68 protein-coding genes and 1 tRNA gene (2 of these 69 cut by a window edge) are annotated in these 52,604 nt (G+C 68.2%); 53 read left to right on the forward strand and 16 right to left on the reverse strand.

Annotated features, from left to right (window positions below; all coding sequences use genetic code 11):
* The 4 genes from ILP86_RS00755 to ILP86_RS00770 all read right to left on the reverse strand — a co-directional run.
* Nucleotides 1–395: the start of a substrate-binding domain-containing protein gene (locus tag ILP86_RS00755; RefSeq protein ID WP_171011038.1), read on the reverse strand. It extends 622 nt beyond the left edge of the window; only the first 395 of its 1,017 coding nucleotides appear in the window; the start codon lies at nt 393–395; its stop codon lies off the left edge, out of view.
* Between the two features lie 125 nt (nt 396–520).
* A complete protein-coding gene (locus ILP86_RS00760) occupies nt 521–1,528 on the reverse strand; it encodes an ABC transporter permease (RefSeq protein WP_045263874.1) in 1,008 nt (335 codons plus the stop codon).
* Nucleotides 1,525–3,117 (reverse strand): sugar ABC transporter ATP-binding protein, encoded by a 1,593-nt coding sequence (locus tag ILP86_RS00765; protein WP_082108680.1) that lies wholly within the window; start codon nt 3,115–3,117, stop codon nt 1,525–1,527. Before ILP86_RS00765 ends, ILP86_RS00760 begins: the two co-directional genes overlap by 4 nt.
* Nucleotides 3,114–4,160, reverse strand: coding sequence for an NAD(P)-dependent alcohol dehydrogenase (locus tag ILP86_RS00770; RefSeq protein ID WP_193761150.1), 1,047 nt, complete (start codon nt 4,158–4,160; stop codon nt 3,114–3,116). Before ILP86_RS00770 ends, ILP86_RS00765 begins: the two co-directional genes overlap by 4 nt.
* A gap of 156 nt (nt 4,161–4,316) precedes the next feature.
* Here ILP86_RS00770 and ILP86_RS00775 point away from each other — a divergent pair, with 156 nt between their 5' ends.
* Nucleotides 4,317–5,249, forward strand: a complete 933-nt coding sequence (locus tag ILP86_RS00775; protein ID WP_046748663.1) for a sugar-binding transcriptional regulator — start codon at nt 4,317–4,319, stop codon at nt 5,247–5,249.
* A gap of 19 nt (nt 5,250–5,268) precedes the next feature.
* On the opposite strand, the gene ILP86_RS00780 is transcribed toward ILP86_RS00775, so the two are convergent.
* Nucleotides 5,269–6,717: a rhamnulokinase family protein gene (locus ILP86_RS00780; RefSeq protein WP_193761151.1), complete on the reverse strand. Its 1,449-nt coding sequence runs from the start codon at nt 6,715–6,717 to the stop codon at nt 5,269–5,271.
* A 53-nt stretch (nt 6,718–6,770) separates the two neighbouring features.
* Complete coding sequence (locus ILP86_RS00785; protein WP_046748665.1) at nt 6,771–7,556, reverse strand: SDR family NAD(P)-dependent oxidoreductase; 786 nt, start codon at nt 7,554–7,556, stop codon at nt 6,771–6,773.
* A gap of 117 nt (nt 7,557–7,673) precedes the next feature.
* Here ILP86_RS00785 and ILP86_RS00790 point away from each other — a divergent pair, with 117 nt between their 5' ends.
* From ILP86_RS00790 to ILP86_RS00800, 3 genes are all read left to right on the forward strand, one after another.
* Nucleotides 7,674–8,435 carry a DeoR/GlpR family DNA-binding transcription regulator gene (locus tag ILP86_RS00790; RefSeq protein ID WP_058630755.1) on the forward strand — a complete coding sequence of 254 codons (762 nt, stop codon included), beginning with the start codon at nt 7,674–7,676 and terminating at the stop codon, nt 8,433–8,435.
* Between the two features lie 102 nt (nt 8,436–8,537).
* On the forward strand, nt 8,538–10,574 hold the full coding sequence (locus tag ILP86_RS00795; RefSeq protein WP_193761152.1) for a bifunctional aldolase/short-chain dehydrogenase: 2,037 nt from the start codon (nt 8,538–8,540) through the stop codon (nt 10,572–10,574).
* Nucleotides 10,571–11,980: a rhamnulokinase family protein gene (locus ILP86_RS00800; protein WP_193761153.1), complete on the forward strand. Its 1,410-nt coding sequence runs from the start codon at nt 10,571–10,573 to the stop codon at nt 11,978–11,980. Before ILP86_RS00795 ends, ILP86_RS00800 begins: the two co-directional genes overlap by 4 nt.
* A 75-nt stretch (nt 11,981–12,055) precedes the next feature.
* On the opposite strand, the gene ILP86_RS00805 is transcribed toward ILP86_RS00800, so the two are convergent.
* The 3 genes from ILP86_RS00805 to ILP86_RS00815 all read right to left on the reverse strand — a co-directional run bounded on the left by ILP86_RS00805 (nt 12,056) and on the right by ILP86_RS00815 (nt 16,540).
* A complete protein-coding gene (locus ILP86_RS00805) occupies nt 12,056–13,597 on the reverse strand; it encodes a serine hydrolase (protein ID WP_193761154.1) in 1,542 nt (513 codons plus the stop codon).
* Nucleotides 13,598–13,760: 163 nt separating this feature from the next.
* Nucleotides 13,761–14,684 (reverse strand): DUF1295 domain-containing protein, encoded by a 924-nt coding sequence (locus ILP86_RS00810; RefSeq protein ID WP_193761155.1) that lies wholly within the window; start codon nt 14,682–14,684, stop codon nt 13,761–13,763.
* 17 nt (nt 14,685–14,701) lie between these two features.
* Nucleotides 14,702–16,540 carry a long-chain fatty acid--CoA ligase gene (locus ILP86_RS00815; protein WP_193761156.1) on the reverse strand — a complete coding sequence of 613 codons (1,839 nt, stop codon included), beginning with the start codon at nt 16,538–16,540 and terminating at the stop codon, nt 14,702–14,704.
* A gap of 150 nt (nt 16,541–16,690) precedes the next feature.
* Between ILP86_RS00815 and ILP86_RS00820 the strand changes: the two genes are divergently transcribed.
* Entirely contained in the window at nt 16,691–17,371 is a 681-nt protein-coding gene (locus ILP86_RS00820) for a hypothetical protein (protein WP_193761157.1), read from the forward strand.
* 50 nt (nt 17,372–17,421) lie between these two features.
* On the opposite strand, the gene ILP86_RS00825 is transcribed toward ILP86_RS00820, so the two are convergent.
* From ILP86_RS00825 to ILP86_RS00840, 4 genes are all read right to left on the reverse strand, one after another.
* Nucleotides 17,422–17,495, reverse strand: a tRNA-Gly gene (locus ILP86_RS00825).
* 62 nt (nt 17,496–17,557) lie between these two features.
* Complete coding sequence (gene xerC / locus ILP86_RS00830) at nt 17,558–18,721, reverse strand: tyrosine recombinase XerC (protein ID WP_193761158.1); 1,164 nt, start codon at nt 18,719–18,721, stop codon at nt 17,558–17,560.
* Nucleotides 18,721–19,209, reverse strand: coding sequence for an ImmA/IrrE family metallo-endopeptidase (locus tag ILP86_RS00835; RefSeq protein WP_193761159.1), 489 nt, complete (start codon nt 19,207–19,209; stop codon nt 18,721–18,723). Before ILP86_RS00835 ends, xerC begins: the two co-directional genes overlap by 1 nt.
* 2 nt (nt 19,210–19,211) lie before the next feature.
* Nucleotides 19,212–19,601, reverse strand: coding sequence for a helix-turn-helix transcriptional regulator (locus ILP86_RS00840; RefSeq protein ID WP_147805383.1), 390 nt, complete (start codon nt 19,599–19,601; stop codon nt 19,212–19,214).
* A 76-nt stretch (nt 19,602–19,677) separates the two neighbouring features.
* Here ILP86_RS00840 and ILP86_RS00845 point away from each other — a divergent pair, with 76 nt between their 5' ends.
* Both ILP86_RS00845 and ILP86_RS00850 read left to right on the forward strand, forming a co-directional pair.
* Nucleotides 19,678–19,968, forward strand: coding sequence for a hypothetical protein (locus ILP86_RS00845; RefSeq protein WP_193761160.1), 291 nt, complete (start codon nt 19,678–19,680; stop codon nt 19,966–19,968).
* Nucleotides 19,965–20,234 (forward strand): AlpA family transcriptional regulator, encoded by a 270-nt coding sequence (locus ILP86_RS00850; RefSeq protein WP_193761161.1) that lies wholly within the window; start codon nt 19,965–19,967, stop codon nt 20,232–20,234. The genes ILP86_RS00845 and ILP86_RS00850 overlap by 4 nt, the downstream gene beginning before the upstream one ends.
* Nucleotides 20,235–20,416: 182 nt before the next feature.
* On the opposite strand, the gene ILP86_RS00855 is transcribed toward ILP86_RS00850, so the two are convergent.
* Entirely contained in the window at nt 20,417–20,662 is a 246-nt protein-coding gene (locus ILP86_RS00855) for a hypothetical protein (protein ID WP_147805381.1), read from the reverse strand.
* Between the two features lie 128 nt (nt 20,663–20,790).
* Between ILP86_RS00855 and ILP86_RS00860 the strand changes: the two genes are divergently transcribed.
* From ILP86_RS00860 to ILP86_RS01055, 40 genes are all read left to right on the forward strand, one after another.
* Nucleotides 20,791–21,099, forward strand: coding sequence for a hypothetical protein (locus ILP86_RS00860; RefSeq protein WP_147805380.1), 309 nt, complete (start codon nt 20,791–20,793; stop codon nt 21,097–21,099).
* On the forward strand, nt 21,096–21,842 hold the full coding sequence (locus ILP86_RS00865; RefSeq protein ID WP_193761162.1) for a phage antirepressor KilAC domain-containing protein: 747 nt from the start codon (nt 21,096–21,098) through the stop codon (nt 21,840–21,842). The genes ILP86_RS00860 and ILP86_RS00865 overlap by 4 nt, the downstream gene beginning before the upstream one ends.
* A 64-nt stretch (nt 21,843–21,906) precedes the next feature.
* Nucleotides 21,907–22,230 (forward strand): hypothetical protein, encoded by a 324-nt coding sequence (locus ILP86_RS00870; protein ID WP_147805350.1) that lies wholly within the window; start codon nt 21,907–21,909, stop codon nt 22,228–22,230.
* Nucleotides 22,227–23,204 carry a YqaJ viral recombinase family protein gene (locus ILP86_RS00875; protein ID WP_147805349.1) on the forward strand — a complete coding sequence of 326 codons (978 nt, stop codon included), beginning with the start codon at nt 22,227–22,229 and terminating at the stop codon, nt 23,202–23,204. Before ILP86_RS00870 ends, ILP86_RS00875 begins: the two co-directional genes overlap by 4 nt.
* Nucleotides 23,194–23,955, forward strand: a complete 762-nt coding sequence (locus ILP86_RS00880) for a hypothetical protein (RefSeq protein WP_193761163.1) — start codon at nt 23,194–23,196, stop codon at nt 23,953–23,955. Before ILP86_RS00875 ends, ILP86_RS00880 begins: the two co-directional genes overlap by 11 nt.
* The gene (locus tag ILP86_RS00885; protein WP_193761164.1) at nt 23,955–24,389 is read left to right on the forward strand and encodes a hypothetical protein; all 435 of its coding nucleotides are present in this window, start codon (nt 23,955–23,957) and stop codon (nt 24,387–24,389) included. The genes ILP86_RS00880 and ILP86_RS00885 overlap by 1 nt, the downstream gene beginning before the upstream one ends.
* Nucleotides 24,386–24,895 carry a phage N-6-adenine-methyltransferase gene (locus ILP86_RS00890; RefSeq protein ID WP_222706867.1) on the forward strand — a complete coding sequence of 170 codons (510 nt, stop codon included), beginning with the start codon at nt 24,386–24,388 and terminating at the stop codon, nt 24,893–24,895. Before ILP86_RS00885 ends, ILP86_RS00890 begins: the two co-directional genes overlap by 4 nt.
* Nucleotides 24,892–25,290, forward strand: coding sequence for a hypothetical protein (locus tag ILP86_RS00895; protein ID WP_147805374.1), 399 nt, complete (start codon nt 24,892–24,894; stop codon nt 25,288–25,290). The genes ILP86_RS00890 and ILP86_RS00895 overlap by 4 nt, the downstream gene beginning before the upstream one ends.
* Nucleotides 25,287–26,510 carry a DNA cytosine methyltransferase gene (locus ILP86_RS00900; protein WP_193761165.1) on the forward strand — a complete coding sequence of 408 codons (1,224 nt, stop codon included), beginning with the start codon at nt 25,287–25,289 and terminating at the stop codon, nt 26,508–26,510. Before ILP86_RS00895 ends, ILP86_RS00900 begins: the two co-directional genes overlap by 4 nt.
* A complete protein-coding gene (locus tag ILP86_RS00905; RefSeq protein ID WP_147805352.1) occupies nt 26,507–26,809 on the forward strand; it encodes a hypothetical protein in 303 nt (100 codons plus the stop codon). Before ILP86_RS00900 ends, ILP86_RS00905 begins: the two co-directional genes overlap by 4 nt.
* Nucleotides 26,806–27,069, forward strand: a complete 264-nt coding sequence (locus ILP86_RS00910) for a hypothetical protein (protein ID WP_222706860.1) — start codon at nt 26,806–26,808, stop codon at nt 27,067–27,069. The genes ILP86_RS00905 and ILP86_RS00910 overlap by 4 nt, the downstream gene beginning before the upstream one ends.
* 333 nt (nt 27,070–27,402) lie before the next feature.
* Nucleotides 27,403–28,119, forward strand: a complete 717-nt coding sequence (locus ILP86_RS00915) for a hypothetical protein (RefSeq protein WP_193761166.1) — start codon at nt 27,403–27,405, stop codon at nt 28,117–28,119.
* Nucleotides 28,103–28,390 (forward strand): hypothetical protein, encoded by a 288-nt coding sequence (locus tag ILP86_RS00920; RefSeq protein WP_193761167.1) that lies wholly within the window; start codon nt 28,103–28,105, stop codon nt 28,388–28,390. The genes ILP86_RS00915 and ILP86_RS00920 overlap by 17 nt, the downstream gene beginning before the upstream one ends.
* Nucleotides 28,387–28,935 (forward strand): hypothetical protein, encoded by a 549-nt coding sequence (locus ILP86_RS19515; protein ID WP_227750880.1) that lies wholly within the window; start codon nt 28,387–28,389, stop codon nt 28,933–28,935. The genes ILP86_RS00920 and ILP86_RS19515 overlap by 4 nt, the downstream gene beginning before the upstream one ends.
* Nucleotides 28,935–29,408: a single-stranded DNA-binding protein gene (locus ILP86_RS00930; RefSeq protein WP_147805369.1), complete on the forward strand. Its 474-nt coding sequence runs from the start codon at nt 28,935–28,937 to the stop codon at nt 29,406–29,408. The genes ILP86_RS19515 and ILP86_RS00930 overlap by 1 nt, the downstream gene beginning before the upstream one ends.
* Nucleotides 29,386–29,685, forward strand: coding sequence for a hypothetical protein (locus ILP86_RS00935; RefSeq protein WP_147805370.1), 300 nt, complete (start codon nt 29,386–29,388; stop codon nt 29,683–29,685). The genes ILP86_RS00930 and ILP86_RS00935 overlap by 23 nt, the downstream gene beginning before the upstream one ends.
* Entirely contained in the window at nt 29,678–30,619 is a 942-nt protein-coding gene (locus tag ILP86_RS00940; RefSeq protein WP_227750881.1) for a hypothetical protein, read from the forward strand. Before ILP86_RS00935 ends, ILP86_RS00940 begins: the two co-directional genes overlap by 8 nt.
* A gap of 259 nt (nt 30,620–30,878) precedes the next feature.
* Nucleotides 30,879–31,238, forward strand: a complete 360-nt coding sequence (locus ILP86_RS00945; protein ID WP_147805365.1) for a hypothetical protein — start codon at nt 30,879–30,881, stop codon at nt 31,236–31,238.
* A gap of 25 nt (nt 31,239–31,263) precedes the next feature.
* On the forward strand, nt 31,264–31,554 hold the full coding sequence (locus ILP86_RS00950; RefSeq protein WP_147805366.1) for a hypothetical protein: 291 nt from the start codon (nt 31,264–31,266) through the stop codon (nt 31,552–31,554).
* Complete coding sequence (locus ILP86_RS00955) at nt 31,500–31,961, forward strand: hypothetical protein (RefSeq protein WP_193761169.1); 462 nt, start codon at nt 31,500–31,502, stop codon at nt 31,959–31,961. The genes ILP86_RS00950 and ILP86_RS00955 overlap by 55 nt, the downstream gene beginning before the upstream one ends.
* Nucleotides 31,962–32,325: 364 nt before the next feature.
* Entirely contained in the window at nt 32,326–32,631 is a 306-nt protein-coding gene (locus tag ILP86_RS00960) for an HNH endonuclease (protein WP_147805385.1), read from the forward strand.
* Between the two features lie 13 nt (nt 32,632–32,644).
* A complete protein-coding gene (locus ILP86_RS00965) occupies nt 32,645–32,869 on the forward strand; it encodes a hypothetical protein (RefSeq protein WP_193761170.1) in 225 nt (74 codons plus the stop codon).
* A gap of 122 nt (nt 32,870–32,991) precedes the next feature.
* Nucleotides 32,992–33,348 carry a hypothetical protein gene (locus ILP86_RS00970; protein ID WP_147805338.1) on the forward strand — a complete coding sequence of 119 codons (357 nt, stop codon included), beginning with the start codon at nt 32,992–32,994 and terminating at the stop codon, nt 33,346–33,348.
* 16 nt (nt 33,349–33,364) lie between these two features.
* Nucleotides 33,365–34,930: a terminase large subunit gene (locus ILP86_RS00975; RefSeq protein ID WP_222706857.1), complete on the forward strand. Its 1,566-nt coding sequence runs from the start codon at nt 33,365–33,367 to the stop codon at nt 34,928–34,930.
* A 10-nt stretch (nt 34,931–34,940) separates the two neighbouring features.
* Nucleotides 34,941–35,126 (forward strand): hypothetical protein, encoded by a 186-nt coding sequence (locus ILP86_RS00980; RefSeq protein WP_147805339.1) that lies wholly within the window; start codon nt 34,941–34,943, stop codon nt 35,124–35,126.
* On the forward strand, nt 35,126–36,598 hold the full coding sequence (locus tag ILP86_RS00985; RefSeq protein WP_193761171.1) for a phage portal protein: 1,473 nt from the start codon (nt 35,126–35,128) through the stop codon (nt 36,596–36,598). The genes ILP86_RS00980 and ILP86_RS00985 overlap by 1 nt, the downstream gene beginning before the upstream one ends.
* A complete protein-coding gene (locus ILP86_RS00990; protein WP_187254699.1) occupies nt 36,576–37,283 on the forward strand; it encodes an HK97 family phage prohead protease in 708 nt (235 codons plus the stop codon). Before ILP86_RS00985 ends, ILP86_RS00990 begins: the two co-directional genes overlap by 23 nt.
* Nucleotides 37,280–38,524 carry a phage major capsid protein gene (locus ILP86_RS00995; protein WP_058632177.1) on the forward strand — a complete coding sequence of 415 codons (1,245 nt, stop codon included), beginning with the start codon at nt 37,280–37,282 and terminating at the stop codon, nt 38,522–38,524. Before ILP86_RS00990 ends, ILP86_RS00995 begins: the two co-directional genes overlap by 4 nt.
* Nucleotides 38,521–38,949, forward strand: a complete 429-nt coding sequence (locus ILP86_RS01000; RefSeq protein ID WP_147805373.1) for a hypothetical protein — start codon at nt 38,521–38,523, stop codon at nt 38,947–38,949. Before ILP86_RS00995 ends, ILP86_RS01000 begins: the two co-directional genes overlap by 4 nt.
* 19 nt (nt 38,950–38,968) lie before the next feature.
* On the forward strand, nt 38,969–39,493 hold the full coding sequence (locus tag ILP86_RS01005; protein ID WP_193761172.1) for a hypothetical protein: 525 nt from the start codon (nt 38,969–38,971) through the stop codon (nt 39,491–39,493).
* Nucleotides 39,493–39,888: a hypothetical protein gene (locus ILP86_RS01010; RefSeq protein WP_147805379.1), complete on the forward strand. Its 396-nt coding sequence runs from the start codon at nt 39,493–39,495 to the stop codon at nt 39,886–39,888. The genes ILP86_RS01005 and ILP86_RS01010 overlap by 1 nt, the downstream gene beginning before the upstream one ends.
* 15 nt (nt 39,889–39,903) lie before the next feature.
* Nucleotides 39,904–40,194: an HK97 gp10 family phage protein gene (locus tag ILP86_RS01015; protein ID WP_147805378.1), complete on the forward strand. Its 291-nt coding sequence runs from the start codon at nt 39,904–39,906 to the stop codon at nt 40,192–40,194.
* A 5-nt stretch (nt 40,195–40,199) separates the two neighbouring features.
* On the forward strand, nt 40,200–40,610 hold the full coding sequence (locus ILP86_RS01020; RefSeq protein ID WP_227750882.1) for a hypothetical protein: 411 nt from the start codon (nt 40,200–40,202) through the stop codon (nt 40,608–40,610).
* Between the two features lie 100 nt (nt 40,611–40,710).
* Entirely contained in the window at nt 40,711–41,481 is a 771-nt protein-coding gene (locus ILP86_RS01025) for a hypothetical protein (protein ID WP_193761174.1), read from the forward strand.
* 92 nt (nt 41,482–41,573) lie between these two features.
* Nucleotides 41,574–41,954: a hypothetical protein gene (locus ILP86_RS01030; RefSeq protein ID WP_147805363.1), complete on the forward strand. Its 381-nt coding sequence runs from the start codon at nt 41,574–41,576 to the stop codon at nt 41,952–41,954.
* Nucleotides 41,951–42,313 (forward strand): hypothetical protein, encoded by a 363-nt coding sequence (locus ILP86_RS01035; RefSeq protein ID WP_147805364.1) that lies wholly within the window; start codon nt 41,951–41,953, stop codon nt 42,311–42,313. The genes ILP86_RS01030 and ILP86_RS01035 overlap by 4 nt, the downstream gene beginning before the upstream one ends.
* A 15-nt stretch (nt 42,314–42,328) precedes the next feature.
* Nucleotides 42,329–45,661, forward strand: a complete 3,333-nt coding sequence (locus ILP86_RS01040; RefSeq protein ID WP_193761175.1) for a tape measure protein — start codon at nt 42,329–42,331, stop codon at nt 45,659–45,661.
* Nucleotides 45,662–45,672: 11 nt separating this feature from the next.
* Nucleotides 45,673–46,443, forward strand: coding sequence for a hypothetical protein (locus tag ILP86_RS01045; protein ID WP_193761176.1), 771 nt, complete (start codon nt 45,673–45,675; stop codon nt 46,441–46,443).
* Nucleotides 46,444–46,457: 14 nt separating this feature from the next.
* Nucleotides 46,458–47,528 carry a hypothetical protein gene (locus tag ILP86_RS01050; protein ID WP_193761177.1) on the forward strand — a complete coding sequence of 357 codons (1,071 nt, stop codon included), beginning with the start codon at nt 46,458–46,460 and terminating at the stop codon, nt 47,526–47,528.
* The gene (locus tag ILP86_RS01055; protein ID WP_147805357.1) at nt 47,518–48,240 is read left to right on the forward strand and encodes a polymer-forming cytoskeletal protein; all 723 of its coding nucleotides are present in this window, start codon (nt 47,518–47,520) and stop codon (nt 48,238–48,240) included. The genes ILP86_RS01050 and ILP86_RS01055 overlap by 11 nt, the downstream gene beginning before the upstream one ends.
* On the opposite strand, the gene ILP86_RS01060 is transcribed toward ILP86_RS01055, so the two are convergent.
* Both ILP86_RS01060 and ILP86_RS01065 read right to left on the reverse strand, forming a co-directional pair.
* Complete coding sequence (locus ILP86_RS01060) at nt 48,237–48,680, reverse strand: DUF732 domain-containing protein (RefSeq protein ID WP_147805356.1); 444 nt, start codon at nt 48,678–48,680, stop codon at nt 48,237–48,239. The two genes, ILP86_RS01055 and ILP86_RS01060, sit on opposite strands and share 4 nt — an antisense overlap.
* Complete coding sequence (locus tag ILP86_RS01065) at nt 48,677–48,862, reverse strand: hypothetical protein (RefSeq protein ID WP_147805355.1); 186 nt, start codon at nt 48,860–48,862, stop codon at nt 48,677–48,679. Before ILP86_RS01065 ends, ILP86_RS01060 begins: the two co-directional genes overlap by 4 nt.
* A gap of 75 nt (nt 48,863–48,937) precedes the next feature.
* Between ILP86_RS01065 and ILP86_RS01070 the strand changes: the two genes are divergently transcribed.
* The 6 genes in view from ILP86_RS01070 to ILP86_RS01095 are tightly spaced (at most 44 nt apart) and all read left to right on the forward strand, a layout consistent with a single transcriptional unit that may run on beyond the window.
* Nucleotides 48,938–49,393, forward strand: coding sequence for a hypothetical protein (locus ILP86_RS01070; protein ID WP_193761178.1), 456 nt, complete (start codon nt 48,938–48,940; stop codon nt 49,391–49,393).
* Nucleotides 49,393–50,826, forward strand: coding sequence for a hypothetical protein (locus tag ILP86_RS01075; protein WP_193761179.1), 1,434 nt, complete (start codon nt 49,393–49,395; stop codon nt 50,824–50,826). Before ILP86_RS01070 ends, ILP86_RS01075 begins: the two co-directional genes overlap by 1 nt.
* Nucleotides 50,827–50,870: 44 nt before the next feature.
* Nucleotides 50,871–51,728: a hypothetical protein gene (locus ILP86_RS01080; protein ID WP_193761180.1), complete on the forward strand. Its 858-nt coding sequence runs from the start codon at nt 50,871–50,873 to the stop codon at nt 51,726–51,728.
* Nucleotides 51,728–52,180, forward strand: a complete 453-nt coding sequence (locus ILP86_RS01085; protein ID WP_147805345.1) for a hypothetical protein — start codon at nt 51,728–51,730, stop codon at nt 52,178–52,180. Before ILP86_RS01080 ends, ILP86_RS01085 begins: the two co-directional genes overlap by 1 nt.
* Complete coding sequence (locus ILP86_RS01090) at nt 52,180–52,563, forward strand: hypothetical protein (RefSeq protein ID WP_147805346.1); 384 nt, start codon at nt 52,180–52,182, stop codon at nt 52,561–52,563. The genes ILP86_RS01085 and ILP86_RS01090 overlap by 1 nt, the downstream gene beginning before the upstream one ends.
* Nucleotides 52,560–52,604, forward strand: the 5' portion of a protein-coding gene (locus tag ILP86_RS01095; RefSeq protein WP_187254693.1) for a holin. Its footprint extends 456 nt past the window's final position; only the first 45 of its 501 coding nucleotides appear in the window; the start codon lies at nt 52,560–52,562; its stop codon lies beyond the right edge, outside the window. The genes ILP86_RS01090 and ILP86_RS01095 overlap by 4 nt, the downstream gene beginning before the upstream one ends.

Consider the following 52,604-nt stretch of genomic DNA (forward strand, 5'->3'; position numbering starts at 1 on the left):
TCACCCGCGGCCACGTCATCGGGCTGCACCGAGCCGGTGAGGTCTTCGCTGTTGAGCGAGGCGTTGACGTCGAAGAAGGGGATGTCGGCGGCCTTCGCGGCGGCGATCTGCGGCTGCAGCGAGTCGGCCTGCACGGGGATGACGACGATCGCGTCGACACCGGCCGTCACGTACTGGTCGACCTGGCTGGCCTGGGTGTTGACGTCGAGGCCCGCGGAGTTCCACAGGATCTCGATGTTGTTCTCGTCGGCGTAGCGCTCGATGCCCTCTTTGCCCTCCGTGACGAAGGACGACATGTCGTAGACGCTCACGCCGATGGTGATGCGCTCCTGACCGCTGTCGTCTGCGCCGCCGGCGTTCGCGTTCGGGTCGCCGGCGCCGCACCCGGCGAGCATCAGTGCTGCGACGGAGGTGACGGCGAAAGCCGCGGCGATGCGGCTCTTCTTGGTGAACATGGGATTCCTCTCGTTGGGTGGTGCGATGAAGCAGGGTCTTCTTCGTCGGGGTGGTCGTCGGTGTGCTAGCGGCTTCGTCGTCGGGTCGCCCACACGTCGACGGCCACCGCCGCGACGATGAGCACGCCCTTGATGACCTTCTGCCAGTACGCGGGCACGGTCAGGATGTCGAGACCGTTGTTGAGCGTCTGGATGAGGAGCAGGCCGAGGGCGGTTCCCCAGATCGAGCCGCGACCGCCGAGCAGGCTCGCCCCGCCGATCACGACGGCAGCGATCGCGTCGAGCTCGTACCCGACGCCGAGGTTCGGTGCGCCGAGGGTGACGCGGCTGGCGAGCATGACGCCGGAGATCCCCGCGAGCATGCCGGAGATGGCGTACACGCTGAAGATGGTGCGGCCCACGTTGATGCCGGCGATGCCCGCGGCGATCGGGTTGCCGCCGATCGCGTACACGCGCATGCCCCACGTGGTGCGGCGCATGATGATCGCGAGTCCCAGGATGCCGACGATCATCAGGATCACCGGGAGCGTGAGCCCGCCGAACTGCGCGTTGGCGATGCGGGAGAAGTCGGCGGGCAGCCCGGTGATGGGGGCGCCGTTGCCCGCGACATAGGCGACGCCGGATGCGAGAGTGAGCATCCCGAGCGTCGCGATGAAGGGTGGCACTTTGATCACCGAGACCACGAAGCCGTTGATCGCGCCGGCGATGAAGCCGACGACGACACCGGCGACGATCGCGAGCCAGATCTGGTCGGGGAAGGCCTTCGCGGTGAGGCTGCCGAAGACGGCGGATGCGGCGATGACACTGCCGACCGACAGGTCGATGCCGCCGGTGAGGATCACGAGCGTCTGTCCGAGGGCGATCAGGGCGAACGGTGCCGCGGCGACGAGGATCGTCTGCAGGTTGTCGACCGTGCCGAAGCGCGCGCTGCGGTAGAGGAAGAAGGCGATGATGAGCACCATCACGATCACCATCGCGTAGCGGATGGCGAGGTCGCCGAACCAGGTGGGGCTGAAGCGCTTCACTTCCGACTCGGGCACGAAGGTCTGCGCGGCGGTGCGGGTGTCGGTCATCGGTCGTCCTTTGCGGAGGGGGCGGTGCTGCTGGCGGGGGCCTCGGAGATGTCGAGTCCACTCGCGAGGCGGAAGATGCGGTCCTGCACGTCGGGCTGCTGGAGGGCGGCCCGGTCGAGCTCGGCGACCACGCCCCCGTCCTTGAGCACGAGAGCGCGATGCGACAGCGCGAGGATCTCCGGCATATCGCTCGAGGCCATGACCACGGCCATGCCGGAGGCGGCGAGGTCGGTGATGATGCGGTAGATCTCGCTGCGGGCGCCGATGTCGACGCCGCGGGTCGGCTCGTCGAGCAGGAGGACCTTGACCTCGCCGGTGAGCCAACGCGCGAGCACGACCTTCTGCTGGTTGCCGCCGGACAGCGTCTCCATGAGCTGCCCGAGGCCGCGGCTGCGCAGCCTCACCGAACTCATGACCTCGGAGACCGCGTCGACGCGGCTGCGGCCCTTGAGCCATCCCGCGACGGAGAACTGATCCATGCGCGGCAGGGTGGCGTTCGCCAGGATGTCCATGCTGAGCACGGCGCCAGCGCCCTTCCGGTCCTCCGGGACCAGCGCCATGCCTGCGGTGATCGCGTCGGCAGGGCGTCCGCGGCGGACGCGACGGCCCCCGACGGCGATCTCGCCGGCGGTCGAGGAGCGCACTCCGAACAGTGCCTCGATGAGCTCGGTGCGTCCGGCGCCGACGAGCCCCGCGAGTCCGACGATCTCGCCGCGGCGCACCTGCAGGTCGACCGGCTGCGGAGCCGGCGTGTAGTCGAGGCCGCGCACCGAGAGGGCGATGTCGTCGGACGCGGGCGGCAGGTCGGGGAAGAGGTCTTCGAGCTCGCGGCCGATCATCGCGGTCACGATGTCGTCGTCGCTGAGTTCCGAAAGCGGCGCGTCCGCCACGAGGCCGCCGTCGCGGAGGACCACGACCCGATCGGCGATCGCGCGGATCTCCTCCATCTTGTGCGTGGTGAAGAGGATCGCGACGCCGCGGTCGCGCAGCATCCGCATGTTCTCGATCAGACGGGCCACCTCGCGTTCGGCGATCGCGCTGGTCGGCTCGTCCAGCAGCAGCACGCGAGCGCCGGTGCTGGTCGCCTTGACGATCTCGACGATCTGGCGCAGGCCCACCGGCAGGGACCCCATCCGCGTGGATGGGTCGATGTCGACGCCGAACTCCGCGAGCATCTCCTTGGCCTCTCTGGCCATGCGACGACGATCCACGAGCCCGAGGCGCCCCCGCAGCTCCCGTCCGACGAAGATGTTCTCGTACACCGTGGTGTCGAGGATCGAGGCGAGCTCCTGAGGCACGATGGCGATGCCGCGCTGGTGGGCGTCACGTGCCGATCCCGCGGCCAGCTCCTCGCCCCGGACCAGCACCTGACCGGCGTCCGCCTTCATCTGGCCGGAGGCGATCTTCATGAGCGTCGACTTGCCTGCGCCGTTCTCGCCCGCGAGCGCGGTCACGGTGCCCGGCTCGAGATGCAGCCCGACGCCCTTGAGCACTGGTACCCCGCCGAACGCCTTGCGGATGTCGATGCACGCGAGCATGTCGGGCTGCTCGTCGAGGGTGATGCTTCCCGTGCGCTCGAGGTCGGTCATACGTCCTCCGCGTGCTCGCGGCCGGGGCGCACGATGCTCTTCAGCGTCGAGGGCTGCGCGGCGGAATCGAGTGCCTCCCGGACCTCGGCGATACCGAACGTGCCGGTCACGAGGGCGTCGAGGTCGACGGCGCCGGAAGAGACGAGCTCGATCGCGGTCGGCCAGGTGTTCGCGTAGCGGAAGATGCCGGTGACGACCAGCTCGCGGTTCTGGATGGTGGAGACGGGGAGGGCGATCTCGTCGGCACCCATGCCGACGAGTACGGCCACGCCGCCGGGCTTCAGCGCGGAGATGCCCTGCTTCACGGCGACAGGGGAGCCCGAGGCGTCGACGAAGGAGTCGTATCCCGAGCCGAGGGGACCTGCGGCGGGGTCGACCGCCTCTGTCGCGCCGAAACGCAGGGCGACCTCTCGGCGTTCCGCCATCGGATCGCTGATCACGATCTCGGTGGCGCCGAAGGCCCGTGCGGTCTGCGCGGTGACGATGCCGATGGGGCCGGCCCCGGTGATCAGCACCCGGCTGCCCGGGCGCACCCCCGCCTTCTGCACGGCGGCGATGGCGACGGACAACGGCTCCATGAGCGCCGCGGCGTCGTCGCTCACGGAGTCGGGCACGGCGTAGGCGAAGTCGCCCTGGATCGCGACGTACTCGGCGAAGGCGCCATTGATGGGTGGGGTGGCGTAGAACTCGATCTGCGGGCAGAGGTTGTAACGGCCGCTCCGGCAGAACTCGCACACACGGCACGGGCGCTGCGGTTCGATGGAGACGCGCTCGCCGAGGCGGGAGTCGTCGATGTCGGCGCCGACCGCGACGATGGTGCCGCCGGCTTCGTGGCCGAGGACGAGCGGCTCCTCCACGACGAAATCGCCGATGCGTCCCTCGTGGAAGTAGTGGACGTCGGAGCCGCAGATGCCGACCGCGTTCACCCGGACGATCACCTGATCGGGGGCGGGGGCCGGCACGGGGCGGGTCTCGATCGTCAGCTCGCCGGCTCGGACCAGCACGCTCGCACGCATGGTCGTCGGCAGTTCAGTGCGCTTCATCGGGCTCCTCGTGGTGCGTGTGCAGTCGCGCGGTCGTGATTGCTCGACCGACATTAGCCATGCGTGACGGATGAGACAACCAGGTGCTCAGATGAGCGCAGGCGGTCGGATCCGGATATGCTGATCGGACTTGGCGGCGTGAGAGGAAGAGGCGACATGGGACCCGATGAGCTGGTGCGGATCTCGCACGTCGCACGCCGGCATTACCTCGAAGGGCGGACGAAGATCGAGATCGCGGAAGAGCTCGGTCTCTCGCGCTTCAAGATCGCCCGGATGCTGGAGGATGCGCTCGAGCAGGGGCTGGTCAAGATCACGATCGAGGCGCCGGACTCGCTCGATCTCGACCTGTCGATGCAGCTGCGCGCTCGGTTCGGCCTCACGCGCGCTCTCGCGGTGATCACCCCGGGGACGACGCCCGAGCTGATCCAGGACCGATTGGGTCGTGCCGCCGCCGACCTGCTCAGCGAGATCGTCACCGACGGCGACGTGCTCGGGCTCACGGCCGGTCGCACCCTGACCGCGATGGCCGGGCACCTGCGCACCCTGGCGACGTGCGAGGTCGTCCAGCTCGCCGGGGTCGCCGCGCCGACGCCCGAGAACGGCGTCGAGGTGATCCGCCAGGTGAGTCGGATCTCGGGCGGTCGCTCCCGCGCCATCTTCGCGCCCCTGCTCGTGGAGACCGCAGCGACCGCCTCCGCTCTGCGGCGCGAACCCGGCATCATGGAGACCTTCCGCCGGTTCGACTCGGTGACCAAGGCCGTCGTCGCGGTCGGATCGTGGAGTCCGCCCGACTCTCAGCTCTACGACAATGCGGGGAGGGCGGGCGCGCTCGACGAGTTGCTCGCCGCCGGCGTCAAGGCGGAGATCTGCGCGACGCTCATCGACGAGAACGGAGCCGTGGTGGGGTCGGTGGCCGAGCGGTCGCTCGCGGTGTCCACCGAGCAGCTGCGGCACATCCCCGAGGTGATCGCGGTGGCCGGCGGCCCGTCGAAGACAGGTGCCGTCATCGCTGCGCTGCGTTCCGGGATCGTCGACTCCCTGGTGACGGACGCGGCTCTCGCCCGACGGCTGCTCGAGTCGCCGGTCTGAGCGCGACCTGCGCACCGCATCAGCGCGGGGCGGGTTCGTAGTTCCGCAGCTCGGTGGAGGCGCGCACCATGCGGCGCAGGTCGGCGAGGCCTCCGTGCACTGCGCCGTGCGCACGGGCCTGCACCAGGAGGTTCCCCATCGATGTGGCCTCCGATGGCCCGGCCGTCACCGTCCGGCCGGAGCGATCCGCGACCGCCTGGGCGAGGATCGACGACTCGGAGCCGCCCCCGACCAGATGGATCACCCGCACGTCCACGCCCGAGAGCGTCGCCGCTTCCTCGACCTGCCGGGCGACGAAGGCGCCGAGGCTCTCCAGCACCAGCCGCACCACTCCGGCGCGGTCGGTCGGCATGCGTCCGCCGGACTCGGCCACGAGTTCGGCGATGCGCGCGGTCATCTGCCCCGGTCGCAGCAGGCGGGGGTCGCCGGTGTCGACCAGCACTCCGGCGCTCGGGGCGGCGTCCGCACGGGCCAGCAGGTCGCGGCGGGCGGCTGTGCTGCGCGCCCCCCAGCCGTCGAGCCCCCATTCCCGCATGCATTCGTTGACGATCCAGAGTCCCGCGGCGATGCGCAGGAACCGTACGGTGCCGTCGAGGCCGAGCTCGTTCGTGAAACCCGCTTCGCGGGCCTGGTCGCTGGTGATGAGGTGATCGACCTCGACGCCGGTGAGGATCCACGTGCCGCACGAGACGTACGCGAAATCCTGATCGCGGGCTGGCACGGCGATCACCGCGCTCGCGGTGTCGTGTGAGGCCACGGCGGTGATGTCGGTCGCGTCCCCGGGGGCGAGGATCCCCTCGGAGACACGGCCGGTCACCGTGCCGGGGAAGACGACGTCGGGGAAGATCCTCGACGGCAGGCCCAGAGCCTCGATCCGGCTGACATCCCAGCCGCCGCCGCGGGGGAGTGCGAGGCCGGTGCTGGAGACGTTCGTGGCCTCGGCGACGTCCGCGGCGCCGAGCCAGCGTCCGAGCAGATCGGGCATCAGCAGCATCTGCTGCACGGTGTCGAGTCGTCCGGCCTCCCGGTCGGCCGCCAGCTGATAGATCGTCATGATGGGGAGCGCGGTGACCCCGGTCGTGCGGAAGGCCTCGGCGGCGGGCAAGATCTCCTCGACGATCGGGAAGCTGCGCTCGGTGCGGGCGTCGCGCTGATGGAAGGGAGCATCGAGGAGACCGTCGTAGCCGAGCAGGCCGTAGTCGCCCGACCACGCGTCGACGCCGATGCTGGTGAAGGCCGGCCCCTCCCTGCGCAGCCGGGTGAGGCCGACGAGTGCATCTCGATACAGCCGTTGCGCGTCCCACCGCAGGCCGAGCTCATCCGTGAACGCACGGTTGCGGAACCGGTGCACCCCGTCGATCCGCAACCGCTCGCCGTCGACGGTCGCGCTCACGACACGACCGCTGGACCCGCCGAGATCGACGGCGGCAGCTCGGAAGGTCGCCGAGCCGAGGGGCAGTTCGGGCATGCCACTCAGCCTATGGCCGGGCCTCTGGTTCGGGCCTATGGTCCGGTGAGCCCTCAGACGCTGGTGTATCCCCCGTCGATGAGGATGCTCTGCCCCACGACATAGCTCGAGCGCTCGCTCGCGAGATAGACCAGCAGGTCGCCGAGCTCTTCGGGTTGTCCCATGCGCCCCGCCGGGATGCGCCGTACCCACTCGTCGGCCATCTCGGGGTTCTCCGCCACGAAGTCCCTGGTCATGTCGCTGGCGAAGTATCCGGGGGCGATCGCGTTGACGCGGATGCCGAGAGGCCACCATTCGATCGCCGCGCTCTTCGTGAACATCGACACCGCGGCCTTCGAGGTGTTGTAGGCGGCCTGGGTCTGCGGGATGTTCACGGCGAACGCCGACATCGACGACACGTTGACGATGCTGGCCGGGTTGCCGCGGTCCGCCTCGACGTGCCGGCGTGCGAACTCACGGCTCGTGACGAAGGTGCCGGTGACGTTGACGTCGAGCACCCGCCGCCAGTCGTCCGTGCTGGTGTCGAGGAGGGGCGTGCCCGATGTGATGCCGGCGCTGTTGACGAGCACGTCTGCCGCGCCCAGCCGCTCGCCGATGATGTCGAAGGCGGCGGCGACGGATGCCTCAGAGGCGACATCGACGCTGACGCCCAGGCAGCGTCGACCCGAAGCGGACTCCAGGGCATCGGCGGCTTCGGCGACGGTGTCGAGGCGGTCGAGGAGTGCGACCTCGGCGCCCCCGGAGGCGAGGGCCTCGGCCATGGCGTAGCCGAGGCCCCGCGCTCCGCCGGTGACGACGGCCACGCGGCCGAGGAGTGGTTCCGTGGTGTTTCCGAGCATGAGCAGAGCCTAGCGGGGGCGCTCAACCTGGAACACTCACCGCTCATATGAGCGCGCGCGATCGAGGTCGCTGGTCGCGCGATCCGTCTCATCGCGCGCACCGGATAGATTCCTCCCATGGCTCTTTCCGGCAATCTCGAGGCGCAACGACGCCGAGACGAACTCGTCGAACTCGCCAACGGCCCCCAGGGTGTGATGATCGAGGCTGCGGCCGAGCTCTTCGCGGTGTCGTCGATGACGATCCGTCGAGACCTGCTCGAACTCGAGGCGGAGGGTCGTGTGCGCCGCGTGCGCGGCGGGGCGACGGCGGCGCCGCGCGCCCGCCCCTTCGATGCGCGTCGGGCCATCAGGGCCAGCGCGAAGCGAGCGATCGCCGAGAAGGCCCTGCGCCTCGTCCCCGCCCAGGGGAGTGTCGCCTTCGATGCCTCCTCGACGGTCAACATGCTCGCGTCGGCGATCGGGCCGCGCGCAGGGCTCACCGTCTACACGAACTCGTTCGAGTCGTTCCAGGTGCTGCAGCCGCTGGACGGCGTCACCGCGGTTATCTCCGGCGGCACGGCCGAGCCCACCACGGGCAGTCTCGTCGGGCCGATCGCCCGCCGGAGCATGCGCTCGGTCTACTTCGACGCGTTCTTCTCCTCGGCGGATGCGCTCGACGGTGCCGACGGCACGTCCGAGGTGTCGGTCGAAGAGGCCGAGCTGAAGCAGGCGATGGCCGCGAACGCCGGAACGACGGTCGTGTGCGTCGACTCCAGCAAGCTCGGCCGTCGCTCGGTGGCCCGCGCGCTCGACGGCGATGAGATCTCCGTGCTGATCACGGAGCTCGATCCCGCGGACGAGCGGCTGGATGCCTTCCGAGGGATCGCGGACATCCTCTGATCACCGGAACCCTTCTCCTTGACGTCGGTTCGTGTTATCTTTCACATGAAGTAACAGTATGAGTGTGCACGGTCGTGTGCACCGCCCCTGTCTTGGAGAGTCATGACCAACGCCACCGCCGCCGCTCTGATCGCCCGGTCGAACCGCCTCGGCGCCGACCCGAAGAACACCAACTACGCCGGCGGGAACACCTCCGCGAAGGGCACCGAGATCGATCCGGTGACGGGGCAGCCGGTCGAGCTGATGTGGGTCAAGGGTTCGGGTGGCGACCTGGGCACGCTGACCGAGCAGGGCCTCGCGGTGCTGCGCCTCGACCGCATGCGCGCTCTCGTCGACGTGTACCCCGGGCTCGACCGCGAGGACGAGATGGTCGCCGCGTTCGACTACTGCCTGCACGGCAAGGGCGGGGCTGCGCCGTCGATCGACACCGCCATGCACGGCCTGGTCGACGCCGCCCACGTCGACCACCTGCACCCCGACTCGGGCATCGCGATCGCCACCGCGGCCGACGGAGAAGCGCTGACCGCGAAGATCTTCGGTGAGAAGGTCGTCTGGGTGCCGTGGCGGCGGCCCGGCTTCCAGCTCGGACTCGACATCGCCGAGATCAAGAAGCAGAACCCGCAGGCGATCGGCTGCATCCTCGGCGGACACGGCATCACCGCCTGGGCCGGCACCTCGGAGGAGGCGGAGGCGAACTCCCTCTGGATCATCGACACCGCAGCCGCCTACATCGCGGAGAACGGCAAGGCCGATCCGTTCGGCGGCGTCCGCTCGGGCTTCGAGGCCCTCCCGGCTGGGGATCGGCGTGGGCGCGCGGCGGCCCTCGCCGGCACGATCCGCGGCATCGCCTCGACCGACAAGCCGATGGTCGGGCACTTCACCGATGCCGACGTGGTGCTCGACTTCGTGGCCTCCGAGAAGGCGCCGACGCTCGCCGCCCTCGGTACCAGCTGCCCCGACCACTTCCTGCGCACCAAGGTCAAGCCGCTGATCCTCGACCTGCCGGCCACCGCATCCGTCGAGGAGCAGATCGCCCGCCTGCACGAGCTGCACGCGCAGTACCGCACCGACTACCAGGCCTACTACGACGCGCATGCCACGGCCGAGTCGCCCGCCATCCGCGGCGCCGACCCGCTCATCGTGCTGATCCCCGGCGTGGGCATGTTCTCGTACGGGGCCAACAAGCAGACCGCCCGCGTCGCCGGCGAGTTCTATGTGAACGCGATCAACGTGATGCGCGGCGCCGAAGCGCTCTCGACGTACGCTCCGATCTCGGATGCCGAGAAGTTCGACATCGAGTACTGGGCGCTGGAGGAGGCCAAGCTGCAGCGGATGCCGAAGCCGAAGTCGCACCAGGGACGCATCGCCTTCGTCACCGGTGCCGCCTCCGGCATCGGCAAGGCCATCGCCACCCGTCTCGCCGCCGAGGGTGCGTGCGTCGTGATCGCCGACCTCGACCTCGAGAAGGCGCAGGCGGCGGCCGCCGAGCTGGGGAACACCGATGTCGCGATCGGCATCGCCGCGAACGTAGCGGATGCCGACGCTGTCCAGGCCGCGTTGAACGAGGCTGTGCTCGCCTTCGGCGGCGTCGACCTCGTGGTCAACAACGCCGGGCTCTCGCTGTCGAAGCCGCTGCTGGAGACCACGGAGAAGGACTGGGATCTGCAGCACGACGTGATGGCGAAGGGGTCGTTCCTGGTCTCGAAGGCCGCCGCTCGGGTGCTCATCGACCAGAAGCTCGGCGGCGACATCATCTACATCTCGTCGAAGAACTCGGTCTTCGCAGGACCCAACAACATCGCCTACTCCGCGACCAAGGCCGACCAGGCACACCAGGTGCGGCTGCTCGCGGTCGAGCTCGGCGAGTACGGTATCCGTGTGAACGGCATCAACCCCGACGGCGTGGTCCGCGGCTCGGGCATCTTCGCCTCCGGGTGGGGTGCGAACCGTGCCGCCACCTACGGGGTCAAGGAGGAAGACCTCGGTCAGTACTACGCCAACCGCACGATCCTCAAGCGCGAGGTCGTGCCCGAGAACGTGGCGGACGCGGTGTACGTGCTGACCGGTCCCGAGCTCAGCCGCACCACGGGCCTGCACATCCCGGTCGACTCCGGCGTCGCCGCGGCGTTCCTGCGATGAGCGTTCGCGCGGTCGCGGCCGTCGATCTCGGGGCGACCAGCGGCCGCGTGATGATCGGGCGGATCGGGGAGGGGCGGCTCGAGCTCGAACTCGTGTCCCGCTTCCCGAACGGTCCCGTGGAGCGGGAGGACGGACTGCACTGGGACTTCGACGCCCTGTATGCGCACGTCGTGGACGGGCTGGCGGAGGCGGTGCGGCGGGAGCCGACGATCGAGAGCATCGGGATCGACTCCTGGGCCGTCGACTACGGCCTGCTCGCGGACGGCGTTCTCCTCGCCGAGCCGTTTCACTACCGCGACTCCCGCACGGCTCAGGGCGTCGCCGAGGTGCACGCCATCGTGCCGTTCTCTGAGCTGTACGCTCGCAACGGCCTGCAGTTCCTGCCGTTCAACACCCTGTACCAGTACCGGGTGGACGAACGGATGACCGCGGCCGACACCGTGCTCCTCGTCCCCGATCTGGTCGCATTCCTCCTCACCGGTGCCAGCGTCGCCGAGCGCACGAACGCCTCCACGACGGGGCTGCTGAGCATCGACGACGGTGATTGGGACACCGACCTCGCGACGCGCATCGGCATCCCGCCGCGTCTCCTGCCTCCGTTGGTCGACCCCGGCGCGGTGATCGGGTGGCTGCGGCCCGAACTCGCCGAACTCGTCGGCAAGGCTCTCCCCGTGATCGCCGTCGGGTCGCACGACACCGCCTCTGCCGTCGTCGCCGTCCCCATGACATCGCCCTCAGCCGCCTACATCTCGTGCGGCACGTGGGGCCTGGTGGGTCTGGAACTGGCGGAGCCCGTGCTGACGGATGCGGCGCGCGAGGCGAACTTCACGCACGAGCTCGGCGTAGACGGTCGATACCGCTTCCTGCACAACGTCACCGGCCTGTGGCTGCTGAGTGAGAGCGTGCGGGCGTGGGAAGCTCAGGACGGTGCACGCATCGACCTGACCGAGCTGCTCGCGGAGGCGGCCGCCGTATCGGACGACGTACCGCTGTTCGATGCGAACGATCCTTCGCTCAGTGCACCCGGCGACATGCCCAGCCGCATCGCGACGCTGGTCGAGGCGTCAGGAGCATCCGCTCCGACGGAGCGAGCCGTGTTCACGCGCAGCATCGTGGAGAGCATCGCCGCGGCGTTCGCCGAGACCGTGCGCGCGGCGTCCGACCTCTCCGGGCGTGAGGTCGACGTGATCCACCTCGTCGGCGGCGGATCCCTGAACGCGCTCCTCTGCCAGGCCATCGCCGATCGTTCGGCCCTGCCGGTGCTGGCCGGCCCCGTCGAGGCGACCGCGCTCGGCAACGTGCTCGTGCAGGCGCGTGCGCTGGGCGCAGCGGTCACCGACCTGGAGGGGCTGCGCGAGCTGGTCGCCGCCACGCACCAGGTCCGTCGGTTCGAGCCGCGCGGCTGACCGCTCCGCTGACCGCGCGGCTGACCGTGCGGCTGATCGCGCCGCTGACTCGATGGCGCCCTGACGGGCGCGACGTCAGATGACGTGCGTGTTCGGCAGCGAGCTCACGGTCGGGCGGGCGTAGGCGCGGCGCCGGGCGGAGATGTCGGTCGGGCGGGCGGCGCGCGGAACGCTCCGATCGACCGCCACGACCTCGAACTCCTGGATCTGCGCCGGCCGCACCGGGGTGAGGTGGATCATGCAGATCAGCTCGCCGCGCTCGCCGGGGATCGACCAGGTGATGTCGGCTGGTGTCGCCGCGGAGACGACTTCTGGCGTGCCGAGGTCGTCGCGCAGCGGACCCACCAGGGCGATGAGCTCCTCGATCGCGGCCCGGCGCTGGAGGAGCGGGCGGTCGAAGTCGATGTTGTCGGCGAAGATCGCGGCAGCGGCGTCGTCATCCCAGGACCGGATCAGCGCGTCGGCCGCGGACATCAGCCGACGTGTCTCCGGCCACGGCTGCACGGTGCGGGCGGGGGCGTCGTGAAAGGCGAGTGCGCGGAACAGCGCCTCCTCCGAGAGGGCGACCGGGTTGCTCCGGTGGCTGTTCGTCAAGACGACGATGCCCATGCCGGACCCCGCGTGCCACACCATGTTCAGGATGAACCCCGGGAGGCCGCCGCTGTGCGTGACGATGCGTCCGCGGTGCAGGTCTTCGCGCACGAAGAGGCCGAGCGCGTAGCCGCCGGCGACGAACTTCCAGGAGCCGTCGGGGCGGGCCTGCAGCGAGGGGATGTCGACCTGATGGATGCGCTGCAGCTCTCGTCGTGAAGCCCGGCTCACCACGGCATCGTCGCTGCCAGGCAGTGTCGATGCCGCGAGGAACCTGACCCAGACACTGAGGTCGTTGATGGTCGACTGCATGCCACCGGCCGCGGCCATGGCGTCGGACACTTCCGACGGGAAGCCCACCCAGTCGCCCGCGCTGTCCAGCGAGTAGCCGACCGCCCTCGCGAAGCCGCCCTCCGGAGCGCGGTTGTCGAACCACGTGCTGTTCATCCCCAGCGGGCGCAGGATCTCATCGGTGACCCAGTCCTCGACACGGCGGCCCACGGCTGTGCCCACCGCGAGGCCGGCCATCGTGAAGCCGATGTTGGAGTACTCGAAGGCGCTTCCGGGGTGGGTGCTGTAGTTGAAGCCGGGTCTGATCCGTTCGACCAGCTCCGCTTCGGAGAGGCCGAGGAACGGGTCGACCCAGGAGTTGTCCTCGGTGAGACCGCCGCCCATGCTGAGCAGCTGTCGCAGGGTCGGGGCGATCGCCGGTTCGTCGCCCACGGTCCCGTGCCATTCGGGGTAGAAGTCGGTGATGGGCGCCTCCAGGTCGAGGAGGCCGCGGTCGCGGGCGAGCAGGGCACCGAGCGCGACGAAGCTCTTGGTCATCGAGGCGATCGGGAAGACGGTGTCGGCGTCGGGAGACGTGCCTTCGTCGTCGGCGGTGCCGAACCCGCGCGTGTGCTCCAGGCCGTCGGGTCCGACGAGGCCGTACACCAGACCAGGCGACTGACCCGCGGCCGTGTACTGCCCGAAGAACGCGTCGAGCTGATCGACGAGCGGCACGACGAGGGTTTCGCTGGACATGGAGACTCCCTTGTTCTCGCGGTCGGCATTCGGCCGTCGCGCTGGTTCGTCTCCACACTCTCGTGTGCCGGGCTCGAAGTCATGTCCGCGGGCACCGAGTGTCGGGTCCTGCTTGTGCGAGGTGACGAAGAAGCGGCTCGGAGCGGCCTGGCCGGGACCCCGTCTACCCGGCCGTCTCCCGCATCGCGGGCCGGGTGAGCTTCGGGATCAGTGCTGGAGTCTGTTCGCGGTAGGCGACGTAGTCGGCCCGGTCGCCCCACTTCTTCTCGGCGCGCGCTTCGAGCAGGGGGATGCCGCTGACGCGGGTGAGCAGCAGGATCACGAACAGGGGGGAGAGCAGCGCGACCCACTGCCATCCGACGAGCACGGGGGCAGCGGTGAGGAAGACGCCCACCCAGATGACGATCTCGCCGAAGTAGTTCGGGTGACGGGACCGCGACCATAGGCCGGTGCGGATGAACTCGTCCCGGTTGCCCGGGTCGGCGCGGAACGCCGACTTCTGGGCGTCGGCGACGATCTCGATCACCATGCCGAGGGCCCAGACGACGATGCCGACGACGGTCAGCCATCCGATCGGCGCGCGGGAGGAGGCATCCGCACTGATCGCGATCCAGGCGGCGGCCGCGGTCAGCGACACCCACGCACCCTGGATCACCCACACCTGCAGGAACCGCAGCGGCGACCCCTTGATCTGGTCGAAGCGCCCGTCGGATCCGGCCTTGTGCACGCGCAGGGCCAGGAACGAGCCGAGGCGCGCGGCCCACAGCATGACCATCGCCGCCAGGATCCAGCTCCGCGGGTCGGGCATCGGCGCCAGCAGGACGAGTGCTGCGGAGATCACGAAGAACGTGAGGCTGCCCGTCAGGTCGAAGAACCGTTCGGTCTGCAGCAGCATCGCGGGGATGAACGCGATGACCTGGATCGCGAAGGCCGCAGCGACGGCGAGGGCGAACACCGGCACGCCGCCGATGGTCGCACCGCCCTGGCTGCCGGCGATCGCGACGAGCGCGCCGACCACGAGGGCGACGACGATCGCGATGAGAGAGGAGCGCGAGGAGGTCGGACGGGTGGGGGTGGGGGAGGACATGGTGTGCTTTCCGATTCTCAGAGGTACAGGTCTTCGACGGCGAAGGCGGCGCGATCCAGCACGACGCTCCGCTTCAGCTTCATGGTGGGGGTGACGAGTCCACGGTCGTCGAGGTCGGCGAAGACCACGCTGAACCGGCGGACCTGCTCGCTGCGCGCGACGAGCGCGTTGGCCTCGTCGACGGACCGCTGCAGGTGAGCGTGCAGGGCCGGGTCGTCCACCGTGCGGATGTCGGTCGGGCTGGTCGTGCTGGTCGAGGGGATGCGGCTGCCCTGCGCTTCGGCCCAGGCGCCGGCCTGCTCCGGATCGAGCACCAGCAGCGCGGAGAGATACGGCTTCCCCTCGCCGACCATGACCGCATGCGAGACGAGCGGATTCGCCTCGACTGCGCTCTCCCAGCGGGTCGGCACGATGGTCTTGCCGTTCGAGGTGACGATCACGTCTTTGAGCCGTCCGTCGAGGATCAGCCTTCCCTGCTCGTCGAGCCGCCCGAGATCGCCGGTGCGGAAGAAGCCGTCGATGAACGCACCGTCGTCGTGCGCGGGGTCCCGGTAGCCGTCGAAGACGCCGATGCCGCGGGCGAGCACTTCGCCCTCGTCGCTGATGCGGACCGTGAGCCCTGGCAGCGGTGCGCCGACGGTTCCCGAGGCGATGCGCCCTGGCAGGTTGCCGGTGAGCGGTGCGGTCGTCTCGGTCAGTCCGTAGCCCTCGATGACGGGAACCCCGATGCCGCGGAAGAACAGCGAGAGGTCGGCGTCGAGGGCGGCGCCGCCCGACAGGATGTATCCGACCCGCCCGCCCATCACCGTGCGAAGGCGGCCGTAGAACAGTGCATCGAAGAGGCGGTGGCGCAGGCGGAGGCCGACGGTGCGTGCGGCGCCACGACCGGCATCGACTCGCTCGGCGCTGCGGCCCCACGCGATGGCCGTCGCCTCGGCATGCGCCCAGATCTTCGTGAGTCCCTTGTCGGCGGCCTTGCCCGCGGCGGCCGCCTGGATCTTCTGCAGCACCCGTGGCACGACCACCAGGAACGTCGGTCGGAGGGTGTCGAGCGTGGCGACGACGGTCGAAGGGTCGGACAAGTGCGCGATGCGCATGCCGCTGGCAAGGCAGATCAGCTGCAGGCCGCGCGCGAGCACGTGAGCGAGCGGGAGGAAGATGACCGTGTTGCCGGACTCGTTCACGATCTCGCGGTAGGCCGCGGCGATGTTCAGCACCTGACCGAGGAAGTTGCGATGCGTGAGCACGACGCCCTTGGGCTCGCCCGTCGTTCCCGAGGTGTAGACGATCGTCGCGGGGTCATCCTGCGTGGCTGCCGTCCTGCGGGCCTCGAGCTCCTCGTCGGTCACGTCGATGCCGCGGGCGGCCAGGTCGAGGAGGGTCCACGGCGAGGTCTCGGCGCTCATCACCCACGCCCCGAGGGTGACTCCGCCGGCGTGCGAGAGCGCCGACTCGAGCAGCGCCGCATGTTCGGTCGTACCGCCGATGGCCAGGCGCACACCGGCATCCGCGACGATCGCGTCCACCTGTGACCCCGACGAGGTCTCGTAGATCGGCACGACGACAGCACCGGCGTACCAGGCCGCGAGGTCGGCGACGGCCCATTCGTAGCGGGTGGGCGCCATGATCGCGATGGGGTCGCCGATTCGGATGCCCTGGGCGATGAACCCCTTCGCCAGAGCGCGCACCTCGTCCTCGAACGCGCGGGTGGTGACCGGCCGCCAGGAGCCCGTCGACGCGTTCTCGACCTCGAACGCCACATGGTCCGGTGCGGCGGCGGCCCGCGCAGCCAGCAGGTCGGTGACGTTGCGGTGGCCGTCGAGGGCGGCGAGCGGTGGTGTCGACGATTCGATCATCGGGGCTTCTCTCGGTCGTGCGGACGGCGCGGAGGGCGCACGAAATCGCCCTTCCTGTCTCTGTTCGGAACCGATGACGATTCGGATGGGATGCTTTTCCGCGGCCGCCCAGGCATCGAGAACGGGAAAACGATCTGCCAGTATGGCGTCATGTCCGGCACGCAGAAGTTCGCCCCCGCGCTCGTCGTGATCGGTGTGACCGCCGCAGTGCTCGTCGGGTGCACCTCGCCGGTGGCAGTCCAGACGCCCAAGGCATCCGCTCCCGCGGTTGATCTCCGGACGGCGGCCGAGGCTGCCTCGACGCCGAAACCGGCGGAACCGGAAAGATGCTCCGGCATGTCAGAGGTCTACAGCGACGGCGACGGTCTGTATTGGGAGCGCCACGGAACGCTCCGTGATCTCGGCGCGCGCGAGTTCGCGCGGGGCGAGGTCACAGTCGATGAGGACGGCACCCCGGTGACGTATACCGTCGAGCCCGGCGACGTCGAAGCCGTGGTCGCTGAACGGCTCTGCGCGTACCCGAACCTCGGCTCGATGAACCACCGGCGGGATATCCACCCTGGGCAGGTGCTCTGGCTCACGCCCGACCCCGATCTTCCCTGGGTGCCGTACTACAACCCTCATGACGCCCCCGGTGGGTTTCAGCAGATTCCGTATCAGCAGGCCATCGAGTCCGCGGGCGCGGCGGTCGATGCCGGTGACGTGGACACCGTGCAAGCGATCTGGAACGGCACGCTCAAGGGCATGTTCACCAACCAGGAGACCATCGACGCCGTCCAGAAGGTGGTCGACTCCGGCGACCTCGACGCGCTCCGCCAGCTCTTCTCCTGACGCCGCTCGGTCACGGACCCTTCGGCGGGGAGAGCTCGGTAAGCCACAGGTGGAGGGGCTGACGGGAATCGAACCCGCGCTGTCTGCTTGGGAAGCAGAAGTTCTACCATTGAACTACAGCCCCGCGCTACTCCCGACTGGGAAGTCGGGCTAATGCGGTGTCATGTCCTGGGCCAGATCCGCGGTTTACTCGCGGTTTTGACGAAGAACGTTGAACGCCTCAAGCGTATCAGTGACATCCGGTGCACGATGCAGGCGCTTCCGGTAGCTGCGCTCCGTCGTCGACTTCTGCGCATGGCCGAGTTGTCCCTGTGCCGCCTCGAGGTCGTGGCCGTTGGCGACTGCCGTAGCGACCGTCGACCGGAACGATTTCGGCACCGACCCCTCGAACTTCGTCCCCCGCAGAGCGGCGTGCCACTGCGTCAGGAAGTTCCCTGGCGAGCGGAGAGTGCCGACCTTCGACGGGAACACGAGCGCCGTCGTCGCCTCGAGGCGGCGACGCATCAGCATCGCGGTAACGAACGACGGCAGGAGGAGCTCGCGCATCCCGGCCTCCGACTTCGTGTACTCCTGGATGATCCGCGACGGCCCGCCCTTCTCGCCGCGCACGACCGTCCCCCGGACCTCAGCGACGACCGGCGTCTGGTGGAGATGCACGAGTGGCCACCGCATCGCGAACACCTCGCCGCTGCGGCATCCGGTGCCGAGGTAGAAGTCGGCAACATCGGCGAGATCCCCGAACCGGCGCCCTCGGGCCGGCTTGCCTGCATCCCAGGCGCGCAGGATCGCGCGGAGTTCGGCGACGTCGTCGAGCGACCATGCGACGATCTCCCGCTTCGGCACAGCGATCGGCGCGATCGAGCGCGCCGGTGACACCTCATAGGCGTCATGCCGTGCAGCGAGGTCGAACATGCCCTGCAGGATGACGTGCGCGAGCTTCGCGTTCGCCTTCGACGAGGTCGCGAGCGTCTTCACGAACCGATCGAGCCGCGAGACCGAGACCTCCTCGAGGCGGAGGTCGCCGAGCGCGTCGAGGATGTGGCTGTCGAGCACCTGCTGATAGCGGGCGCGGGTGGAGGGTGCACGGTCCTTCTCCTGGTACTCCTCCCACCACAGGTCTGCGAGCTCGCGAACTCGGGTCGTCCGTGCGATCTCAGAGACCGGCGCTATCCGGTCCTTCATGGCTGCGATGAGCTTGCGCTCGGCTTCAGCCGGCGTCTTGCCCTGGCGCTGCATGACGCGAGTCTTACCGTCGCTATCGCGGTAGGACGCGACAGCGGTCGGCTTGCCGCCGACCGTCGTGCGGCGGATCTTCCCCCATGTCTCGAGGATGAGCGGCGGGCGTGCCATCACCAGTGTCCGTTTCTTCTCATGCGCATGTAGGTACGCATCACCTTCTCGGTGACGTTCAGCTCCAGCGCGACGACGGCAGGATCCTCAGTGATGCCGTAGAGCCGCTCCAGGCGGGAGGGGCGCACGAGTCGGCGAGCAGCGATGCGATCGGCGCGCATCTCCTGAAAGTCGGTGGTGCCGACGTCGTTGTGTTCGAAGTGCACGAGCTCGTGCGTGAGGCTGCATCGTTCCACGGCGGCATGAAGGCTGGGGCGCACGAAGATTGCCTGGTGCTCGACCGAGAAGGCCGCCATCATCTCAGCGTTGGGGAGATCGTCGCGGAAGACGATCGGAACATCGAGCATGTCGGCATGCTCCCATGGGTCGTAATCGTATGCGCAGGGCCCGTCTTGAAAGCCTCCGACGCCGAACATGTAGCCGTACCGGCTTCCCGCGTACTCGCCGACATCGATCGTCAGCTCGTTCTGGAAGTCAGCAATGCTCATGTCTATCCCTCTCCGCGTGTCGGATCAATCGGCGTGTTGTCGGTGGATGCGGCTAGCGGCGTGTTATGCAGCGGTACCGTCGTGAGATCAATATCGCGGGAGCCGCCGACATCGAGGGGTTTCACGTTGGAAGGCTCGGCGGTTTCGGCGCGCGACTCGGCCTCGGCGATGACTGTGGAGGTCGCAACGCCAACAGCGCGCGAGATGAGTCCGACTTCGCCGACCGTTGCGGGCGGTGGCTCCTGTCTCAGGATGATCCCCAGCCGGTTCGCGGACATGCCCGTAGCGAGCGCCAGTTCGCGACGCGAGATACCGCTCTGCTCCACGTACTCGGCGAGCACTGCGGCGATCTCTCTATCGACCGACTGAAGTTCCTTCTTGATTCGAGCCACGTCCAGAGTGTACCCATTTCGGTTCACTTTCGGCAATGAGGTTGCGAGAGAACCGAAATGGGTTCACGATGGACGCATGACGAACCGAAATGGGCTCACCACTCTCGATGACGAGGTCGCCGCCGAGGTGCGTGCCGGAATCGCTCGCACGCCGGGCGTCAGTGTCAAGCGGATCGCCGAGAAGAACGACATGCGCAGAGCTACTCTGTCGGCGCGGGTGAATGGGCACGTCGCGTTCAGCCCCTCGCTTCTGAGCGCCGTCGCCGCGGAGATCGGCGAAACAGCCTCCAGCATCGTCGCCATGGCTGAGGCGTCGCTCGAGCGCAAAAACGAGGCGGCTCAGAAGCGCTCGGAGCGTGCAGCGTGACTGACCTCGGAGTAGTTCTCCTGCGCCTCGAGCGGAAGATCGAGGACCTCTCCGCTGGCCACAAGCTCCGGGTCTATTCGACCAGGGGTGCAGCTGAGTACTGCGGCATGAACTACGGCACGTTCCGCAACCGGGTCGCAGCCGGAACGGGGCCGACGCAGCACAAGGATGGCGACTCGAACGCGTTCTATGAGTCGGATCTCGACGCGTGGAACGAGTCACGGCTACGTCCCGTCGGCCGCGATGCAGAGGCGGTGGCGTCGTGATCAAGCATCTCTTCGATGGCGTCTCGCATGATGATCGCCGCAGCCATGATCCGCTCCTCGCGCGTCAGATCCACGTCGCTGAGCTTACTGCGTCCGGTGTTGCAATTCGGGTCACCCCGGAGATGCGGCAGAGCCTCGAGGGGACTCGCCGTCAGCGTCGTGGGATGAGCGAGGCGCGTGAGCTACTCGCTAGCGTTTCCTTCGAGACGGTTCGAGAGGTCCGTGAGAACCAGCGCGGACGCGCCCGTAACCCGCGCGGTCTGCGCGGTGAGCATGCGCACCATGACGTTGACGTAACGCGCCCACTCGTCGAGATCGAAGGTGCCGTCATCGCCGATGAGGAGCGCCGGAGCCGACGCCTGCGCGTTCAGGAGCTCGTCCGCACCCTGCTTCAGCTGCTCAACGAGCTCTCGGATCTCCTGGTCCATGATTCTCCTCCGGTCGATGCTTGCGGGCCGGAATCCCGCAATGCCTCTGAATCGATCGTAGGGGTCGCGTCCGGCGCGGCGGCCTCTCCTTCGAGCGGCGCGCCGGGCGCATCTTCTGGAGTGATCTCATGATCTCCCGTTCTGGGGACCGGGTGCCCGCTGGGGTATCGGGCGAGGCGGGTCGGGGCACCGTGGGGACGGATGCCCCGACCACGTCGAACCGCTCGGACGATCTGGCCGTGGCGCTGTTCAGCCCCGTGCTGTGGGCGGTCGCAATTGGGTATGCCGTCGCAGGCGTGACGCTCGTCTATGTCGCCTGCGTGCTCGCTCCCTGGGGTCTGCTGCTCCTGATCCTCGCGATCGGTGCGCTCGCCGCCGCCGTGCTCTGTGGCTTCGTCGCCTTCGGGATCTCTCGCCTTGAGGAGGATCCGGCATGAGCGTGCTCGAGGTGTTCCGGTATTCAGACCGGGACGTGCGCACGGTCTCGGTCGACGGCGAGGTGTGGTTCGTGCTCGCGGACATCTGCGGTGTGCTCGGTGTCGCGAACGTCGGCAACGTCGCTGCCCGCCTCGACGAGGCTGATATCCGTCAGGCGGATATCAGCTCGGGCGGTCAGCGTCGCGCGGTTACGATCGTGTCCGAGTCCGGCATGTACGAGGTCGTCATCCGTTCGGACAAGCCCGAGGCTCGCCGTTTCCGCTGGTGGGTCACGCACGAGGTCATCCCCGCGATCCGCCGCACCGGCACCTACACGGTCGAGACGCCGGAGCAGCTGATGGCGCGCGCCGTCGTCCAGGCGCAGGAGATCATCGCCCGGAAGGACGAGCAGATCGCCGTGCTCGCGCCCCGCGCTGAGGCATGGGACGAACTCGCGTCCGCCGACGGTGACTACGAGGTTGGCGACGCGGCGAAGATCCTCGCCCGCGCCGGCGTCGAGACCGGCCGGCAGCGTCTCTTCGGTCAGCTCGCTGAGCTCGGCTGGATCTACCGCGGCGCTCAGGGGAAGTGGAAGGCGCGTCAATCTGCCGTCGACTCCGGCTGGCTCGCGGAGAAGCCGCAGTCCCACCACCACCCGCGTTCCGGCGAGGTCGTCCTCGACCCTCCGCAGGTCCGCGTGACCGTCCGCGGCATCGAACGCCTGCGCGTCCGACTCGGCCGCCCCGAACTCGCAACCCTCTGACCCCACACACGAAAGCGGGGCGCCCGTTGCACCGGACGCCCCACCGAAAACGAAAGGCAAGCACATGCCTCAGACACAGGATACCGACGAGAACGTCGAACCGGTGGACGACTTCGCTCCGCTGACCGCTGACATGCACCTCAGTGTCATCGAGCGCACCGAGCCCGCCATCGTCGGCCCGATCGCCACCGACCCCCGCAGCTTCTGGCCCCTCGCGCCGTGGCGCATGGCCCTCGTGGTCGTCGCTCTCCTCGGCGCCGCGGTCTGCGGCCCGCCCGCAGCCGATCCGACAACCGGATTCAACGGCGCCGATCTCGGCGTCCTCATCAGCCTCGCGATGTTCGTCGTCGCGTTCCTCATCCCGCTTCCGAAGAAGGATCCGTCATGACCCCTCAGATCACCGCCGCCCGGCTCGTCGTCCCGGACGACGCGCCCCGCACCGTCTGGATGCTCGAGCGCGGCGAGGGCGTCACCGCCTCCGACGCGTGGAAGATCGCCCGCGCCGGCATCAAGGCACGCCGCACAATCGTCGAGCAGAAAATGAACGGCTCCACCTTCCGCGGCAACAAGGCCACGAACGCCGGGCACGCCCGCGAGGCCGCGCTGCTCGACGAGGCCGCCGAGCGCCTCGCTTCGCTCACCCCGAACGGCGCGCTCTGGGCGGCACTCGTCAACGACCTCCACCGGGCCACCCCCGACGCGATCGGTATCGACCAGGACGGCGCCCTCGTCGTCATCGAGGTCAAGTCGCACGAGTACGGATGGAAGTCCGACGCGATCCCTGTCGAGCACATGGCGCAGATGCAGTGGCAGATCCACGTGCTCGGCGCCGACTACGCGCTCTACGGCTTCGAGGTCCGCGACGAGGACGACATGCCGCCCATCGATGGTGCGACGTGGATCCCGGTGCCGCGCGACGAAGAGATGATCGCGTGGCTCGTCGAGCGCGCCGACGCCTTCATCGCATGGCGCGACGCCGGATGCCCCGACGTCGACGACCTTCCCGAAGAGGTGACGGACGCGGTCGCCGAGTGGGCGCCGCTGAAGCGTCAGCTCGACGCCGCGGTGAAGGCCGAGAAGGTCGCGAACGACAAGGTCAAGGCGGCGACCGCGAAGCTTCCCGGCGCGCAGCGATTCGGCGCAGTCGGCATGACCGAGCACGGCGGCTTCCAGACCACGGTCTCCGAGACGACGTCGATCGACGAGGCCGCATGGAAGGCCGCCGCGCCCGAGGTGCACGGCCACGTCGAGATGCTGCGCGTCGAACTCGCCGTGCTCGAGGCGTCCGCACTCAAGCACTTCCCGCGCACGACCCGGAAGGCACCCGCACTGAAGTTCCAGGAGGTCGAAAATGTCGACTGAGCTCGTAGAGAAGAAGACCATCGGCGAGGTCGAGCACATCGTCCACGCCTCGGGGGAGTGGGACGGCACCGGCCCGGTCGAGTTCTCCGACGACGGCGTCACCTGGACGCAAGCGTGGGCGCCGACTGTCGAGACGGACAACGCCGGTGAGGTCATCGGCGTGCAGGTCGCGCACCCGGAGTTCGCTCGGGTCGAGATCTACCGCAAGGGCGTTCGCATCCCGACGACCGTCACGATCCGCTGGTCTGAGCAGTACCCCGCCGCATCCGAGGAATGGTCCGGCAAGTGGGACCGCTCACCGATGCGCCACCTCGGCCGCACCGTGCGCATGGTCGCCTTCCGGCAGACGTTCCGCGACCTCCTGGGCGACATCCGTATCGAGGAGGAGATCGACGAGCGCGACCTGCCGACGACGCCGACCGCAGGTGCCGAGCCGGTGGCTGCGCGCGACTGGGCGGCGGAGTTCCTCACCACCAAGACCATCGACGAGATCGACGCGCTCGAGGCCGAGGCCCGCACGGCTCGCGTGTTCACCCCCGACAAGGCCGGCACCGACCTGCACCGCACCGCCCGCAACCAGCGGAAGGCGCTCGTCGAGGCGGCGTGGGCGATCTCGACCGCCGAGCCTGCGCCGACGGTCACCGCGACCGAGACGGCTGTCGCCGAGCGCCCTGCGCTGCGGGATCACCTCCCGCCGCAGAACCGCTCGGCACGCCGCGCCGCGTCTCGCAAGAAAAAGGGGCGCCGCTGATGTTCACCAATCCGCAGACCGGCGAGGTCATCACGACCGAGCAGGCGTCGTTCGCTCTGAAGGCGGGCGCGCAGCTCCTCAACTACCAGCCCACCAACCCCGTCGAGATGGAGTACTTCATCCGAGAGGCCGTCGGCCTGATGGAAAAGCTGCCCGACGTGATGCTCGAGATCAACGGTCGCCGCTACGAAGCCGAGCGCGCCTACATCGCGAAGAAGCAGAGCAGGAAGGCGTACTACGGCCGCAACAACGTGCAGGCCACGTTCGCGACCGCGATGGCCGACGTGGACGCTCAGGACGAGCTCGAGGTCTGGCACAACCTGAAGGCCGAATACCACTACGCCGAGGGCACCGAACGCTCACTCCGCACGAAGGTCAACTCGATGCTCAACATCAACAAGGCCATCACGCACGCGTATGGAGCGCACCGATGAGTCGTGCAATGGGATCGCACCAGTCTGCGAATGCGAAGACGACAACGTGGCTCACACCGCCGGAGATTCTCGAGAAGCTCGGACCGTTCGATCTCGATCCGTGTGCCGCACCGTCGCCGAGGCCTTGGCCTTCCGCCGCTCGGCACATCGAACTGCCAGAGGACGGACTCGCCGCGGACTGGGAAGGGCGAGTCTGGCTCAACCCGCCGTACAGCTTCGCCGCCTGGACCTGGCTCGCGAAGTTGGCCGAGCACGGCGACGGAATCGCACTGGTCTTCGCTCGCACGGAGACCGCAGGGTTCGTTCGCGAGGTCTGGGGCAAGGCGACCGCTGTGCTGTTCATGCACGGGCGGCTGCACTTCCATCACGCCGATGGAACCAGGGCTGCCGCCAACAGTGGAGCGCCGTCGGTGCTCGTCGCGTACGGCCAAGCGGCTGCGCTCCGGCTCGCAACGAGCGACGTTGAAGGCACGTTCGTGATGCTTCGGTCGGCGGTGGCACGATGAGCGCGCCGACCGCGGAGACGCGCAATGCCGTCTACCGGCGCGACGAGCGTCGATGCGCGGCATGCGGTGTGCTCGTGCTCACGTTCCAGCACCGCCGAGCGGTCGGCATGGGCGGCTCGAAGAACGTCCCGTCGCCCGTCGACGGCCTATCGCTCTGCGCGTTCTGCAACGCGTCCTGCGAGGGCGCCCTGCAGGCGCAGGCGCTCCGCTTCGGCTGGAAGGTCCGCCGCTGGGTGACGCACCCCGAGCGCGTGCCAGTCTTCTACCCGATCGAGATGGCCTGGTACCGCTTCGAGGGCGTGGTCCGCATCCGGATCTCGCGCGCCGTCGCGATGGAGATGGGCTGCAGCGTCTACGGCGCCGAGTGGCTGGCCTGGCATGAGGCGATCGCATGAGCGCGCCGATCATCGCCCTCGATCACTTCGCCGGGACAGGATGGGGTGCCGCCTGCCGGTCGCTCGGCATCCGTGAGTACGGCGTTGAGCTGATGCCCGAGGCGATCCGTACACGCACTCGCGCTGGATTCCGGACGGTCTACCGGGACGTGTGGTCGGGCCTGTTCTCTCCTGAGTTGGTGCCTGCGCACAGCCTCTACATCGCGTCCCCGCCGTGCCAGACATTCTCCGTTGCGGGCCGTGGTGCCGGTCGGAGGTCGCTCGACCAGGTGCTCGGGCTTGTCGTTGACGGCGTATGGAAGGACGCCGAGCGCCTTCACACTGCAGGAGTCGCGCTCGGTGATGCGCGCACTCCGCTCGTGCTGACGCCGCTCGCTCATGTCTGGCGCCACCGCCCGGACCTCGTCGCTCTCGAACAGGTGCCGACCGTGCTGCCGGTCTGGCAGGCGATCGCCGACGTCCTGCGCTGGATGGGCTACTCGGTCTGGACCGACAACATGCAGGCCGAACAGTACGGCGTGGCGCAGACGCGCAAGCGCGCCATCCTGCTCGCCCGCCGCGACGGCATCGACGCTGCGCCGCCCACGCCGACGCACTCGCGCTACTACCCGCGCACGCCGGAGCGTCTCGACCTCGGCGTCCAGAAGTGGGTCTCGATGGCCGAGGCGCTTGGATGGGCCGAGACCGACCGCGTCGGCTTCCCTCGCCGGTATGACGGCCGCGGCGACGTCCTCACGATCGGCGGCGTCGACTACCGCGACCGTGACCTGCGCAGCGCCGATCAGCCGAGCCAAGTCGTCACCGAGAAGGCGCGCAGTTGGAACCGGTTCGACGCCGAGGGCGCCGCGACTCCGCTGAGTCTCGCGGATGCCGCCGCGCTGCAGTCGTTCCCTGCGTGGGGCCACGCCGCGGGTGCGGCATCCGTGCGCACCGCGGGCACGCGACCCCGGCCGGTCGACGAGCCTGCGGCGACCGTGACCGGCTCGGCGACGTTCGCGTGGGAGTACGCGGATGGGCGACGCCGTGCGGCCGAGCCCTCCGAGCTCGCCGCGCTGCAGTCCTATGACCCGACCTTCCCATTCCAGGGCTCGCGGTCGAAGCAGTTCCTGCAGATCGGCAACGCGGTCCCGCCGCTCCTCGGCGCAGCGATCGTGCGGGAACTCGTCGCTCCGGCATCCGCCGCCGCGCGGCGCGTCGAGGTTGCGGAGGTGGCGTCGTGAGCATCATCAGCGAGGCCTTCTCCGCGTGGCGCGAGTGCCGCGCCGAGTACGACGCCACCCTCTACTCCCAGTACGAGGCCGCGGAGGAGTCGACGAACGGCGCGATGCTGAACGCTCGCGGCCGTGAGAAGGGCATCGACCCGTTCACCCTGTTCATGGGCACCGAGGCCCGCGCGCTCGCGTACGCCTCGGAGGAGCTCGTCGAGCACTGGCAGTCGCACCCGCGGATCACGTTCGCGAAGTTCGAACGGCAGTGGCAGGCGCGCCGCGAGGCCGAGCTGATCGAGGACGCGGCATGACCGCCGTGCTCGAGGCGAACATCGCCCGATCCCTCATCGCGACAACGCCGGCGGCCGAGGAGAAGGAGTGGGCGCCGAACCGCGAGGTCACGCTCGAGCAGCTGCGCATCGTTGACATGATCCACGAGGGCAAGCCGGCGTGCCGCCTCTGCGGTCAGGTCGTGAACCACCTCGACAAGTTCGGCTTGTGCTCGAAGACGTCTGATGCTCACCAGGAATGGCGCGGCATGACGGTCAAGAAGAAGGCTGCGAGGCGATGAGCGCGATGCCCGAGTTCGCGATGACCTATGTCGTCTGGCACCCGGAGTCGATGACGTTGAAGATCGGTCGCGCGTGGGCCTGGTCACGTGTGCAGCGGTGGCTCGACCGGGGCTGGTATCCGATTGTCTGCCAGCGCGGCACGGACGCGTCCTGGGAGCGCGAGGCGCTGCGCGTGCTGCGCCGGATCTTCCCGGCCGCGTTCGCGTCCTGGGCGGACGCCGAGGACGTGCTCGGACCCGGCGGGAAGGGCTACACCGAGTGCTTCACCGTCGAGCCCGAAGACCTGAATTCTGCCCTGGCCGCGTGCATCCGGGGCTTCGCGAGAGGAACCGATGTCCACCAAGCAACGCATGATCAGCCCCGCCGACCTCGAGACGCTGGCCGATGTGCCGGACGTCGCGAAGCCGTCGGCGATGTGGCTGTGGCTGAACCTCGACCCGCTCGGTCGGGGGCGGTTCGACACGAGGGCGATCTCGTCGGCGATGTATCCGACGCTCGACTTGACTCCGGACGAGGTGTTCGAGCACTTGGTGCTGTTGACGGAGTCCGGGTTCCTGACGACGTTCCTCGCCCCGGACCCGGAGACCCGGGAGACGGTCGAGTGGCTGCTGCTGCTGCACCCGCTGAAGGTCGACCTGCGCGGCACCACGATCCGCACACCGGAGCCGCCAGGCGCTTTCCATGGACGCTCCGTGGCTATGGGTGGGGGCGGGCGCGCGAGGGCGCGGGGGAGCGCGCGGGAGCGGGCGCGGGCCGGGGTGCGGGCGGAGGACGCAGCGCGAGCCGCCGCCTGGGATGCCGTGCAGGAGGACCGGGAGCCGGCGCCAGAGCGCCCCGAGCGTCCGGCCGTGCTGGATGCCCCGCCGATGTTCTGCGACGAGCACATGCCTCGGGGAGCGGGGACGAAGAAGTGTGGCCCCTGCCGGGACAGGCGGCTCCTCCGCGACGAGTGGATGCAACGCCGCGTCTACGAAGACAGGCTCACCGAGTTCTACGAGCACGACCAGCAGGACGAAACCGAGGAGGAGTGGGATGACACACCTTTCTGAGACCAAGACCATCACGGTCCCGCTGCGGGTGTGGGGTCAGCTGGCGTCCGAGGCCGATCACCGTGGCGTGAAGGTCGAGGACGTGCTGGTCGGGGCGATCAACAGCGTCCGGCTCCGCAGCCACCGACAGGCCGTCGTCATCGGCCTCACTGTCATCGGGCACTCCGACAGGGTCATCGCCGAACTCACCGGCGAGGCCCGCGACTTCATCAAGTCCGCACGCCGAAGCGTCGGACTCCGAGCGAACACCACCGAGAGGAAACGAGCATGAGCACCGAGAACACCGAGGCGCCGGTCACCGCGATCACCGGCAAGCCTCTGACCGACTACGAGCCGTTCGTGGATCTGCTGTCGCATGTGATGGCGAACGGAATCGCGCTGGCGACCGACCGCGACTTCCTCCTGTCGCTCGATCAGAGCCAGCTTCTGCACGAGGCCGTCCGTGAGCATGCCCGCGAGTCGATCCGCTGGCGCTTCGCCGCTCACATCGACGAGATCATGCCGAGCGTGGCGAGTCGCGGTGCCGGGCTGATTGAGAAGGAGCGCGCCCGTCAGATCACCGATGAGGGACACACGACCGAGGGCGATCGGAATCAGGGCGACCTCCTCGCTCGTGCTGGCATCGAGTACGCGAACGTCGCGGTCGCCGTCCTGCGGAGCGGCCCTGAAGCGGCGCACTTCGATCCGCCGCTGCGCTGGAACTGGCCGTGGTCGAACGAGTTCTGGAAGCCGAGCGAAGACCCGATCCGGGATCTCACGAAAGCGGGCGCACTCATCGCGGCCGCGATCGACAGCCTCATCGAGGCGGGCTACTGATGGCCGGCGAGACCGTGATCACCGTCGTCGGCAATCTGACCGCGGATCCCGAGCTGCGCTTCACGCAGAACGGCCTCCCGGTGGCGAACTTCACCATCGCGAGCACGCCGCGCATCTTCGACCGCGCGGCGAACGAGTACAAGGACGGCGACGCGCTGTTCCTCCGGGCGTCGTGCTGGCGGGAGTTCGCCGAGCACGTCGCCGGCAGCCTGACGAAGGGCATGCGCGTGGTCGCGCAGGGTCGCCTTCGGCAGCGCTCGTACCAGGACCGTGAGGGTAACCAGCGCACCGCGATCGAGCTCGAGGTCGACGAGATCGGCCCGAGCCTGCGTTACGCGACGGCGCAGGTCACCCGCGCAGCGCGCACCGATGGACAGAAGCCGGCGGCGTCCGCCCCGGCACAGGAGCAGTGGGCGACCTCCGAACCGCCCGCAGATGGGGGATGGGCCTATGGCGACGACACCCCGTTCTGAGGCGCAAGACGCGTGCCCGTACTGCCACGGGAAGCTGTCGATCATCGTGTCTCGTGACCCGGATGAGGAGGTCGACTGCGTGTGCACAGACCCGCCGGAGGAGACGGACGCCGACCGCGTGGACGCGTTCGCGAAGAGCCTGGGGATCGAGCTCATGCCGTGGCAGCGCGACGTCGCAGTACGCGCGCTCTCGGGACAATCTGTCGTCCGCGTCGGGGGACGCCGAGCGGGGATGGCGACCATTGACCGCATCGTGGAAGGGGTTCGGAATGTCTGACCGCTACTGCATTCGTGGCTGCACGATTCGTGGGGAGCACTTCGCGACCTGCGACCGCCACGGCGAGAACTACAAGGGCGACAACCCGTGCCCCGGGTGCGCGCAGGTCGACGCCCGTGACGGCGTGCTGATCTGTGAGCGCTGCTATCGGCGTCTGCGCCGGCACCTCGAGGACGCTGCGGGCATCGTGGGTCACCTGCGCTCGATCGCTGATCCGACGAAGGCGGCCGCCTACGACCGGGTCCGGGTGCAGTCGTCGTCGATCGAGATTCCGGCACCTGTGGCAGCTGATCTCATCGACGCGTCGAACGACATCACGACGACGCTGAATATGTGGGCCAACCACGCAGCGGGGGAGGACCGACTCGGTGCCGGCCTCCCGGCCGGGGCGATGGCAGACGCCGCACACGACGTCGTGCAGCTCGCCGTCGACGTGATCCTCGACGAGCTAGACACCCTCGCGAACGACTCGCACCAGGTGGACGCGCTCTGCGATGGGGTGATGCTCGTGCACCGGGGCGCTCCGGACGTCTGGACGGTCGCCGACGCTGCCGTGCGATGGCCGCTCGACGACTCGCCGCGATGGGCGCAGGCCGCGTGCCCGGTGTGCGACCTGATGGCCGTGCGGATCCAGCCGGGCCGGAACGGGCGCCCGTCGCGGTACCGCTGCACGACGACGGACTGCGACTGGGAGGCGAACTCGAACGATGACGGTGGCCTGTGGGCTTCGGTGTTCGCCGAGCCAGCCCCGGCCGAGGTTCGACCGCACGACCCGCGGTGGATGACCCTCGTGGACGCTGCACGCCTCGTCGAGCGCACCACGGGCACTGTTCGGGGGTGGGTGACTCAGAAGCTCCTCACCCCGCAGATGGGTCGCTACTGGCAGGACGACGTGCTCGCCGTGGCGGCTCAGAAGAGGGGAGAGGCCGCGTGAGGACATGGCTGACGCTCGCAGAGGCCGCGGCGCGAATTCAGGGTGACGCGGCGCTCGCGTCGGCCGAGCGACGAATTCGTCGGTGGGTGGAGGCGGGTGAACTGCGCCCAATCCACGGGCGCTTCCGTGCGGAGGAACTACTCGCAGCCGAGAAGCGAATGCGATCCCGTCGAGGTCGACCTCGCAAGTCGCCCTCCCGTCCCGGCGGTGAACGCTAGAACTGCTATCGTTCGCGGGCGAACGGTAGGGTGGCCGTGACATGACACGCCCCCTACCGTTTCGCGATGAGCCGCCGTTGTCGCCGGGTGACTACGTTGTGCGCGGTGGGGCGTTCGAGCGAGCACCGACGTTACAATCGTTTGAGCGTTGCCTGAAGGTCCATGGAGTGGCCGCGATCTCGGTCGCTGCATCGGCAGGCGGTCAGCCGAATGAGATCGTGACCATGTCGCCAATTCTGCGGCGCATCGAAAACCACAGCTGGTCAACGGTGCAACGGCTGAATGACGCCGGCTTCGAGCTCGTCGCGACCGGCAAGAAACCTCACTACACGCTCCTGCTTCCCAGCGATGACCTAGACGATTCGTGGGACCATCTGGTGCGGGTGTTCAATTCGCTCTAGGCTCTCGATTCAGAAGGAGATAAGCATGCGACTCGCCGCAGATTTTCAAAGCGCTTCCGAAGACGACATCGTCACCGTCACCTTTGACGACATGATCGATGGACCCTTTGGGGCAGTGATCGGGCAAAAGGTTGAGCTCGACGACCTCGAAGGCCACACTGCCATCGGTACGATCCTTGACGTCGAGGATGAAATCATCGATGTCGCTGTCGATTTCAGTACATGGCGCTCCACGCTCGACCAGTCCGCGGGGTGGCAGCGATGGCCGACCGCCCCCACGATGTCTTGGGGCGGCGACATCTTGCAGGTCGCATAGTGAGGGGATACATCCTCCTCGCTGACTTTGCCGAAGCGATTGGTGGGAAGCTCTACATCCAAGGTGGTGGCTGGAGCAACGTTCAGTTGGCGATGCCGTTCCTCGATGTGTACGTGGCTGGAATGGTGTTTGTCCCTTGGGACGACGCTAATCGACGACGTCGGCTCCTCCTGCAACTGTTCGATGCTGATGGCGTTGAAGTCATACTGGACGGCCAGCCCGTCGAGATGCGGGGCGAGTTCGAAGTTGGCCGTCCGCCTGGAATGACGCCTGGAACCGAGATCGAGTTTCCGATCAGCGCCAAGTTCGCGGGGATGGCCCTAGCGCCCGGGCGATACAGGTTCCAACTCACTGTTGGGGCGGCTCATATCGGCGACGTGAACTTCGAAGTCCACGCCCCGAGCTGACGAGATCATCGGGTTCGTGGCCACGAAATTAATGTGTCAAACGTGTCCAGACGGTGTGTTAAGCTGTGCTTGCACCTGAACTGTGACCCGAAGCCTCGCCGATCTGGCGGGGCTTTCGTCGTTCTCGGGTGAGTCCCGCCGCCACACGCTCACAACCCTCTGCAGAGCGACCGCCGCTAGCCATGACCTCACGCTGCCCGACATGAGTTCGGGAGCCGTCGAGTGAGCAGCACCGGGCTGGTCGCATGATGCGCACCTCGAGCGGTGATGGGCGGCGGGGCACAGTCTTCCGGCCTGCCTTCGCTGCGGCGCACCTACCTCGCGCGCGGGCTGAGCAGACCGGGCACTCGTGATCGGAGTCGTGATGGCGGGGAAGCGAAAGATCACTCGCCGCTTCATCAAGCTGCGTGACGAGTTCCGTGAGCAGTGCCGTGAGGAACGCGCGTCATGCTGGCTGTGCGGTCAGGATCACATCGATTACGACGCCCCGCACGACGACTACGCGAACGACGACCGCTTCGAGCTCGATCACTTCTACCCAGTGTCGACGCATCCCGAGTTGCAGGAGGACCCGGCCAACTTCCGCCCATCCGCGCACGGGTGCAATAACGCCCGCTCGAATGGACCGCCTCGCCCTGGCCTCGGCATACCGAGTCAGGCATGGACATGAGGGAGACACCGACATGGCACTGACCGCGAACACGATCACGCTCGAGCTGCACCTGACCACACGGGCGGGCGGCCCCGTCGTCATCGGTTCCGGTGAGGTCGCCGTGCCCCTGTCCGCCGAGTCCATCGAGCAGGGCGTACGCGTCACGATCGACGAGCCGGTGCTGCGTCACGAGATCGCCGTCGCCCTGATGGACCTCGCCCAACAGATCGAACACCCCGACCCCGCTCACATCTGAGGGAAGGGGAGGGGCGGTCGGATTTCACCGATCGCGCCGACGCGGAACACCTCCCGCGCGGTCGGTTCCTCTCTCCCCGGGTTCGCCTAGAGGGGGTCGCGCGCGTATAGGAGGTGACGGGCATGGCGAATTTCACTGACGAGAGTGTCGCCGAGGCGCTCGAGAGGTCGATCCGAAATGCCCCGCATCTACGTGCGCGCCACTCCGCCGCCGTCGCCGCCGCCCGAGCTCTCGCTCGCAAGATCGACGCGTGGGACGAGATCGTCGAGTGGGCGAATGACGACGCCGCTGAAACAGGTAGCCGACCGAAGGTGCCCGCGAACGACAACGTCTCGATCGCGAGCTTCGGGAAGTACCTCGACATGCTCGGCCTCGTCCCGGACGACGCCCCAGCCGCCGGCGGGAGCCGTGCTGCTGCATCGACTCCGAAGTCGCCGAACCAGATCGAAGCGATGAGGAAGAAGCTCGGCCGCGGCTGATCGCGTGGAGGTGACCGTGGCGGACACGATCGTCTACGGATTCACCGAGCCGCGGATCTACACGCAGCCGCTCGTCAAGGAGTTGACACCGAAGACCTCCCGCGGATTCGAGATCATCGACTTCGCCCGCGATCACCTCAAGGTCACCCTGTTCCCCTGGCAGGAATGGCTGCTGATCCACATGTTCGAGCTCGACGCGTTCGGGCTGCTCCGGTTCCGCAAGGGACTCGTCATCGTCGGCCGGCAGAACGGCAAGACGCTGATCGGCGCGGTGCTCGCCGCTTTCTGGATCTACGTCGACGCGGGCCGCTGGCCCGAGCAGCTGCGCGAGTTCGACTTCGTCGTCGTCGGCGCAGCACAGAAGCTCGACATCGCGATGAAGCCGTGGAAACAGGTCCGCCGTTGGGGTGCGCCCGACGACAAGAAGATCGGCATCGCCCCGGACCGCGTGCCGATGCTGCAAGAGTTCACCTTCCCGCCGCGCATGGTCAACGGCGAAGTGGAGCTCAAGACGCACGGCGGCGCGACCTACAAGCCGCGCACCTTCGACGGCGCTCGCGGCGAGTCCGCCGCCCGCCTGCTCCTCGACGAGCTGCGCCAGCAGTACGACTACGAGGGCTGGTCAGCGATCGAGAAGTCGGCGAACGCCATGTTCGACTCGTTCCTCGTGACCTTCTCGAACGCTGGCACCGCCCGCTCGCGTGTTCTGAAAGACGTGCGCGACATCGCGCACGAGGGTGTCGACGACGCCGAGACTGAGTGGTTCGTCGCGGAGTGGTCTGCTGAACAAGATGCTCCGCTCACCGATCCGAGGGCGTTCGCGCAGGCGAACCCGTCGGCCGGATACCTGCCGGGCATGACGATCCGCGGACTGATGCGCACAGCGGCCAAGGCGCGCGAGAAGAATGTCGAGCGCATCGAAGTGCTCGGGCAGTGGGTCACGGCTGAGATCGTGCCGTACATCGACTTTCCCTCGTGGGCCGAGTGCGCGGACGCGCCGCAGGTCGACGAACGGGGCGAGCTCGTGTACGAAGGATCGTCCCTGCCCGCGGACACCCGCAGGGTGCTCGGAGTCGATGTCTCCGGCGACCGCAAGATGTCGTACGTCGCTGTCGCCGGCATTCGCGAAGATGACCTCGCACACGTCGAAGTCATCGCGCAACGCGCCGGCATGTTGTGGGTCGAGGACTACCTCGAAGAGGTCCGCGCGAAGACGGGCATCAACGAGGTCGCTCTGCAGGGGCGCGGCGCTCCCGTGTCCGACCTCGTCGAGACCCTCAAGCGCGCTGGGTTCGTGGTCCATGAGATCTCCGGAACTCCGCTGCTGAACACCGCCGGGCGACTCCACGACGCCGTCCGCGATCGCCGCGTCCGGCACCGCTCGCAGCCAGCGCTCGACATGGCCGTGGAGAACGGGACGACGAAGACGCTCAACGGGCTCCCGGTGTGGGACCGGGAGAAAGCGCCCGTCGACATCGCCCCAGTGATCGCCATCAGCGTCGCGCTCTACGCGCTACTCACCACCGAGGCCCCCGAACCGGAGGCGTCAGCATACGAGGATCACGACCTCGTCATCGTCTAGGAGGTCGCTCATGTGGTTCATGCCTGGACGTAAGGTCACCGTCTCACTCGCCGACGGATCGGTCCTCTCCGGCCGCACGCGGCTTGCGTGGCCCGGTCGCATCCACCTCGTCGAGGTCTCGACCCACCTCGGCGAGGTGCCCGGCCTGGTCATCGTCTACGCGCGCAGCGTCCTCACTGTGCAGGTGACCGCCTGATGGTCAGCTTCAACGTCTCGAACGAGCTCGTAAAGATCGACCCGCTCACCGGCGTCAGCGCCACGCGCACCGTGTTCGAGACCCCGGACCCAGGCATCCCGCTTCGTGCCGCACGCAACGCACCAAAGCTCACACCCGAGAAGGCGTGGAAGACACAGCCCTCGGTGCGGAAGGTCGTCGGGTTCATCGCCCGCAACGTCGCCTCAGTGCCGTGGAAGGTCTTCGAGCGTCTCGAGGACGATGATCGCCGGCGCGCCTCGGCGTCCCTGGCCGAGCGCCGCCTACGTCAGCCGCAGCGGTTCCGCACCGGATACCAGCTCATGTACCGGCTCACGATCGACAAGTGCCTATCGGACCGGTGGGCGGTCGTCCTCGACCCGGACACCGGCATTCCCCACCGTGTGCCGCCGCGGTCTCTCGTCATCGAATCGAACGCGATGGACGAGATCGAGTTCGTCGGATACAACGTCGGCGGACGGACGGTCGACCTCACCCCGTTACCTCTCGCAGTCGGCACGGGCTGGGACGCATGGTCTGGCGACGGAATCTCCCCGCTGACCACTCTCGACGCGATCCTGCGCGAGCAGACCAACGCCGTCGAGTGGCGGTCGAAGCTGTGGGAGGAGCGGCCGAAGTTCTCCGGCATCATCAAGCGCCCCGCCAACGCCCCGAAGTGGGAACCCGAAGCGCGCAACCGCTGGGTGCAGTCGTTTCGAGACTTCCGCGACAGCAAGGCCGGCGGCGCGCCGATCTTCGAGGACGGGATGGAGTGGGAGGACTGGTCGAACAAGGTCCTCCCGAAAGACGCGATGGACATCGAAGGGCGCAAGCTCACCGATGCCGAGGTCGCGTCCGCGTTCTACATCGCCCCCGAACTCGTCGGCGCCCGCGAGGGAACCTTCTCCAACATCAGCGCATTCCGGCAGATGCTGTTCGGCCCCGCGCTCGGCCCCCACTTCGAGGAGTTCGAGCAGGCGTTCAACGCCGAGCTCGTCCCGGCACTGTCCGGCGAGCAGTTCTACGCCGAGCTCGACCGGCAGACCGCGATCAACGGGTCGCTGCTCGAGCAGGCGAAGGTGATGTCCGCAGCCGTGGGCGGTCCCTGGATGACGCGAGCCGAGGGCCGCGGGATGCAGAACCTCCCGAAGCTCGACGGCACGGACGAGCTGATCACGCCGCTGAACGTTCTCGTCGGCGGCCAGGCGTCCCCGCAGGACGGCACCACCGCCGGCGGCGGTGGGACCGCGCAGCCCCTCGCAATCGAGGCAGCGAAGGTCGGAGCCTTCACCGTCGACGAGCTGGTGAAGCTCATCGCCGCGGCGAACGGTCTCATTCGATCCGGGTTTCTTCCGGAGAAAGCGCTCGAGGCCGTGGGCCTGGACCCGATCGAGCACAGCGGTCTTCTGCCGGTGACGGTGCGAGACGACGAGAAGTCAGGAGGTGGCGACGGTGGCAGCACCAGCAGTGCGTGAGGCTCGCAAGAGTCTCGCGGTATCGGTCAAAGCGGCGGACGCCGACGCAGGAACGGTGACAGCTCTCGTGAGCGCATTCGGGGTGGTCGACTCGTACGACGAGGAGATCATGCCGGGAGCGTTCGCGAAGTCCCTCGAGGAGTTCGGCGACGACCCGATCCCGATCCTCTGGAATCACCAGTGGGGCGTCATGGACGCCCACCTGGCGGAAGCCACGGGCGAGGAGACCGACGAGGGCCTGGTCGTGACCATGCAGTTCGACATGGACGACCCGACGTCGGCGAAGGCGTTCCGGCTGCTGAAGTCCCGGCGGATCAAGGAGTTCTCGATCGGCGGGTTCGAGCCCTCCGACGGCATCAAGCGCGTCGAGAAGGACGGCCGGACGGTCTGGCAAGTCTGGATCTTCGAGCTCGTCGAGATCTCCCTCGTCCTGCGTGGCGCCAACCCCGAGACGCGCCTCATCGACGTGAAGTCAGCCGCCGAGCTCATCGCGGCGACGACCGACGAAGAAGCCACCGCCGACACTCCGTCCGGCGATGACGACCCGACGGATGCGGAGCCGAACCCCGGCGAAGCCGACGAAGACGCCGAAGCCTCGGCGGCTTTCCTGGCAGCGCAGCAGAAGGCTGCCGCGCTGCTCACTCTCACAACGCTGGCCGCAGGGCCGGAAGGAGCAAACGCATGAACCTGAAGGAGAAGCTCAAGGCCCTGCTCGCAGAGGCCGCCGAGCTGTCGAAGAAGGGCGCCGATCTCTCCGAGGAGGACGTCGCCCGTGTGCCCGTTCTCCGTTCGGAGATCGAGGACACCCAGACCAAGATCAAGGCGCAGGAGGAGGCCGCCGAAGCGCTCAAGTCCGCGATCGAGGTCGAGGACGAAGCTCCCGCTACTGAGCGCGAGGCGCGCAAGGGGCGCGGCACTGCGGCGGAGTCGGTCGGCGATGCGTTCGTCGGCTCGGAGGCGCTGAAGGCGTTCCGCGAGCGTCACCCGAAGGGTGTCGCCAAGGGCACCCCGATCCAGATCGAGGCCCGCGGAGTCGCGTCGAAGAAGGCCTCGATGCGCGCCATCAAGGCACCGCTGAACACGGTCGACAACGGCGACACAACGCCGACCCGCCTGCCGGGCATCGAGGATGTCACCTACCGGAAGCCGAACACGCTCCTCGACCTGATCACGGTCGGCACCACCGACGCCCCCTGGCTGCAGTATCGACAGCTGATCTCGGTGACCAACAACGCCGCGATCGTGCCCGAGGCTCGCACCAACAACACGGCCGCGAACCTCAAGCCGATCTCCGACCTGCAGACCCGCACGGCCGACGCCAAGGCGCACACGTACGCCGACGGCATCGAGGCGACGCAGCAGGAGCTCAACGACGACGGCGCTCTCGCGTCGCTCGTCAACGGCATCCTGACGCAGAACCTTCGCGACGAGATCGAGCGCGTCATCCTCGCCGGTGACGACGCGGCCGACGAGCCCAACGGCATCCTGAACACCACCGGTGTGCTGCAGCAGGCATTCGCGACCGACGTCATCACCACGGTGCGCAAGGCGAAGACCCTGCTGAGCGAGACGTCGAACACGACTCCGCAGGCCATCCTCCTCAACCCGGAGGACGACGAGGCGCTCGACCTGCTCAAGGATCTGGAAGGTCGCTACTACAGCGGTGGCCCGTTCACCGCCGGGCCGACGAACCTCTGGGCTGTGCCCCGGGTCACGTCGTCCGCGGTCCCGGTGGGCCAGGCCATCATGGGCGACTTCCGAGCGTTCCAGTTCCTCGTCTACGAGGCGCTGTCGATCCTCGCGTTCAACCAGCACAAGGACTACGCGCAGCGCAACCTCGTGTACGTCCGGGCTGAGCTTCGCGGCCTGCAGCTGTTCCGGCAGCCCGCGAAGCTGGCGGTGCTCGACCTCACGGCTGGTGCATGATGGGCGAGATCATCGTGAAGGACAACGTGCGCTACACGAAGAAGGACGCGAACCGTGTCGACGTCGTGACCGCAGGCAACGCCGTCCAGGCGAAGGTGCCCGTCCAGGACACCGACGCGTGGGCGCAGGCCGAAGCCGAGAAGGCCCGCGCCGAGCTGCAGGCCGAGCTCGACGCGACTCGCGCGAAGCGCGAGGCCGAGCTGGTCGCGGAGCTCGAGAAGCGCCGCGCCGACTTCGAACGCGAGCTCGAGGAGCGACGCAACGCCGAGACCGCGCCCACAGGCGCGGATCCGGACGAGGTCGCGCCGGGTGCGGACGAGTCCGACGGGACGGCGACAAAGGTCGTCGAGCCCGAGGTCACGAAGGTCCGCGAGCCCGACACCGCCAAGGGCGGCCGCGGACGCAAGTCCGACTCGACGAAGTAACCGAGAGGTGGTGACTGGCATGACGATCCCCGCAATCGTGACCGCCCAGACGCAAGTCGACCCCGCGTTCTGGCTCCGCGCGGCGAACGCCGCTGTGCGTCGCGAATGCGGATGGCACGTCGCGCCGGTGATCACTGAAACTCTCATCCTGGACGGCAGGGGCGGCACTCGCCTGCTCCTGCCGTCCCTGCGGGTCCACGCCGTCATCCGCGTTCTGAACGACGGCGAAGACGTCACCGCTCGCGTCCGTTACTCTCGCCGCGCCGGGATCCTCACCCTCCCGGCGGGATGGTCGACCGACGTCGGATCCATCGAGGTCACCCTCGAGCATGGGTTTTCGATCGAAGACGTCCCCGACGTCGCCGCGCTGATCGTCACCTTGACTAAGCGTGCCGCAGCGTCTGGGGCCAACATCGCGCAGCAGAACCTCGGCCCTGCCGGTGTCCGCTACGCGCTCGGCACCGACGGCGCACCCCTCAGCCTCCCGCTCCTCGCCTCGGAGAAGGCCACGCTCGCCCCCTACGCCCTTGCCGGTGAACCCTGATGAGCTGGCTCGATAACCTTGCCGCACCGGAGCAGAACCGCATGCCACACGGCCACACCGTCTACCGGCTCCGCGCTGGCATGGTGCGCGATCGCACCACCAACCGCGAGGTGCGCGGCGACTGGACCAACCCCGACATCTTGCCTATCGAGGGTGCGTTCGTCGCGCAGACTTCGACGTCACTGCTCGGCGACGCCAGCCGCCAGCAGGCTGTCGAGGCGAAGTCGCTGTTCTGTGACGGCGCCTTCGACGTGCAGAAGGGGGACCGTATCCGCGATGGCGCGGATGGCGCCCCGATCTACACCATCGACGGTATCCCGCCGGCGGCCGATACGAATCCGTTCACCGGGTGGATGCCGCCGCGTGAGATCCCGCTGACCCGCGCGGTCGGCTGACTGAACGGAGTTCTCATGGCTCGCAGCGGCGACACCGAGGTCGAATTCAACGAGGGATTCTTCGAGACCGTGCTGCGACAGCCACGAGTGGAGCGCCTCGTCGACTCGGTCGCCGAGAAGGCACTCACGAACATGCAGGCTGACGCACCCCGGGACACCGAGGCATACGTCGAGGGGCTCCACATCGAGCACCGCGAATCCCGGTACCGGCGCGTGACGCGCGTCGTCGGATCGGATGACAAGACTCTGCTCATCGAGTCGAAGACCGGCACGATGGCCCGCGGACTCAAGGCAGCGAAGCGATGAGGGTGATGCCGCCCGAGCTCGTCACCTGGCTCATGAGCTACGTGTCGGATGCGGCCGCGGCCGACGGCTTCGACGTCGACGTCGTCGGAGCCGAACCCGAGGACCTCGCGCTCCCAATTCCGCGACCGCTGATCGTGATACGAGTCGACCCCGGCTCGCGCCTGGACTGGACGACATTCGACCGCTCGATCGGTGCATCCGTGCTCGGCGGATCGAAGAACGTCCCGACCCCCATCGTCGACCTCGCTCTCTGGCTCGCCTCCGTGCTGTTTGACGACGCGCTCCCGCTCGCCGCCGGCAGCCCCATCGCGAGGGTCGACTTCGACGGATGTAACGGGCCCTACGCGGTCACCGAAGAACTCGACGTCGCGCGGCAGTACATGACCGCGCAGTACGTCGTCGAAGGCTCCTGGTGAGCCACTCACCCGATACGCGGATACGTCGGCAGTCGACGTGACCGTTCCCACCCACCGGCTCCGCATATGCGGAGCCTTCTTCATGTGAAGGAGAACACCCATGACTGCCGATTCCCAGGGCAACGACCTCGACGCCGTTGGCGTTCCGATCACCGGCATGGGCGCGTTCGCACCCGTCGCGATCGCGAACGTCATCGACAAGGCCACCCTCGGCGCGAGCCCGCTCGTGCTCCCCGCCGCCGCCCGCCGCCTCGGCCTGTACAAGGTCGACGGCGGCCCGGCCCCGTCGCGTGAGACCGGCGACGCGATCGAGTTCTTCCAGAAGGGCTACACGCTCGCTGGTGAGGGCACCCGAGCCGTCGTCATCAACCTCGCCGAGCAGAACGCCGCCGTCATGGCGCTCACCGAGGGCGCCGAGCCCGACGAGAACGGCGTGATCGAGGTCTCGTCCTCGCTGCCCGGCAACCGCTTCATCCTCTACGTCGTCACCCGTTACCGGGGCGGGCTCGAGAAGCGGCAGGTCGGTGTCGCGTCGGTTACGGCCGTCGAGCCCGACCAGCAGACCCGCGGCGAGGTCGAGGGCATCGCGGTGACGTTCACGTGGCAGGAGGACGAGCTGTTCAACGGCGCACCGTTCTGGCAGTGGGGTCCCGCGGTTCCCGGATCCGTCCCGGCCACCGGCGTCATCGCGGGCACGCCCGGATCGTTCACGCCCGCGGGAGCCGCCGCACCGGCGACGCTCGCCGCGCTGCAGGCGCTCGGCGCGCTCGGCGAGACGACCGCATGGACGACGGGTCAGTACGTCGTCCTCGGCAACGCCTCGCAGGCGCACTGGGACGGCGACAGCTGGGCCGCGGGAGCTGCGGCCTGACAGACCGGCTGGTCGGGATGTCGTCGGGTCATCCCGACCAGCCACTCTCACACCCACCCGACACCACCCGATGACCCGACAAGGAGACCATCATGGCAACACCCAAGAGCAAGACCGCAGCTGCGGCCGCGCCCGCGTACGACTTCGACAACTGGTCGGAGGATGCCGAGGAGAAGGCGATCGCCGCGGCCGTCCCCGAGGTGAAGTACATCATCGTCGAGAAGCGCTTCATCGGCCGCCTCGGCGACGGCACGATCGTCGAGGTGCCGCTCACCCTCACTCTCGACGAGGTCGACGAGATGCAGGCCAGCGGGGCCACACCGATCGACCAGTTCAAGAGCATCATCAAGAAGGTCGGCGGCGAGCAGCTCGCGGCCGAGTTCTCGTCCCGAGACATGGTCGAGGGCGCGATCCTCGCCGAGAAGTACTTCCGGGTGCTGCAGCGCGTCCAGCAGGCGGCCTTCCCGGAATGATCGCCGTCGCCCGGGTCATCCGAGAGCACCGGGGAAGCGTCGTGCGCACGCTGCGCGAGACGTTCAGTGTAGGAATCTCTGACCTGGGCGACGGGCTCACCTGGGGAGAAGCGCGCGACCTCCTCGAGGAGGCGTCCGCCGATCCCGGCACGCACTTGGGCGCGAAGCTCGCCGGGTGGTCGTACCCCGCGACTACCCGTCAGCTGCTGTCTCTGATCGCCGAGCTCGGCCCGAAGGCGTCGAAGAAGCTCGTGCCCTGGGTCCTCCCGGACCCGCGGCGCACTGCGCCCACCGCTGACGCGGCGGAGGTCGCCGCGGCACAGGCCGACATGGAAGCGGGCCTCGTGTTCGCCGACTGACCCGAGGGGGTGCTGATGTCCTCCGAGGTCGGTTCCGGTCACGTGTCGATCTTCCCGGTGATGACCGGGTTCAAGTCCCGCGTCACCAAGGAGACGCAGGCCGCAGGGGCAGCCGGCGCGAAGACCTTCGAGGGTGGCTTCAAGAAGGCTGGCACCGCCGTGGGGCGGACGCTCGGCCGTGACCTGAAGTCGGCACTGAACTCTTCGGCGGCCGGTCTCGGCGCGGACGCGATGCGCAAGCTGAACGCTGAGGTCGCGTCCGCGTCGGGCGCACTGTCGAAGGCCCGCATCAAGCAGCAGGATGAGGCCGGTCGGGTCCGGGTCGCCGAGGTGCGCCTGCAGGAGGCGATCGCCAAGTCCGGCGCGAACTCCTCGCAGGCGATCGCCGCCGAGGAGCGCCTCGCCGCGGTGCGCCGCACGCACTCCGCCGCGGCGGACGCCGTCTCGGCCGCCTCGCTCCGCCTCGCCGCCGCACAGACGGCCGTCCGCGCCGCGACCGCCGAGCTCGCCGCTTCGACTGCACGGTCGTCGTCGTCGATGCGCGGCATGCTACAGAACCTCCGCGCCGGATGGACCGACGCCCAGGCCGCGCAGTCCGCATTCACGGGCGTCGCCGGATCGATCGGTGGGCTGCTGCACGCCGTCTCTGACGTGTCGGGGCTGACCCGCCTCGGCACGATCGCGAAGAACGCTGCTCTCGCATCCTCGCGCGCGTTCGTGTCCCTCGCGACGCAGGTCGGCGGGCGGCTCGCGGGCGCCTGGTCGGCGTCCCGGGCGTGGCTGGGCACAGTCGGTGCGACCGTGCGTGGTGCGTTCGGTCCATTGACCGGTTACCTCGCTGCGCAGGCGACGCTCATGGCGTCCCCGTTCGTGAAGCTCGGCTCCCGGGTGGCGACGTGGCTGAGCCCCGTCACCACGCAGGTGCGCGGGGCGTTCTCGAAGATCGCCGCGATCGGTGGCCCCGCCGCCCGGCAGCTGACCGCCGCGTTCGGCTCCGGACTGGCCCGCCTCGGACCCGCGGCCGCGTCCGCGTTCACGAGCGTCGTCGGTGCCGCTGGCCGTGCCGCGTCTGCCGCAGGGCAAGCCCTCGGCCACGGCATTCAGTCTGCCGCCACCGGCACAGTCACCGTTGCCGCCGCGGGCATCGCTGTCGCCTTCACCAAGGGTTTCAGTCGCCTCGCCGCAATCGACACCGCACGCGCGAAACTGACCGGCCTCGGAAACGACGCCGACTCGGTGAAGAACATCATGGGCGACGCTCTCGCGTCTGTCCGTGGCACGAGCTTCGGGCTCGGGGAGGCGGCGACCGTCGCCGCTTCCGCGGTCGCGGCGAACATCAAGCCCGGCCAGCAGCTGCAGTCCCACCTCAAGAACATCGCGAACAACGCCTCCGCGGCGGGGATCTCGATGGAGGAGATGGGCTCTATCTTCAACAAGGCCGCCACGCAGGCCAACGGTGTCCAGAACGACGTCATCAGCCAGCTCGCCGACCGCGGTATCCCGATCTACCAGGCACTCGCCGACCAGATGGGGGTCACCGCGGGCGAGGTCTTCAAGATGGCCTCCGAGGGCAAGGTCGACTTCGAGACGTTCTCGAAGGCCGCCGAAGCCGCAGCCGGCACGGTCGCGGCCGAGATGGGCAAGACCGTCCCCGGGGCGGCGAAGAACTTCCTCGCCGCGATGGGCCGTATCGGTGCGAATGCGCTCGAGGGCATCTACGGCAAGATCGGTCCGCTGATCGCCGCCGCGACGTCCGCGCTCGGTCCCATCGAGGAACGCGCCAAGGCGTTCGGTGACGTGCTGCTGCGCGTGGTCGGCCCGGCGATGGACTGGGTCACCAACCTGTTCACCAGGGTGGGGGAGGGCGCCACCCTTGCCGACTTCGGGCTGGGGAACCTCACCGGGGTGCTCGCCCCGCTGGGAGCCGCGTTCGCCGCTCTCGGTGCCGGTGGTCTCGCCGGGGTGCTCTCGCGCCTCCCGCTGGTCGGGTCGATGCTCGGAGGCCTTACCGGGCCGCTGGCCGCTCTCGGCGGTCCCCTCGGGATCGCCGCCGCCGGGCTCGCCGGTCTCGCCCTCTCGGGTGGAGACTTCTCGGGCCTCGCTTCTGGGATCACCGGGATCGTCGATCAGATCGTCGCAGCCCTGCCCGGGCTCGTCGACCAGGTCGTCGCCGTCGTCCCCGGGATCATCGGGGGCATCGTCGGTGCGATCCCGCAGCTGATCACCGCAGCAGGGGCGATCGTCGGATCGCTGATCACCGGCATCGTCCAGGCCGTGCCGCTGTTGGTCGATGGCGCTCTCGCGCTCGTGACCGGGCTCATCGACGCCGTCGTGTCGAACCTGCCGATGATCGTCGACGCCGCGATCACCCTGGTGACCACCCTCATCGGGGGCATCATCACCGCGGTGCCGATGCTCATCCAAGCGGCCCTGTCCCTCATCGGCGGGCTGCTCACGGCGATCATCGGCGCACTGCCGCAGATCATCCAGGGCGGCATCGAGCTGCTGATGGCGCTCATCCAGGGCATCATCACCGCACTGCCGATGCTGCTGGAGGCAGCCCTCGACCTGGTCACCGGTCTGCTGACCGCGATCATCGAGAACCTGCCCCTGATCATCGAGGCCGGCATCCAACTGCTGCTCTCCCTGATCACCGGGCTGATCAACGCACTCCCGCAGCTGATCACCGCCGCGATCGAACTCGTGCTGCAGCTCGTCACCGGGCTGCTGACGATGCTCCCGCAGCTGATCGAGGCCGGCATCCAGCTTGTCGTCTCGCTCATCACCGGGCTCGTCAAGGCGATCCCGCAGATCATCGCGATGCTCCCGCAGATCATCTCCGCGATCTGGGACGGGCTCGCAGGGGTCGACTGGCTCGACCTCGGCGCGCAGATCATCAAGGGCATCATCGACGGCCTGTTCAGCATGCTCGGCTCTCTCGGCGACGCCGTGGGCGACATCGTCGGAACGATCACCGACTTCTTCCCGCACTCGCCCGCCAAGCGCGGCCCGCTCTCCGGGTCCGGATGGCGGCGACTGAAAGAGTCCGGCGCGGCCACGTTGGAGCAATTCAACGCGGGCGCGAAGGACGAAGCGGGCGGGTTCGGTGACGCGCTCGTCGACGCGGCCGCGTCGGCGTCGAAGCGGGCACAGGTCACCATGACCTCCGCATCGGCGACGGTCGAGGCCGAGGAGACAGCACGGCGCAGGGGCGGCTCCGGTGGCGAGCCGGGCGCACCGACGCCGCCGATCGTGCAGAACAACAACTTCGGTAGTGAGGATCCGGCGGTGGCTGTGGAGATGGCGGGCCAGAAGCTCGCCTCGCTCGCCAGCCGTACACGCGGCTGACAGGAGAGATCATGAAGCAGCTGCTCGAGATTCATGTGGACGGTCGAGAGATCCTCGGCCGTCCACATGACCTCGCCAAACCTTGGGGGCTATACGTCAGGAAGGACGGCTTCCAGGGATGGGAGGGCCTGCCGGCCGGGCGTCGTGAGGCGCTCGCCCGCGCAGTCGAGCACGGTGAGCACGACCTCCCCGTCTACCTTCCCGCCCGCGTCGTCACCATCGACGGGATGGCCCTCGCCGCTGACCCCGAACTCTTGCAGGAACAGTGCGACCGGCTCACCGGCCTTGGCGCGACCGGCGAACAGCAGTCCGTCACGATCGACCACCGCGGGGCCACCCGGTGGGCTCTGGCCCGGCGGACGGCAGCGGAGGTGAGCGACCGCGGCGAGTGGGTGGGCCGCGTATTGCGCGCCGACTTCCAGCTGCAGCTCGTGTTCGCTGACCCTCGCCGCTACGGCGAGACCGGCATCTTCCCGAAGACCGGGACCGCAACGTCTATCGCGGCCGCCCACTACGGCAACTTCCCGGCTTTCCCGGTCATCGAGATCCCCGCCGCACCGACCACGTACGCCATCTCGTCCGCAGGCCGCACGTTCACCGTCACCGGAGCGACAGCCGGCGGCACGCACACCGTGGACCTGCGCCGCGGCCGCGTCTACCGCAACGGCGTCGAGATGGTCGGCGTCGGGCGCGGCGACCTGTGGACCGCGCCACCCGGACGCAGCACCCCGTTCACCCTCTCGGCCCCCGGGCGGGTGAAGATCCCCGACACCTACGTCTGATCGGAGGCGAGCCGATGTGGACTCTCTGGTCTCACGAGTCGATCACCGGCAACGAGCTCGGCAGGGCGTGGGCTGCCGGTGACCCATCGTGGTCCATGAACCTCACCGGCACGGGGGAGTGCTCCTTCGCGTTCAAGGTCCTCGACGGTGAGACCGGCCTCACCCGTTCAGAGATCGACCGGCTGTTCACGCCGAACAGCAGGTCCCTGTCTCTGCGATGGGGTGACACCGCTGTCGTCGGCGCATGGAAGATCGACGATTGGGACTACGACGAAGACGCCGGCACGCTCACCGTCACGGGTGTGCAGCTCCGCAGTGAGACGAAGTGGCGGATGACGTACGGGCTGAGCGGCTACGAGCTCGGCACCCTAGCGATCACGAACCGATCCGCCAGCGGCGCTGTTCGTGCGATCCTCGCCCGGTTCATGCAGTGGTCGGCGGAATGGAACTATCCGATCGACCTGCCCGCCGACGGGGCCGGCACGATCTCCGCCACCTGGGAGTACTGGAAGAAGCTGACGATCGAGGATCTGCTCACCCAGATCGAAGAGCTCGGCTACGAGATCGTGCTTCGCCCGTACCTCACCGCCGGTCGCCAACTGCGATACGAGACCCTCGTCGCCGCGAAGGTGAGCGTCGGGTCCAGCAGCTTCCACTTGCAAGCCGAGACGTCCCCGCTCGGCGGCGTCGGATACAAGGTCAACGGAGCCGACCAGCTCACCGGCGGCCAGGGCGTCGGCTCAGGAAGCGGCCAGGATCAGCCCGTCGCATGGGCCGGCAGCGGGCCGTACTCGATCCCCATCCGGGACGCTAAGCGCACGTTCCCTGACCTCACCGGGGCGCAGCTGCAGGGCGCGACGAACGCATGGTTCGCGGCCGCACGAAACCCGATCGTGCAGTGGCGCGTCGGGTCCTTCACCGCCGACGACGAGTTCCCCGCCACCCTCGCCACCGTCGGCCGCGGATGGATCCTCGAGTCCTCCGGCCACGTCGTCTTTCCCGACGGCCCGCACACGCTGCGCGTGATCGCCTGCTCGGGGTCGTTCAGCAACCAGATCCGCGTGGAGGTGCAGAGTGCTTCGTGACCTGTCAGACGCCTGGGGGTGGCTGCAGCGGATCATCCGCCGCATCGACCGCCTCGAATCCGGCGCACCACTCGAGAACGCGTCGATCACGAACGGGCGACTCCGCATCATCGGCGGAACGCTGCGCGTCGACTCTGGTGGCTCCGTCGTCATCGTGGGCACCCTGTCGATCGACGGCACGACCACCGTGACCGGGAACTTCAAGGTCACGGGTCCGTGGACGCTCGAGGGCAACGGCACGATCACGGGCAACGTGACGATCGCGGGCAACGTCTCGGCGACGGGCGAGTGGACGCAGATCGGCGAGTGGCACCTCAACGGCCACGGCAGCATCACCGGGGACGTCGACATCACGGGCATCCTCACCCTGATGTCTGAGCTTCGCGTGTCCAACGCGGGAAAGATCACTGTAGGCAGCATGACCTTGGACCCGACGACGCGGGGCGGCTCGGTGAAGTTCGCCGGTGGCCCAGAGGTCTACGCCTCCGGAACGGCTCTGTCGTTGTACAGCGGTGCCCTCAACGGGGCGTCTGTCGAGCTCAGTCCCGGGCTCGCGAAAGTGAGCGCCGGTGGTGCGCGGTGGATCGAGGTGAACGCGAGCGGATTCCGCCTGGTAGGGCTCCCCACCATCTCGCGGTCATCCGCCAACAACGCGACGGTGGGAACCGTCTACGCTGACGCTTCAGGAAATCTGTATCGCGTCGTGACCTAGTCGATGGTCTCGATCGTCTCGGGGCAGTACACCTGCTGAGCGCCGAAGAAGATCGCGGACGTATCCATGTAGTACCCGGTGGAAGTGGGCTGCTCTCCGTCCACGAGGCGAATCTGCTCGAGTGGCACGCCTGCCTTCACCTGCTCGCATCCGTCATGGCCTGCGGCGATTAGCTGCTCGTCCGTCGCGTTCGTGATGCCCGATCCGGGGAGAAGTTCGCCGCGCACCACGTCCAGGAATCTCGCGTCGAGTTCCGCAGAACTCGACGGTGAAGTGGTGGGGGACTCCGCGGCGAGCGGTTCGGGTGTTCCGGTTGGCGCGTCTTCTGCGGTCCTTTGGCTGGAGCGATCCGTTTCGGTGGCGGCGTTTCCGCCGTCAGCACAGCCAGCAAGTGCAAGTAGGAGAACGGCCGCGACGGCGGCGACGGCGGGGCGCTTCATGACTGTTCCTGTCGCTTGTTCAGGGCTTTGCGGAGCCCGTGCGGGGTCATGCCGAGGATGCGGCCGATCTCGTCCCACGTGAGTCCTTGCTCGCGGGCGCGGATCACGGCCGCGTCGCGTCGGTCGACGAACGTCGACGCCTCGTCTGCGAGGGCTTCGAGCTCTGACCGGATTTCATCCATTCACGAACAGTAACCCAGTTACCACTAGTTCGTCAATCATCACGCCCTCCCGGGCGCATCGTGTTTGGAGGAGCAATGGCTCTCATCACCGGCATCCTCGCGGACTACGAGCGCAAGGCCATGACGACGCGGCACCCAGTCATCGAGTTCCATCCGTCAGGGCCAGGGGTCCGCGCGGGTGCCGGAGTGCTTTACGCGTCTCGGGTCGTAACCGTGGAGCCAGCGCCTTCGACTGGTACATGGACAGCGGACCTGGAGCTGACGACGCTCATCAGCCCGGAGGTCTGGTACGCGGTCGTGATCAAGTGGCTCGATGAGGCCGGGAATTTCAGGTCCGTTGATCGGCTGCCAGGGCGACTCTATGTCGATTCGCCTGGTGATTTCGCAAGCAAGTATCGCCCCGATCCCGCGCCGTGGTTTGTGTGGATCGTGCCCGGCGCCGAGGATCCGGCGCCAGTGGGCTCCAGTCCCAGTGACTTCGTGTACGACCCGATAAGCAACGACCTCTTCGTGGTCGAAAGGAGCGCGTGATGGCCGGATACGAGCTCAGGCTGATTTCGAACCTCAAAGGCGACAAGGGGGACAAGGGCGATCAGGGGGTGCAGGGTCTTCCGGGCCCGGGCGCCGTCCCTGCCGATGACGCAGTGGCCGGCTACGTTTCCACAGAGGGAACCTCGGCCACCCAGGAGGCGCTCGATGCGCGGTACGGGGCAACGCTGCACGCGACAGCGCATGGCGTTGTGGGCGACGGAACGACGAACGACGCTGCCGCTCTCGAAGCGCTGCTGACCAAGGCCGCGACATTCGGGTTGGGCGTGGTGCTCCGCGAAGACTCGACGGTGCTCGTGGACAGCACGGTGGTGGTTCCGTCCGGGACTCGACTGGACCTGAACGGTTCGACGATCAAGCGCGGACCGACCGGATCGGGTGGGATGCTCAACCTGACCGGCAAGACCGGGGTGAGGATCCACTCCGGAGCACTGGACGGCAACAAGGCGGCCTACGCTCCCGCGACGGAGTGGCGACACAACATCATCATGGATGACACCCATGACGTGAAGCTCTGGGATCTGCGATCGGACAACTCCAAGGGCGACGGGATCTACGTCGGTGGCGCGATCTCGCACTGCACGGATGTGAGCCTGTTCAACGTGACCTGCGACGGCAACCACCGTCAGGGAATGTCGATCATCGCTGTCGATGGGCTCGTGGCGACGTCCTCCCGGTTCATCAACACCGCGGGCACCGCGCCGGAATCTGGCGTGGACGTCGAACCGAACAACCCCAACCAGCTGATTCGGAACGTGCGGTTCATCGGTTGCACGATGACCGGCAACGCGGGGCACGGATACCTCGAGGTACTTGTCGAGGCGCGCACGGTGTACCAGGGCGATGTGATCCTGACCGCGTGCAACCTCGATGGCAACGCGGTCGCGGGTGTGCGGCTCACGGAGTCGCAGGACTTCCAGATGATCGGCGGGTCCGCATCACGGAACCTTGTCGGCGTTCGGCACGACACCCGGAAGCTGCGGAACGCGAAGTTCACCAACGTCACGATGCAGGGCAACGGCCAGCACGGAGTCGGGTTCACCGCGGTCTACGACGAGCTCGCGTTTACGGCGTGCACGTTCAAGGAGAACGGCGCCACGACGACAGGTGACGGACTGAATATCGCCCCGGTCGGGACCTCGACCGCGCTGCGCTTCATCGGGAACTTCTCGGGCGGAGGTCAGCAACGCAACGGCGTCACCCTGGGCGCCAACGTGTCTGGCGCTGCGTTCATCGCGAACCAGTACGGAGTGAACACGGGCACCGCCCGATCCGGCACCAGCGTCATCACCCTGGACCTCGATGCGATCGGGAAGCGGACCGTGACGGGCTCACGAGGCGGCAACGCGGCGCTGACGTCGTTGCTGACCCAGATGGCAGGGATCGGCCTCATCACGGACAGCACCACAGCCTGAACCCTCACCGTCCGGTTGGGGGCTTCGTCGTTAAGGAGGACCGTATGTCGATCAGTTTCGCCGCCGGCGCCTACAACCGCGCCGCGGGCACCCGTGCGGCGTTCGAGGCGCTTTCGAATGAGCTCGTGCGCGAAGGCCACCCGGCGATGGTGTCGATCTCGGGCGACCGAGAATCCGAAGACCAGGAGCGGATCTGGTACGAGCGTATGACGCTCACGCCGGGCAACCGCAAGGTGTACGGGTATCGGTGGTGGGAGGGCCGGAAGTGGTTCCAGATCCACCCCGACACCGTCGCACCGCCTCGGACGAGCAATCACGAGGCCCGCAGGTCGAACGATCTGAAGTGGCCGTACAACTCCGACACCCCGGCTGCGCGCCGGGCGAAGGTGCTCGCGAAGAAGCACAACATCACGCGCGAGGGCGAGAACTTCCGCGAGCTCTGGCACTGGACCTTCTGGGGTCCGCTCGGACACATCGACTCGTCGGCATCCGCTGGCGGTTCGTCACCCATCACCGCAGTCCCCGAGGAGGACGACATGATCGCTGCACGCATCACCGACGGCGCGGGCGTCAAGCACCACGCCATCATCGGGAACGGATACTTCCGCCACCTGATCGGTGCCGACGACCTCGAGTGGCAGAAGAACGTCGTCACCGCCGACGACAGCTGGACCGACATCCCGATCGACCGCCTGCCCTCGGTGCTCCGCACCTACGCGTGCGACCTGCATATCTGGGACATCCGGGGCGGCTCGATGGTCGTGCGCGACCCGCTCGACGGCAGCATCAAGGCCGGCAACCTCTGGTCGGCTCTCAACGCTGTGCGCTCGACGGTCGGCTCCGTCCAGGTCACATCGGCCGAGACCGCGAAGTACGTCAAGCAACTCGCGACGGCGAAGTGATGCGCGGCTTGTGGCGGGCGTCGATTTGGCACCCGGATGCGATACCTCCCGACGAGTGGAAGTACCGATCGCTGAAGCGTGTCTGGCTGCCGGCGTACGACCTGATCGCGATCGGCGCCGGGATATGGGCGGCGCTGTTCGGTTCGCCCGTGCTGCACGAGCTCTTCGACGAGCCGGTCATCGACGCCATGGGCGTGCTGCTGACGTTGGTCGCGGCGGTCTGCCTGTTGGGCGTCGCCTTTCCGCGCCTGTGGCGGTGGGAGATCTGCGGGAAGGCGCTGCTCGTCGCGCTCCTCGCCGCCTACGCCGCTGCCGTCGTGCTGTTCCGGGCGAACCCTGCTGCATCCGCCGGGTTCGTCGCGTTCGTCATCACGCTCGCGCTGCCGCTCCCCATCTTCCGGCTGACGCTTCTCGGCGAGGAGATCAAGGAACGGCGAGAGGGGGACGCCTAGTGGACCCCCAGACCGTCATCGCGATGATCGGTGCCGCCGCGCTCGCGCTCGGCGCCGTGCTGACCTTCTTCGCAACCCGCGGGAAGACGAAGACCGATGCGAAGACCGCGCTCGATGCTCGGATCGACAAGCGGGTGAGCGAGCAGCTCGAAGGTGCGTGGACGGAGATCACGGCGTTGAAGGCTGACGTCGCGACCCTCACCGAGAAGGACCGACTCAAGTCGTCCGCCTTCGCCCGCATCCTGCGGGCCATCGCCCGCCAGTGGCCGTCCGACCACGGGCCCGACCTCGACCCGTCCGACATCGCACTGATTGAAGACACCATCCCTCCCACCTGGCTGCGAAAGCACCACCCCCGCCCCGAAGGAGAATCCGCACCATGAGCAAGCTCACAAGTCCCGCCTGGTGGAAGGCCGCGGTCCTC

It is taken from the genome of Microbacterium sp. R1, assembly GCF_015159725.1.
Classification (GTDB): Bacteria; Actinomycetota; Actinomycetes; order Actinomycetales; family Microbacteriaceae; genus Microbacterium; species Microbacterium oxydans.

Excerpts from the sequence above, each read along its gene's own strand:
- ILP86_RS00760 (WP_045263874.1), bottom strand. The coding sequence starts at position 1,528 with ATGACCGACACCCGCACCGCCGCGCAGACCTTCGTGCCCGAGTCGGAA.
- ILP86_RS00765 (WP_082108680.1), bottom strand. The coding sequence starts at position 3,117 with ATGACCGACCTCGAGCGCACGGGAAGCATCACCCTCGACGAGCAGCCC.
- ILP86_RS00770 (WP_193761150.1), bottom strand. The coding sequence starts at position 4,160 with ATGAAGCGCACTGAACTGCCGACGACCATGCGTGCGAGCGTGCTGGTC.
- ILP86_RS00775 (WP_046748663.1), top strand. The coding sequence starts at position 4,317 with ATGGGACCCGATGAGCTGGTGCGGATCTCGCACGTCGCACGCCGGCAT.
- ILP86_RS00780 (WP_193761151.1), bottom strand. The coding sequence starts at position 6,717 with ATGCCCGAACTGCCCCTCGGCTCGGCGACCTTCCGAGCTGCCGCCGTC.
- ILP86_RS00785 (WP_046748665.1), bottom strand. The coding sequence starts at position 7,556 with ATGCTCGGAAACACCACGGAACCACTCCTCGGCCGCGTGGCCGTCGTC.
- ILP86_RS00790 (WP_058630755.1), top strand. The coding sequence starts at position 7,674 with ATGGCTCTTTCCGGCAATCTCGAGGCGCAACGACGCCGAGACGAACTC.
- ILP86_RS00795 (WP_193761152.1), top strand. The coding sequence starts at position 8,538 with ATGACCAACGCCACCGCCGCCGCTCTGATCGCCCGGTCGAACCGCCTC.
- ILP86_RS00800 (WP_193761153.1), top strand. The coding sequence starts at position 10,571 with ATGAGCGTTCGCGCGGTCGCGGCCGTCGATCTCGGGGCGACCAGCGGC.
- ILP86_RS00805 (WP_193761154.1), bottom strand. The coding sequence starts at position 13,597 with ATGTCCAGCGAAACCCTCGTCGTGCCGCTCGTCGATCAGCTCGACGCG.
- ILP86_RS00810 (WP_193761155.1), bottom strand. The coding sequence starts at position 14,684 with ATGTCCTCCCCCACCCCCACCCGTCCGACCTCCTCGCGCTCCTCTCTC.
- ILP86_RS00815 (WP_193761156.1), bottom strand. The coding sequence starts at position 16,540 with ATGATCGAATCGTCGACACCACCGCTCGCCGCCCTCGACGGCCACCGC.
- ILP86_RS00820 (WP_193761157.1), top strand. The coding sequence starts at position 16,691 with ATGTCCGGCACGCAGAAGTTCGCCCCCGCGCTCGTCGTGATCGGTGTG.
- xerC (WP_193761158.1), bottom strand. The coding sequence starts at position 18,721 with ATGGCACGCCCGCCGCTCATCCTCGAGACATGGGGGAAGATCCGCCGC.
- ILP86_RS00835 (WP_193761159.1), bottom strand. The coding sequence starts at position 19,209 with ATGAGCATTGCTGACTTCCAGAACGAGCTGACGATCGATGTCGGCGAG.
- ILP86_RS00845 (WP_193761160.1), top strand. The coding sequence starts at position 19,678 with ATGACGAACCGAAATGGGCTCACCACTCTCGATGACGAGGTCGCCGCC.
- ILP86_RS00855 (WP_147805381.1), bottom strand. The coding sequence starts at position 20,662 with ATGGACCAGGAGATCCGAGAGCTCGTTGAGCAGCTGAAGCAGGGTGCG.
- ILP86_RS00860 (WP_147805380.1), top strand. The coding sequence starts at position 20,791 with ATGATCTCCCGTTCTGGGGACCGGGTGCCCGCTGGGGTATCGGGCGAG.
- ILP86_RS00865 (WP_193761162.1), top strand. The coding sequence starts at position 21,096 with ATGAGCGTGCTCGAGGTGTTCCGGTATTCAGACCGGGACGTGCGCACG.
- ILP86_RS00870 (WP_147805350.1), top strand. The coding sequence starts at position 21,907 with ATGCCTCAGACACAGGATACCGACGAGAACGTCGAACCGGTGGACGAC.
- ILP86_RS00875 (WP_147805349.1), top strand. The coding sequence starts at position 22,227 with ATGACCCCTCAGATCACCGCCGCCCGGCTCGTCGTCCCGGACGACGCG.
- ILP86_RS00880 (WP_193761163.1), top strand. The coding sequence starts at position 23,194 with ATGTCGACTGAGCTCGTAGAGAAGAAGACCATCGGCGAGGTCGAGCAC.
- ILP86_RS00885 (WP_193761164.1), top strand. The coding sequence starts at position 23,955 with ATGTTCACCAATCCGCAGACCGGCGAGGTCATCACGACCGAGCAGGCG.
- ILP86_RS00890 (WP_222706867.1), top strand. The coding sequence starts at position 24,386 with ATGAGTCGTGCAATGGGATCGCACCAGTCTGCGAATGCGAAGACGACA.
- ILP86_RS00895 (WP_147805374.1), top strand. The coding sequence starts at position 24,892 with ATGAGCGCGCCGACCGCGGAGACGCGCAATGCCGTCTACCGGCGCGAC.
- ILP86_RS00900 (WP_193761165.1), top strand. The coding sequence starts at position 25,287 with ATGAGCGCGCCGATCATCGCCCTCGATCACTTCGCCGGGACAGGATGG.
- ILP86_RS00910 (WP_222706860.1), top strand. The coding sequence starts at position 26,806 with ATGACCGCCGTGCTCGAGGCGAACATCGCCCGATCCCTCATCGCGACA.
- ILP86_RS00915 (WP_193761166.1), top strand. The coding sequence starts at position 27,403 with ATGTCCACCAAGCAACGCATGATCAGCCCCGCCGACCTCGAGACGCTG.
- ILP86_RS00920 (WP_193761167.1), top strand. The coding sequence starts at position 28,103 with ATGACACACCTTTCTGAGACCAAGACCATCACGGTCCCGCTGCGGGTG.
- ILP86_RS19515 (WP_227750880.1), top strand. The coding sequence starts at position 28,387 with ATGAGCACCGAGAACACCGAGGCGCCGGTCACCGCGATCACCGGCAAG.
- ILP86_RS00930 (WP_147805369.1), top strand. The coding sequence starts at position 28,935 with ATGGCCGGCGAGACCGTGATCACCGTCGTCGGCAATCTGACCGCGGAT.
- ILP86_RS00935 (WP_147805370.1), top strand. The coding sequence starts at position 29,386 with ATGGCGACGACACCCCGTTCTGAGGCGCAAGACGCGTGCCCGTACTGC.
- ILP86_RS00940 (WP_227750881.1), top strand. The coding sequence starts at position 29,678 with ATGTCTGACCGCTACTGCATTCGTGGCTGCACGATTCGTGGGGAGCAC.
- ILP86_RS00945 (WP_147805365.1), top strand. The coding sequence starts at position 30,879 with ATGACACGCCCCCTACCGTTTCGCGATGAGCCGCCGTTGTCGCCGGGT.
- ILP86_RS00950 (WP_147805366.1), top strand. The coding sequence starts at position 31,264 with ATGCGACTCGCCGCAGATTTTCAAAGCGCTTCCGAAGACGACATCGTC.
- ILP86_RS00955 (WP_193761169.1), top strand. The coding sequence starts at position 31,500 with ATGGCCGACCGCCCCCACGATGTCTTGGGGCGGCGACATCTTGCAGGT.
- ILP86_RS00960 (WP_147805385.1), top strand. The coding sequence starts at position 32,326 with ATGGCGGGGAAGCGAAAGATCACTCGCCGCTTCATCAAGCTGCGTGAC.
- ILP86_RS00965 (WP_193761170.1), top strand. The coding sequence starts at position 32,645 with ATGGCACTGACCGCGAACACGATCACGCTCGAGCTGCACCTGACCACA.
- ILP86_RS00970 (WP_147805338.1), top strand. The coding sequence starts at position 32,992 with ATGGCGAATTTCACTGACGAGAGTGTCGCCGAGGCGCTCGAGAGGTCG.
- ILP86_RS00980 (WP_147805339.1), top strand. The coding sequence starts at position 34,941 with ATGTGGTTCATGCCTGGACGTAAGGTCACCGTCTCACTCGCCGACGGA.
- ILP86_RS00985 (WP_193761171.1), top strand. The coding sequence starts at position 35,126 with ATGGTCAGCTTCAACGTCTCGAACGAGCTCGTAAAGATCGACCCGCTC.
- ILP86_RS00995 (WP_058632177.1), top strand. The coding sequence starts at position 37,280 with ATGAACCTGAAGGAGAAGCTCAAGGCCCTGCTCGCAGAGGCCGCCGAG.
- ILP86_RS01000 (WP_147805373.1), top strand. The coding sequence starts at position 38,521 with ATGATGGGCGAGATCATCGTGAAGGACAACGTGCGCTACACGAAGAAG.
- ILP86_RS01005 (WP_193761172.1), top strand. The coding sequence starts at position 38,969 with ATGACGATCCCCGCAATCGTGACCGCCCAGACGCAAGTCGACCCCGCG.
- ILP86_RS01010 (WP_147805379.1), top strand. The coding sequence starts at position 39,493 with ATGAGCTGGCTCGATAACCTTGCCGCACCGGAGCAGAACCGCATGCCA.
- ILP86_RS01015 (WP_147805378.1), top strand. The coding sequence starts at position 39,904 with ATGGCTCGCAGCGGCGACACCGAGGTCGAATTCAACGAGGGATTCTTC.
- ILP86_RS01020 (WP_227750882.1), top strand. The coding sequence starts at position 40,200 with ATGCCGCCCGAGCTCGTCACCTGGCTCATGAGCTACGTGTCGGATGCG.
- ILP86_RS01025 (WP_193761174.1), top strand. The coding sequence starts at position 40,711 with ATGACTGCCGATTCCCAGGGCAACGACCTCGACGCCGTTGGCGTTCCG.
- ILP86_RS01030 (WP_147805363.1), top strand. The coding sequence starts at position 41,574 with ATGGCAACACCCAAGAGCAAGACCGCAGCTGCGGCCGCGCCCGCGTAC.
- ILP86_RS01035 (WP_147805364.1), top strand. The coding sequence starts at position 41,951 with ATGATCGCCGTCGCCCGGGTCATCCGAGAGCACCGGGGAAGCGTCGTG.
- ILP86_RS01040 (WP_193761175.1), top strand. The coding sequence starts at position 42,329 with ATGTCCTCCGAGGTCGGTTCCGGTCACGTGTCGATCTTCCCGGTGATG.
- ILP86_RS01045 (WP_193761176.1), top strand. The coding sequence starts at position 45,673 with ATGAAGCAGCTGCTCGAGATTCATGTGGACGGTCGAGAGATCCTCGGC.
- ILP86_RS01050 (WP_193761177.1), top strand. The coding sequence starts at position 46,458 with ATGTGGACTCTCTGGTCTCACGAGTCGATCACCGGCAACGAGCTCGGC.
- ILP86_RS01060 (WP_147805356.1), bottom strand. The coding sequence starts at position 48,680 with ATGAAGCGCCCCGCCGTCGCCGCCGTCGCGGCCGTTCTCCTACTTGCA.
- ILP86_RS01065 (WP_147805355.1), bottom strand. The coding sequence starts at position 48,862 with ATGGATGAAATCCGGTCAGAGCTCGAAGCCCTCGCAGACGAGGCGTCG.
- ILP86_RS01070 (WP_193761178.1), top strand. The coding sequence starts at position 48,938 with ATGGCTCTCATCACCGGCATCCTCGCGGACTACGAGCGCAAGGCCATG.
- ILP86_RS01075 (WP_193761179.1), top strand. The coding sequence starts at position 49,393 with ATGGCCGGATACGAGCTCAGGCTGATTTCGAACCTCAAAGGCGACAAG.
- ILP86_RS01080 (WP_193761180.1), top strand. The coding sequence starts at position 50,871 with ATGTCGATCAGTTTCGCCGCCGGCGCCTACAACCGCGCCGCGGGCACC.
- ILP86_RS01085 (WP_147805345.1), top strand. The coding sequence starts at position 51,728 with ATGCGCGGCTTGTGGCGGGCGTCGATTTGGCACCCGGATGCGATACCT.